Here is a 57671-nt window from a genome sequence, read left to right on the forward strand (position 1 = left end):
TCCTGTAAATGGTCATAGGGCCGGTTAATGCCGGTAGCCAAAACAACTCTTTGGACGAGATCTGAGCATAGGTCAGGTATCTGCCAAATTACTGACGACATCGTACAAGATCGTTTAATCGTTTATCAATATGAACCGCGTAATAATGGATCGGATTAATTTGGTTTATTATACTTTTGACATAAACAAAAAAACGCCGTAAATAATTAATTTACAGCGTTTTGACCTTAATTTCAAAATACTAAGCGGAGAGGGAGGGATTTGTTTTAACCCTAATTTTCTGCGCTTATTCGATATCTTGAATGGTTTTCAATTTCGTACTCACCGAATTACTCACCACCTTTTATTCATAAGTATGTAGCTGCAAATGCTATATTCAAATGTACGAAAAAAGTGAAAAAACAATTCCTTTTTATTCATGAAAACGTCCGGTCGATTTCTATGATTTAAGCCCGTCTAGCCGGAGTCAATCAATAATAGATTGACTTCCGTCCTTAAATCAGTAATTTGTCTTTAAAAAAACATTAAAGCCCCTAAATCCCGTTGGAATGCAATAATAGATCTTAAGCCTATTCTATACTCTTTGATTTGAAGTAAATTTCTCGAGAAGCTTCTTTGGCAGAGTCTTATTATAGGGCTCAGTAAATTGGATATTCCGGAGCCATTGAACACTGCGTTCCGAAAAAAGGGTCAGTGGATTCCGTTACACTTTGACCACGCTAAATTCCTGATTTTAATATCTCGGTGTAACTCTAATATTTTAAGGGATAATTACTTATAAAAAAAATACTGGTCGTAACTTTTAAAAGGTATAAGAGGATTAGTTCGTTGAAATTTAATATGCTAAATAATTTACCGTTTGTAAATTACAATAAAACATGTATTTTTATCACGTTTGAAAAAAACATAATTCAAAATACTTTTTACATACAACATATTTTTTTTACCACCTAACCTTAATCACACTAATATGAAATCATCTCAAAGAAATCCTTAAAAGGAAAACCAAAACGATTCCTGATTTTAACTTATTCAGCATAGTCCTAAAGTGGCCTGTATGTCTGGCATGTTAATTTTTTGAGGGCAACAAGGATGCCAACATTTATATCCCCTTATTAAACTATTATCCAATCATGAAAAAATCGATCTTTATCACTATCACACTTCTTTTAGTTTCTATTTTTGCACATGCTCAGTGGACTAATACCACTCCTAATATCAATAATACCAATACAGGCAGTGTTACCATCGGGTCAGCAACCCCGTATACCATTAACGCATCGGCCGCCCTGTTTCCTTCAGCTATGCCCAAATTGGAGGTTGTTACAGGTATAGGAGGAACTACTCCGTTTGCCGACCTGATAACCATTCGCCGTCCGGGCGCTACTGCAGATGTTGTTTCACGCCAGTTGGGCATGATATTTAAATTATCGAGCGAAAGTTCAACAACCGAAGCCGACAAGATGGGCGGTCTACTGTTCGAGAGTGCCAATGCTTACGCCAACTCCCCTACCATGAGCCTGGTTACGGCCAATGTCCGCCGTTTAACTATCGATCAAAATGGTAAAATCGGTATCGGTACAACCACCCCTACCCATCAATTTCATTTGTCTAATAGCGGGGCTTCTGCTGATTTTGGCTTCGAATCGTTCAATAGTTCCACCGTTCAAGGGTCACGACTGTATTTTGGGCGCTCGCGCGGCATGTCAACCTCGGCTCTTGCAGTACAAAACGGAGATTACATTGGCTTTCTTGATTTCTTTGGCCACGATGGCACGACAGCGCAGCGTTCGGGCCAGCTTATTCTCCAGGTTGATGGAACACCGTCAAGTGGAATTGTTCCCGGAGCATTTGTATTTACCACCGCGAATGCCAATGGCATCAATGCAGAGCGGATGCGGATCAGTTCGGCTGGAAACGTGGGCATTGGCACTATGACGCCTGTTTCTACTTTCCAGGTTAATAATACCGTCAGTAAATTTTCTGTGGGCAATGCCGGTGGTGCCGACCTTGGTTACGGCACGTCATATATAGGCTTTAACGCCGCCAGAATTGGAACCGGTTCGACACCTTCTAACTGGACAATTGACGGAGATGGATATCACAATGGCGGCAGCGTAATTTATACCGATGTTGCTGGTACGGTATACATTACCCCTATCGTTTCAACCGGAGCTACCACACAAACACTTGCCGATGCTGATATTAAAAGCAAGGCTGCTTTGCGGGTTAGCGGTACCGGGAATGTGGGCATAGGTACCACAGATTATGGAGCCTGGACCCTCAACAACTCAAGTTATAAACTGGCAGTAGGTGGCAGCATGATTGCAACCGCAGTAACAGTAAAGCTTGTTGCCAACTGGCCAGATTACGTTTTCAAAAAAGACTACACCCTGCCTTCATTAACCGATGTGAAAACCTATATCGACCAAAACCAACACCTGCCCGAAATCCCATCGGCACAGCAAATTGAGAAAGATGGTGTCAACCTGGGCGAAATGAATAAGCTGTTGCTTAAAAAGGTGGAGGAGTTGACTTTGTATTTGATTGAGAAGGATAAAAAGGAAAAAGAACAGGAAGAGCGCATTAATAAGTTAGAAAAAGCGATGCAAACTTTGGCAAAAGGCACAAATTAATTAAATAACAAATAATTCACGATATAATATAATGCAACAAAATAAAACCCCTATAAAACAAACCAACTATTTCAGTATCGCATATCATGTAATTTTAAGCTGCGCAGTCATTTTTCTGTTATTAAATTATTTCTTTAAAAATGACAAAATAGCGTATGTCGATTCGGCGAAAATACTAAATGAATATAAAGGCTCGGCCGAGGCTAAAAAGGCATTTCAATCAAAGGCTAAGCTTTGGCAGGCCAATATCGATACATTAACTAATGAAGTTAAGTCGTCCATTCAAAAATACGAAAAGAGTATAGCAACCATGTCTGCCAAGGAGCAGGAGCTAAGCAAACAGCTTATACAAACAAAGCAGAAGCAATTATCAGATTATCAACATGCCATTCAGGAAAATGCTAAGCAGGAAGATGGGAAGCTTACGCAAGGTGTTGTTTCTCAAATCAATGCTTTTTTGTTAAAGTATGGTAAAGATCATAATTATAAGATGATTTTAATTGCCAATCAATCCGGAACCATCGCATATGCGCGTGATGGCCTGGATATTACAGCAAAGGTTATTGAAGAAATTAATAACGAATACTCAGCTGATAGAAAATAATGAAAAGATCCGGCAGGTTAATAATTATCGGTCTGTTGGGGATGTTTGTTGTTTGTTCCCCTTCTTGTAAAAGGAAAACAGTATCCCTGGCAGGTTTGATAGCCTATGTTAATGATCCAGAAAATGGCCTCCAAAAAACGCAGCAAACAGGAAAAATAAAAACGGTATTGACATATAAACCCTGGCAAACCATGATGTTTAATGAGGGGGGGCTTAACAATAAGGATAGAAGATCAGACTCTTTAAAGTTTCAGGATAAATTATTTTTCGTTTTCAGTTTATCTGCAAATAATAAAGAGCTTTTAAAGCAACTGGAATTTAGCCAATACAGTGAAATGGTGCAGGTATTGGCATTTAGAATGAAAAATTTTATTGATGTTGTCCCTGATGATGGAAAACCGGTTGAGCCAACAGACTGCATATTTCAGCAAACTTACGGAATGGGTGTTGCCAATAACCTTTTAGTTGTTTTTGATAAAGAAAAGTTAATGACAGCCGACAATTTGAAATTTGAAGTAAGAGAGTTTGGCCTTAACACCGGGAATTTAAACTTCGGGATCAAGACAAAAGATATAACAGATATACCAGCTTTAGCACAAAAATAATAGTTACCGAACCAACTTATGCTTACCACAAAAAGAAAACCAATGCGCATGAAAAAGGCAATTGCGCTTTTCATGCTGTTTACGCTTGTTAACCAGTTTCTGACACCCAGTATAGCCTATGCGTTAACTGCCGGGCCAACCGCACCGGAGGCAACCAATTTTGAGCCGATAGATACTACGGATATGGTAAACCCCTTAACGGGAACTTTTACCTACGGTATGCCGCTGCTGGAAGTGCCTGGTCCCGAGGGCGGCTATCCTTTAGCTTTATCTTACCATGCGGGTATACAACCCAACGAAGAAGCTTCATGGGTAGGTTTGGGCTGGAGTTTAAATCCTGGAGCGATTGCAAGAAATGTGAATGGCTATCCGGATGATTGGAGCAGTGCAATTGGATGCGCTTCCAATTATTGGGATGGAGGGGTACAATCAACAAATTCCTATGGCATAACTTTAGGCTTAGGCGGGTCTCCCGCGTCTGTGAGCTTTGGCTTATCTTTCTCACAAGATACCTATCGGGGTTTTGGGTTTGGTGCAAGTCTTGGTGTTGGTGTTAGCCTTGGAAGCGGTTCTCCTTTCGGCTTGGGCGTGCAGGTTGGTGTATCGCCCTATGGAGGTGGATATGTTGGCGCCAATGTTAATTATTCACCCGGAACGAACGTCAATGGTGGTTTAAACGGAAGTTTAAGTATCGGTGTACAAACTAATTTTCATTCAGTAGACGCCAGCATAAGCGGGGGAATAAGTGCCTCTAAAACTCCTGAGTCTCCATCTGTATCTTCATCTTTATTGGGTGCGTCAATACGCACATCAAATATTAAACCGTCTTTTTCTGTAGGAGCGATGGCAGCAAGCTCGGCAAATGACAGCCAAAAAGGAGAGAGAAGTACTTCAACTGATGAATCTTCTACTTTTATACCAATCTACGCTGGGGTGTCGATTAGTTTAGGGTATAAAAATGTCAGATATTGGTCAAACACCTTTAGCAACTTTACTGCAAATGGTGTTTTAAATAACCACTCGGCTATTAATTCAACAGATGATTTAAATACAACCGATGACGATAATTATTCGTTACCGGATCCCAATATATCGATTGTAGATAATCCAGACCCGCGCGCGCAACTCGGCGGAACCTATCCAAGTTTTGATAATTACACTGTTACTGCCCAGGGGTTGGGGGGCAATATGCGGCCATATGCTTTTGCCACCGTTCTGTTTCATCAAAACAGGATCAATAATACCGATCATTCAAAGGATATTTATGGCGAAAGTTTGCCCTCAGATTATACCCCAACCTCTGTTGGAAAGAAATGGCAATTCAGATTTGTTAATGATCTTTCAAATTCATATCAGTCGGGAAGGTCGTGGAGTACAGATCAGAGATATAATTTTGGTAACAATACGAAGTATGGCAATAACGATGGAGATTATGGTTATGATCAATCGACTAATCGCTTAGAAGGTACAAATCATATAGAATACTTTACCAATGATGAAATTGCGGACCCAAGTCCAACCTCCAAAGCACACTTAAGGGGTTTTATTGATTGCGATGCTGCTGGGTTTAATCGTCCTACAAGTCCTCAAAATTCCTCCTACACGGATATAAAGAAATTAGGGAAACAAATAGGCGGTTTTATGATTACTAATGCGAGTGGCGTAACTTATCACTATGCTTTACCTGCTTATGAGTCTCAGGAGTTTGTTCATACCGAAAAAATTGATGCTACGGGTCATTACACCGGAAATGAATTAAGTAAACCTATCCAATATGCTTATACATGGTATTTAACAGCTATTACCGGCCCTGATTACGTACCAAGAGGTACATTAACCGGTAAGATTGATATTCAGCACGATTGGGGATATTTTGTAAAATTTGATTATGGAATGTGGACAAACGGTTATGACTGGAGTAATCCATCAGAGGGTTTCATAAGAGATATTGACAATCAATACCAAAGCTATTCGATAGGACAGAAAGAGATTTACTACTTAGATGCCATTGAGACCCGTAGTCATACCGCTCTATTTGAAAAAGAAATCCGTGCAGATGCAAAAGGGACCTTTAATCTAACAACGAACGCATTTGCTGTACCCAATAGCCGTATAGTAGGATATAAGCCAACCGCTTATAATGTTAGCTCAGTTAATGATGTTTATCATTATCCAAGAGCGAGCTTAAGACTGAATAATATTTATTTATTTCAAAATGACCAACTCGCTACTAATATAAATTCTATACGCCAAAATAGCACGAATTATCTTCATGCATTTAACGCCGGGAATGATGACACTGCTTGGATTGACACCGTTCACAATGGTCTAAACGTTATTGACAAATTTGATATCACGGCCAATTTAGCAAGTAAATGCCTGCGTAAAATCGCCTTTAATTACGATTATTCCCTATCACAAGGATGCCCTAATAGTTATGATCCAGGTGGGTTAAATACCTATATTGCGCATCCGTCTATTAACGGAAGTACGTCTCCTACTTTATTGGGGAAATTAACCTTACTATCAGTTGATTTTCAGGGAAAAGGCGGTGTGTCAATGACGCCGCCAACGCAGTTTCAATATGACGTTGATGCGTCCGCCCCAGCAAATAACGATAATATTACGATAACCAATGCACCGGTAAACCAACCGGGAATTAATCAGCTGGGCGGAATCCGTGTAACAACCCCAGGAAAATTTAAGACTGGGGACATTATCACTTTTGTAATTAACTCAACAACCTATTATTGTACCTTAATATCAACAACCGATCAAACTAATTTTAACGTCTTCTTTTTAAATAATTCTCCCGGAACAAGTAGCATAAACACCGTTCAGACTGGCAGAAAGACCAAAAATCCACCGTACAACGCGGACGCCTCTGATATTTGGGGCTGTTATAAATCGGATTATAAGGCGAATCCATCCAACGAAAATATATCGCGGATGACAAGTCAGGTATCCAATTTGAATACAGATGTCTGGTCAATGAGAAAAATAGTTTCCACTCTGGGCAGCAGTATTGGTATCAACTATGAGGGAGCGGATTATGGGAAATCAGCCCTAACTAAAAACAGGTCTTTAGTTCTCTTAGGTGGCCAAAATAATATAATTAATAACGGTAACCGCAATTATACCTTCACGGTCGATCCTAATAGTCCTGATTTAAGAAGTATTTATAAAATTGGTGATAAGGCAAGTTTGATATATATGTTTCTTAGCTATGTTAACAATGATGTTGAAACGGTAAATACCGATTCGCAATCAACGCCACCCATAGTAACCGCGGTTACATCAAATACTATAACACTCAAAGTTTCAGCCGAAATGGATAATGATCTTTATAGAGGATCGGAGGTCTTCTATACAGGCAATATTATTGCAAATGGAAGTAATTTAATAGCGGGAGGAGGAATTCGGGTGAAGAGTTTAGTGGTGGATGATTTAAACGGGAATATCAGTAAAACAGCCTATGATTATAGTATTCCTGGGTTCCCGTCAGGGCAGCAAAGTTCATCCGGAGTTACGGCTTATGAGCCATACGGGTTTGAACCTGATAATACTGCTGCCGTTCAAAGCGCTTTAGGCAATACTTATGGCGATGTGCAAAAGCCCTATAGGCGGGAATTGTATAAACTTGCCAATAAACTATTATCCATTTCCCGAGAATTACCTTCGCCCGGTGTAATGTATGAATATGTTACTGTAGGCGATTCAAGTGTTCTTGCAAATGGATCGATACCCGTTGGCGGCAAAACTGTTTACCAGTACGAGGTTTTTAAACCAGAGATGATAGGTATTTATGATTATAATGACTTAAACGGAATTCAGCCAGCCAGCGGCAGCGGACCCGCAATAAGTTCAATAACGACCACGATAACAGGGCAGGCTAAAAAAGACCGGACGATTAAAGATTATACAAGCAGGGTAGGTAATTTGAAAAGGATTATTACTTACGATAATTTAAATAATAAACTCACAGAAAAAATCAACCACTATTTATATGACGATTTAGATAATACACCTTTTATAAATCAGATTAACAATTACGAACCACGCCTTTCGGGTTATAACGGCGTCACTTATAATAATATGGGTGTAATTAAGGAAAGATACGGAAATTCCCGCTTTATTGTAAATAATATAAAAACCGATTATAGTTATCACACTACTGTGTACGAAGGGTCGAGTTTTTTAATGATGAGCAACAAGGAAACCTTTCCAACCTTTCAGACCGGTACTACTCAAATTGATTATAAAAACGGTACCCGTATGGATGAAACCAACCTTGCTTATGATTTTTATACCGGGGCGGTTACAAAAACATTAACAAAGGACTCCTATGGTAACCGGTTTATTAGCCAGGTTACACCTGCTTACATGGTCGGCAACGGCTCCGTTTATCCGGCATTGGGATTAAAAACGCATGATGATATTCCTAATGCGGTTCAACATAAGCAAATGCTTAGCCAACAAGCCTCAAAATATACTTTTAGTGTTGATGCTAACAATAATCCAATTGGTGTAATCAGCGCTTCCGTACAAACCTGGTCAAATACAGTACCTGTGTTAGATCCTGATGGAAATGTTACTACTACCGGGCAGTCGGGGATATGGCGAATGGAGTCCATTTACAGCTGGCTCAAATCGGGCACGTCTGCTAATAATATGACCCCTTATAGTGCTTTTGTTGATTATTTTTCCGGTACCGATGCTTCGTGGAAAAAGACCAGCCAGATTACTCAGTATAACGTTTACTCTGCAGCTTTAGAGGCTACAGATATTAATAACAATTATGCGGCTACACGTATGGGTTATAATAGCAGTAAGGTGTTATTTACAGGAGGCGCAGCCAGGTATAATGAAATAGCCTATGCCGGAGCGGAGGATGCTGTATTAACTAATGGCAATTTCAGTAATAACATTTCGCCGGGTGGGGGTACGGTTGTTAACGATTCCACCAAATCGCATACCGGCGTCAATTCCCTGATGGTTCCTGTTAATACAAACGGTTTTACTTATACCGTACCAATAACAAAAATTAATGCTGCCGGTAATTACAGTGTTGCTGTTTGGGTTAAGCCGCCTCCGGCTGGCAGCGTTAGCCAGGCAAGCTTGTATTACCAGGTAAACGGTGGCACTGTGGTAACACCGGCACAGTCATTAGCAAAATCGGCAGCTGGCAGATATCTGCTCGAAATTACTGTACCGGCTGCTGCGCTGGCTGGTAACACCGGGAGCCTGGTAGTTGGTTGTAAGAATGGATCGTTAAATACGCTTTATTTTGATGATTTCCGTTTTCAGCCAACAGCGGCCTCGGCAACAGCTTATGTTTATGACAACCAGACAGGCGAGCTTACTTATATCCTGAACAACAACAACCTTTTTGTACGTTTTCAATATGATGCTGTTGGAAGGCTGGTAAGAACCTACAGGGAAGTACTGGGAAAAGCAACGATCCCTTTAATTAGCTCCCAGAGGTATCATTACGCAAGAAACGGAAATGTAAATTAATTTGAAATACATAGCTATTAATCACAAATAATATGTTTAAAAACCTAACCTCCTGGGCATGTGTGATCTGGCTTATGGTACTTAGTGCATTTGCACAGGACATAAAAAGCCAATCCGCAATCGTTTTGCCCATTTCGCCGCAAACAAGCTACACCGTTGGCAGCGGTGCTACGGTTAATATTGTAAGTGGGGTATCGGTTGCTTTGCAGCCGGGAACAACATTAAGCAGTGGTAGTACCGTTTATATATCCATAAATAATGTGCAGGCGGTACCGGCGGCACCATCAAACCCGGCAAATGATTATGATAAAAACTGGATACTTACCCGTAATTATGATGAGAACGGTAACGAGATTGGTTCGTCAAAGGCATTCTTTGATAATAATGGCAAGCTCACGCAATCACAAACCAAAAATGAAACTACAGGTCATGTTTTAGCCAGCCAAACCATTTACGATTTGCAGGGCAGGGCCGTTGTAGCAACGTTACCTGCCCCAATTAATAATTCGGCATTTGCCTATAATAGTAGTTTTGTAACTAAAAACGGGGTAGCATATAATTACCTCAATTTTGATGGCGACCCAACCAGTACTACCAATCCTTATGCAAAGCTGAATTCGCCGGACGCTGTTGATAATACCACGCAAGGCAGCCTTGGCTGGTATTACAGTAACAATAATAGCTTGGAGCCTATGGTGGCAACAACAGGTTATCCATACAGCCGCGGCGATTTTTATCATGATGGTACGGGTGCAACAAAACGCTCGGCAGGCGTAGGTGATCAGCTAAAAATGGGCATGGGCCATGAAGCAAGCAGTAATAGCTTTCCTGTTCAAAATGAGTTAAATAATTACCTGGCTATCCGTAACCAGTTTTTTCCTGCTGCTGTGGTTGGAGAGGGCCCGGCAAACATGGCTGCTGAAGCTGTACAGTCTGTTTCAACAGATCAAAATGGGACAAGTGTTTTATCGGTGACCGATCTGTCGGGTAAACAAAATCTGATGACAGGCAGGGCCGACCCGAATGGCTGGCTCAGCATTACCAATACGGCAAATATGAACAATGTATTGCCGCAATATACATTTAGCATTACTGTTGATGGACCAGCCGCAATACAGGGCAACACTAACGACCCGGCTATAATAGCTATGATGCGTGCCTCTGTTCAAAAATTCAGTCTCAATTCTGCTTACCAGGTAACAGTAACTTGTACCAATGGAGGGGTAGCAACCTGGCAAGGAAATGGGAATGATTACATAGCGCCGACACCCGGCTTTACGGGTTCATATAGCTTTGTTATTACTTCGGCCTATCCTTTTTATGTAACTGCTTCAAATAATTATGGGGTTATATACGATCAAGCACCGGTAGATGCTATCGAACCTAATGGGACTTCGATGGCATACTTCAAGCTCGCCGTGCCATCGGCAGTTAGTGTTACCGGTAATGTAGCCTTATATGATATGAGTAGCGAAACACAGCTCTCCAATTTTACCAGCGGCAGCACCTTGCCGGCTGGCTATTATAAGGCAATAGATACTAACGGCGATGCCAGCATTACTTATACCAACAAATATTCAGATATCAGCTATAATTATTACAATCAGTTAGGGCAATTGATTGCAAGTATAGCACCTAATGGCGTACAGGCGTTAGTACCTCCTAATAATTTAAACAATTACGCATCTGCCAGTGCATTGCCATTTGTTACTTTGTATGAATATGATTTACAGGGCAGATTGACAGCTTCCACTTCTCCCGATGGCGGCCGATCTGAATTTGTATACCGGACAGATGGTAAAATCCGTTTTTCGCAAAATGCTCTTCAGCGTGTAGCTGCAAATGCAGGAACTGGTAATCAGGAAAAATTCTCTTACACCAACTATGACAGTTTTGGCAGGCCTATCGAATCCGGTGAATATACAGTACCCAATGGTGCGTCGTTAACATTTGCCAGTACAAAATCTAATACTACCTTACTGGATAATACCGGGGCGAGTGACGGCTTAACAGGGGGGGTAAAATTGAACCAGGTAAATACCTATTATGACCTGCCGGCTGCTAATCTTAGCTTGTCAGGATATATTCAGGATCCTGGATTTTTAAAAGGGGCGGTAAGCTATACTACCAATGCCAACAGCACCACCTGGTACAATTATGATGATCATGGCCGCGTTGTTTGGATGGTAAAACAAATAGCAGGGTTAACAGGATATAAAACGATTGACTATACCTATAATGACCAGGGCAATGGAACGGTTGTTGATTATCAGCGTGGAACGGCTGCCGAAAGATTTATGCATTATTACAGCTATGATGCCGATGGCAGGCTGATTAACGTACAAACAAGCATAAATGGGGGGACAACCAAATTACAGCAGGCCCATTACTACTATTACCTGCACGGCCCGCTTAAGCGGACGGAATTGGGCGATCAGCTACAGGGCATAGATTATGTGTATACTGCCGATGGGATGCTTAAAGCAATCAATAGCCCTACAGGCAATGCAGCCAATGACCCTATGAAAGATGGCATTGGCAATTATTTTGCCAAAGACGCCTTTGGGATGCAGCTGGAGTATTTCCCGGGAGATTACACTCGCACAGGGAGTAATGTTACCAGTATCCCCACCGGGCAGCAAACCTACTACAATGGCAATGTAAATGGTATCAGTTGGCAAAGCAATAAGCCGTCGGGCATATTACCCGATCCTACCATGTATGCCTATGGGTACGATGCTAAGTATCAGCTTACCGGTGCAACCTGGGGAACGCCAAACTTTACAACCCCGGCTTTTACCCCTGGTAATATGTTTAAAGAAAGCGGTATTACTTATGATCCCAATGGGAATATCAACGGGCTGCAACGCACTAAAGGCGATGGCACTTTGAGAGACGACTTTAGTAAGTACACCTACCAGGCTGGCACCAATAAGTTAACGAGTGTGGCTAATACAGCAGGTTCGTTAACCTATGCTTCATATACTTACGATGAGCTTGGGCAGCTAAAAAGCCAAACACAGGGTAACGCAACCAGTTATTTAAAATACGATGTTACAGGAAAGATAACCGGCGTGTACAGCGACGCTGCTATGACCGCAGCTAATGCAATGGTTACTTATAGTTACGACGAAAGCGGCAACCGCATAAAAACAGTAAACCAAAACGGTACTACTTACTACGTTTACGATGCATCCGGGAACGTTATGGCTATTTACACAGGTGCAAGTGCGCCGGTTATGAGTGAAGTGCCGGTTTATGGCAGCGACAGATTGGGTACTTACTATGTTGCAGGCAACATTTATTATTACGAACTTCGGGACAACGTTGGTAGCGTTAAAGTTGTTATTAACCGTAATAAGGTAGGTGGGCAGGCAGACGTAGTGCAGTATAATGATTATTACCCATTTGGTAGCATTGCCCGCAACAGCGTTGGTTACCGGTATGGCTACCAAGGTGCTTATGCAGAGCAAGATCCCGTTACTGGGCTTAATAATTTTGATTTGCGAATGTATGATGGGAAGATTGGCAGGTGGCTTTCAACTGATCCTGCTGGGCAGTATGCCTCGCCGTATGAGGGGATGGGGAATAACCCGGTCATCGGAATTGATCCGACAGGTGGATATGATCATTGGTGGCAATCTTGGGCAGCTTCATTGTTCGGATTAAGAGGTAGTACTTTCCAAGATCATAGCGGAGGCATAAATGATGGTCAATATTATTTTGGAAAAGAATCTGAAAATCAAGATGGAAGCGCTGGAGTAACATTTATTAAACATTATGGTGAAGGCTCGGCTATGAACCAACTGGTAAATCACGTAATGACCGAGGTGGCTCGACAAGAGTACATGCGTCACAAAAAACCGGATATAGGGGCTGTTGAGTCTCCTATAATCGATCCAATTGATTTTGTCGGTGGGTTCGTATCGGGAGGATTAAAAGGTTTGGCAGCTACGGGTGTTAGGGCAGGAGAAGCGGAATTAGTAGTAAGTGGCATACAAGTAAACAAAATTGCAGGCGACGCTTTTAGAGATGAATTAGCAGCAGCATTGAGAGCAGAAGGGCGTGTAGTAACTCCAGAAGCTTATAAATGGACACCATTTGGTAAGCGTTTTATAGATTTAGACGTTTGGCACAATGGGGTTAATTTGGGGGGTATAGAAACTAAAGTAGGTGGTTCTCGTTACCTTCCGTTGCAAAGATTAAAAGATGCTTGGCTTGGCGCAAATGGCTATAACGTACAGTTAGTTAGAAAACCACCAACTTGGTAAAATAAAATGGACATATTTAAAGAACTTATTAAAGAGTTAACCCCCATATTGAAACCAATGGGGTTTAGTAAAAAAGGGAATAGCTTTTACCTAGAAGCGGGTAAGAATTATGGGGTCGTAAACTTTCAAAAAAGCAGGGAAAGCGCGAAAGATGTAGTCAAATTTACAATCAATTTTGGCATCTATTCCGATGTTTTGGGCCAATTACAATATGGCCATAATAGTTCAGCAAAACCGGAAGTTGAACAGTGTCATTGGGGAGCAAGGGTTGGTTTTTTTATGCCAGGTAGCCCTGATTATTGGTGGAATGTCAGCACATCAGACAACTTGGGTGGCATTACTTCTAATGTAATGAAAGCTGTTCAAAGTATCATAGTGCCAGAAATAAATAAACGCTTGTCTGATGAAGGCTTAATAAAGAGTTGGATGAATGAGAGCTATGCAGGCACTACGGAAATAGGGAGGTTTAAATATCTAACCACACTCTTAAAATCAAAAGGAGATTTTGATACTTTAAACCAAGTCGTTGAAATATTTATGCAGCAATCAAAGGGAAAGCCAAATGCCAGTATGGCAATAGAACATCTAAAGCAAATAGAATATAGCAAGTAATGCGAATCAAGGGGCAAAATATATCAGTAACTTTAATAGACCCTTGCTGCCCGTAGTCCTCCGCTGTTCGAATGTCTCTGACTTCGAACGGCTATGCTTGTAGTTTATAACTACTGTATTTTCGCTAAATAAATATGCAACACCCGGATGTTAATTTCATCCGGGTGTTTTTGTATAGCTGTAGCTCGCGTTAAGGATTGCAGTGAAAAGCCCACAGCGCGGGCAGGCCAGAGCGGCAAAGTTCAATGCGAGGCTCTGTTAATTCAAAAGGCAAAATTCAAAAATTGGAGCCCTTACCACGAATATATCCGGGCTCAAATTATAAGACCCAAAAGCGTATGATGTCAGAAGTGGTAAAAAGGACAGGCAATTACGGCCTGATGGAAGTCTTTATTAAAAGCTGTAACTTTTTGAGCCCTTTTTTACAGATAACTGTCAAAATTTACTCGATTTTTATTGGAATTTGTTGGTTTTTTAGGCATTTATTTCGTGCATCATGGCTCCCAACTGCCCGTAGAGTTCCGCTGTTCGAATGTCTCCGACTTCGAACGGCTATGCCTATAGTTTATAACTACCGTGTTTTCGCTGAGCGAATACGCAACTCCCGGATGAAATCGGTCATCCGGGAGTTGCGTATTCCTGCTGGCCGCGTTAAGGGTTGCCTCTCTTAGCGCCGTTTTGTGATAATACGGCCAAATTGGATTAGCCAAAGCCCAGGAAGAAGTAACGCCACGCTTCATTCGTGACCAAACGCCTCCAATGGTCATTCATTTTGCTGTCTTAGCCCTCACTTTTGAACCATTGTATTCAGGCTGGCATTTTATTGTTCCGCTGAACGGGTTTAAAAAAGATAAGGAGGTTATCACGGTGCGAAACTAAACAAGATGGAATAAAGAAACATTTGGGGGCACCCTATTAAAGTCCCCAATTAATAAAATAGGGCTTGCCCAAATTTGGGCAAGAATTATTCACGAAAAAAATATCAACTATGACAGCAATTGAATTGATCACTAAGGAGGATTTAAGGGAGTTTAAAGGGGAGTTATTGAAGGAGATCAAACAACTGATGCAGCCGGGACACGGGCGATCTAAGAAATGGCTGAAGAGCCTCGAAGTGCGGAAGCTATTGGGCATCTCGCCCGGCACACTTCAAAACCTTCGAATTAATGGTACACTGCGATTTACCAAAGTAGGCAGTATCATGTACTACAAACTGGAAGATATTAACAAGATCCTGGAGGGTGAAGGCAAATGAAGTTGCAGAAGGAGATTGTTAAAGAATTAGCTGGTTATACCAGCCTCGTTAAGCGCATGGAAAAGAATAAACGGCTGCTGCCAACCCATCTTAGTTTGTTTACGGGTTTGTTTGTCTGCTGGCAGCGAAATGGTTTTGTAAGTCCGTTTAATGTGACCCGAAAAACGCTTATGGCGTTTTTCAAGGTCGCATCTATTGCAACGTATCACAATTGTATCAAGGAACTCGACGAATATGGTTACATCCGCTATGAGCCGTCATACCACCCCAAACTCGGCAGCCAGGTTTACTGGCCTGCCGGTTGGGAAGTGTAGCCCGATAATTGTATATCGGTATAACTGGTTATTGCGATATAGAGATGGACAGATATCAAGATATATAAAACCCGGTGCAGCCAAGGGCTGCACCGGTAATGATTTGCTTCGCAAATCAGGAAGAAAGCGAAGTGAGCAAGCGGAAGTTGGGCAGAGCCCTACTTTGCTTGCCCTACGCTTCGCTACGGGGGTTTTACGTATCCTCCGGGGATACTTTAGGGCGTTTCCACCGGTGAAATAAAAGAAAACAGGATACTCGGCGGTATCCTGTATATAGGAATAAAGGCATAGCTGCATAGACAGCTATTTGGTCAGTTTGAAAAGATCAGTATGGAAGATATCAATGTGAGATCTGTGAGATACCCGGTTACGGTAGATCAGAAGTTTGAAAAGATCGCCCTTAAACTGGGCAGGACAAAGCGGCAGGTCTTTATCCAGATGGTTGATTACTTTTATAAAAGCAAGAAAGACCCGCTGGACCTGAATGATGAATTATTAAAAAATGCCTTGATGAAAAATCATCAGCAGTATATCGGTTTTATCCGAAACCAGGAGAACATGTTGCTCATCCCGATCAAAACGGAAATGGACAGGGTATCGGTATCACAGGCCAAGATCATCAAGGCGAATACGGACTTGTTAAATAACCAGCATGCCCTGGCGCAAAAGTTAACCGGAATAAATGCAGTGATGGAAACCATCTCGAAAAACCAAAAAAGCAAGGAACACCTGAAAAAACAGTTCCTGTTCATCCTTGATGGTTATATTAAATCCAGGGAGGCTTTCGGGATGATGACATCTGGCAGGGAAAAAGATGAGCTAATCGTTGTTACCAGATCACAGGTCAATTTACTCTAATCAAGTATTTAATTCCCCCTTTAGGGGGTAAGGGGGCATTATGTTTATCAATATTACGGACAGCAAAGAAGCGGCGAACAAAGGAAGCAGCGCGGGGCTGGTAAATTACCTGGAAAAAAAAACCGGATTGATCATAAGCAGGAACCAGAATACTGGTTCAATGGTCAGCAGATCAGGATACAGCCTTATCAGGTCATGCGCAGTATCGATAATAATGTTGCCAAGATGGGCAAAGACGATGCTAAGTCTTTCCTGGTCAATATCAACCCAAGCCAGAAAGAGATCAGGTTTCTAAAAAAACAGTATGGTGAGGAGGGTGCTAAAGAACAAATGAAAGGCTTTGCGATCAGGGTGCCTATGCAAAAAACTTTAACCGGGATGGCGTGAACAGTAACGAAGACCTGTTATGGTTTGCCAAGCTGGAAAACTACCGTTACTACAGCTATAACGATCCGGAAGTAAAACAAGGTTTGAAACAGCGGGGAGAACGTAAAGAGGGTGAGCAGATGCATGTGCAGGTCATTGTCAGCCGTAAGGATATAACCAATAAGATCAAGCTTAGTCCGATGAATACTTCAAGAGGAAAGAATGCCGAGCATTCTAAAAAGATGGGACAGTTTGACCGGGTAGCATTCAAACAAAGCGGAGAATCTCTTTTTGATAGCTTATTTGGATTTGACAGGCAGCTTAAAGATATGATGGCATACGCCAATGTGCAGAAGAACGGCGAGCTATCGCAACGGGAGCAGATTGGCATGTTGGCCGAAGGCGCTTCGCGTAATTATGAAAGCAGGTCGGTGGCTAATGAATTGGCCATGGGCGTTGCGGATGGTTTGTTTACCTCAACGGCCGGGATGCTATCGGCAGCCGGTAAGACAGCGGGAAGCTTCCTGGAAGTGATGCTGGAACCTCTGTATACCGGAGGTGCTAATATTGTCCCGGAAAGCGAGATGGAGAAAAAGAAAAAACGAAAGAAAAAATATCAGAGCCAACAAGTGTCGCGTTGAACAAGGGCGCTGATGCTATAACAAATAGATATTTTTTTTACAGAGGAAAGCGGCCAAGCGGCTGCGGCAGGCGGCTTCACTACACCACGCGCTTCGCTCCGGGTTCCATTACGCCGCCAGCCTCGCCGCCCCACGCGCAGGAGTGTATTCGTTCCTTATACACACCTGCCTTTCCCGCCTGCGGGTTATCGGTTAGTCACAGCACCACGGTCACAAAATTAGCTCACGCAGGAAAACGGTAAAGGGTATATAAACGGGGCAGGGTTGTTTTGTTTTTTTATAGGCTTGCCCCGCCCTTGACCGTTTTCCTGCTTTAAGCTCCGGTTGTTTAAGCGGTGCAATGACTGTGTGTGTGGTTGAATATGGAGTACATCGCGCATATTCCGGTTTCCTATTTAACCTTGCAAATTACCGCTTGATACCACCGCTACCCAATGAACGCCCAAAATTCTGATCCTGTTCGGGTTTTATTATACGTTGTTGCTCTTGCGTTTTCTCCATGGATGTTCCCATTTCTTGAGCGATACGGTCAACCCATTGCGGTAAATTAAGGGCCTGTTCGACAAGTTTGCCGTCCGCATATTTCAGATATACTGAAATATTTTGTCCCTTTTCCTTAAATGCGGCTTTCATCAAGATAACCTGGTCAAAAGCACGGTAATATTTTTGCATGTTAACTAAAGACTGCTCATAATTCGCTTTGATATTATCTGCCGATACATCGTGTCCTCCTTTAGCTACTCTTAAACGTACACGCTCAAAAGACATAGCAATTTCATCCAGGCCAAAGAAAAATAATCTGGTACTGTAGCCCTTAAGCTTAAATTCATTGACTGATTTCATGATATCTTCTGTTCGAAAGTTAGTCTCGAAAGCACAGGTTGCATTTTTGGCTTGCATGGTTTCTTTCCAGTTGGAAAATACATGCCCGTTAACTCCGTCATATAAATTACCGCTGTCTAAACCTGGAAATTGCTTTTTAAGCAGTATAAATTCTTTATCGCCATCAAAAATAGAAGTACCAGGTGGTACCATAGAGGATGACAGCGTGCTTTTACCGGCGCCATTTGGCCCGGCAAAAACAAATAGTTCCGGCTGTTCCATTAAAATCTCCTGCTGACGATCTGGCTGTCACCTGTGGTGGTATTTACTTTAACCAACTCTCGATGATCGGCATATTCACGTATAACGTAATTGTTATACTCTTGATTACCAGCATGTTCGTAAAGGTTATAAAGACCCAAATGAGTGTTTTCGGCTTCTACGTTTTGGATTTCAGGGCGCAACCGTTCTTCCAGCTCTTTTAAAGAACATTCAAAAACTGGTATGTAAGTTAGTTGCTCCATTAGAATTTGTAGTTCCGCCGCCTTTGCTGGGTGCCAGTGGCTCACAGGAATAAGAACAGCGGTTGCTTTTTGTTGTTCGTCGTAAACAATATTAAATGTGTCCTGACTGACGAACTCCTTCAAATTTAGTGTTTTATACATGATTTTACAAATTATTGTTTAACAATAGCGTGATGCTGACGCGGTTTTTTGTGCTGAATTGCCCCATGGGGAAACCTCATATTATTGGATTGAGATTGGACAGGCATTGGTTTACTTATGTTGCCTGGTTGTTCTTGTAGTAACTCTACCAACGCATTGATCTGTATTTTTAAAGCCAATGCAAATCCGAAAGAAATTGCGGCTGTGATAACCAAGCCGAAATAAACAAGTAGCATTTTCAGTGTTATTTGTCTCGGAGCGGATTTAAGCACTTTATCAAGTTTTTTCTCCAAACGGTCTATAGCAAGTTCTAATTTGTTATCCGGTTGACGGTTAACCAGCTTATCCAGTTTCACGCCGATCTGTTCAAGTTGGGAAGCATAATCCGGCAAATAAACTTTTGGATAGTTATTAATGTTCTTCTCCGTGTTGGCTATGCGGTCATTAGACGTTTTGCTGTGTTCGGTTGCCCTGGCGGTAACTTCCTCCAGCGAATCGATTATGTCATTGTTTTGATTGCTCATTTTCATTAAGTGTTTAATTCTGTAAAAGCTATCGGCCAAGGGAACACGATTGATCTCGTTTTTCCCTCTTGTGTTGGTTAAGAATATAATGAATAACCATGAAGCCGCTTGAGCCTTCATGGTTATTGGGTCGGGGGCTTTTAATAAAGTTGCCTTAGCTTAGACATATCCTGGCCGACTTTAAGATCAAGGATCTTTGCATAATGTTGGGTCGCTTTAATGTTAGTGTGTCCCAGCATCTTACTTACGCTTTCGATAGGTACGCCATTAGAAAGTGTCACTGTTGTAGCAAAGGTGTGCCGTGCAATATGGAAGGTTAACTTTTTAGGAATGGCGCAGATGTCGGCGATTTCTTTTAAGTAAGCGTTCATCTTTTGGTTGGTGGAAACAGGGAGCACTTTACCTGAATTTTCGCAAATGGGCGAATCACTATATTTATTCAGGATGGCAATTGCGGATGGTAAAAGGGGAATACGTGTGGGTGTAGCTGTTTTCTGCCGTTTGGTGATGATCCACTTTTCACCGTCAGGGCCAGTCACGATCTCAAAGGCTTTAAGTTTATATACATCAGCGTAAGATAGACCAGTATAGCAGCTGAAAAGAAAAATGTCCCTGATTTGTCCTAAACGTTCGGTTACAAATTGTTTAACGGCCATCCGCTGCAACTCTTCATTATTCAAAAACACCCTGTCTATTACTTTTACTTTCGCTTTGTAATTGACAAAAGGATCACTGTTTAACCAACCGCTTGCAATACAGATACGCACGATCTTTTTAAAGTTTTTAAGGTATTTAACAGCTGAATTATTTGCGCATCTTCTTATAGAGCGAAGGTAGAAGTCATAGCTTGTAATAAAATCATGATCAATGTCCCTGATGTCTATATCAGCGGTATTATATTTCCATTTGATAAATTCGGAGGTATGCTTCAAAGAGGTTTGATAACGCTCTAAGGTCCCTTTTGCGAAATCGGCGCCGACCAAAGCTGCCACCTGCCTATTGTGATCCTTAAATATATCAAGGATCATCCTAACGGATTCCGCTTTACCGGTGAGTTTATTTTTTAGCCGTTCGGCTGTAATGATTGTTTTTTGTTCTGTGAGGCTTTGATGGGCTTCATACACCATAGCTTGTAACTGGTCAAGATAAGCGTTAAAGGTTCTGGAAGCTTCCTTAGTTCCTTTTAACCGTCCTGTTTTGCTATTCCATTGCGAAGGATCGCAGCTTCGTGCTGTGGTAGTTTCAGACCGTTTACCGGCAACGGTAATACGAAGATAGATCGGCACGTGGCCGCCTGTGTAGTTTTTTGGTTTCTTCAAATAGAAGAGCAAGCTGAAATTAGTTTTCATGTTAAATAACATTAAAAAGTGAAACAAAACTAAGCTTGCAGCTAATCATAATCAAGATGTTTGAATATTTAACATCTTGATTGTCAAAAAAATAATACTAATTCGGTGAGTTTAAGTATCGCAAAATTTAGTCACCTTATTACGCACTGTTTATATGCGATCCGGTGGATATTTTGAGTATTGCTATAAAAACAAAAGCCTGCAATTATATGATTTGCAGGCTTTTAAATAATTTGATATCAAAATCAGCGGAGAGGGAGGGATTCGAACCCTCGATACCCTTTTGAAGTATACACACTTTCCAGGCGTGCTCTTTCGACCACTCAGACACCTCTCCGTATTGCTAAATGGATTGCAAAGGTAAAATATTATTGCATTTGCCGCTAATAAAAAAGCGGGCACCTTTTTAAAGGCAACCCGCACACACAAAACTTTAACTCAACTTATAAATATGGCAATCACTGGTATTGACTGTTTATTGATCGGATGGTTTAATTTGAGTAAAAAATATTCTGCATTAATGCAGATAAATAATTTTAGCTTATGTTTGCCTCATATTGTCACAAGGCAGTTTTACACCATAAAAGCTTGTTTAGTTTAAATGCTGAGCATCAACGAGATTAAGAGACCTATCGCTGCCGATATTGATGCGTTCGAAGAGAAGTTCAAGTCTTCTATGCAAAGCTCGGTGCCGTTACTGGATCGCATTACCCATTATATTGTTAAACGTAAAGGCAAGCAGATAAGACCGATGTTCGTTTTTTTTGCTGCCAAAATATGTGGCGGCATCAACGAATCTACACACAGGGGCGCAGCATTGGTCGAGTTGCTGCACACCGCTTCGCTGGTGCATGATGATGTGGTTGATAACTCTTACCAGCGCCGGGGATTTTTCTCTATCAACGCTTTATGGAAAAATAAAATAGCTGTTTTAGTAGGCGATTACCTCCTATCTAAAGGCCTGTTGCTTTCTATTGAAAATAATGATTTTCAATTGCTGCGTATCGTATCAGATGCCGTTAAGCAAATGAGCGAGGGCGAGTTGATGCAGATAGAAAAAGTACGACGCATGGACATTGGCGAGCCGGTTTATTACGAAGTTATCCGTCAGAAAACAGCTTCACTTATCGCTTCCTGTTGTGCCTGTGGGGCGTCATCTGCCGGCGCGAGTGATGAGGTGGTTGAAAAAATGCGCCTTTTTGGCGAGAAAATAGGCATTGCCTTCCAGATTAAGGATGATATGTTCGATTTTGGTACCGATGATGTGGGTAAACCCCTGGGTATCGATATCAAGGAGAAAAAAGTTACATTACCCCTTATTTATTCGCTGGCCAATACTACGCCGTCTGAAAAGAAACGGATCATTAACCTTGTTAAAAACCATAACGACGACCCTGCCAAGATTGCCCAGATCATAAAATTTGTGAACGAGACCGGCGGTTTGCAATATGCCGAAACTCAAATGAAAAAATACCAGGACGAGGCTTTTGAAATACTGAATACTTTCCCGCCAAGCGATTCGCATACCGCCTTGGAGCAATTGGTGCGCTTTACTACCGAGCGGAATAAGTAAAGATTCCTGATTTAATTCCACATATTAAATTATACACTGCTATCTTTATTTTTGAATATAACGGCTTAAATAATATGGCAGCTAATAAAATCCCTTCGCTTTTTGAATGGGCCGGCGGTATGCAGGCTTTTGTAACTCTGTTTGATAAGTTTTATGACAAGGTTTTGGCCGACGAATTACTGGAGCCTGTATTTAAACACATGTCGGCTCAACACCGTATGCATGTGGCCCATTTTGTTGCCGAAGTTTTGGGCGGCCCTAAAACTTACAGCGAGGAGGAGGGCAGCCATTTTATCATGATAAGCAAGCACCTGCAAAAATACCTGACCGAGGCGCACCGCAAACGCTGGATGGAACTACTGCTGGAAACTGCCGACGAATTACAACTGCCGGACGATCCCGAATTCCGATCGGCATTTTTGGCTTACCTGGAGTGGGGTACGCGCATTGCGGTTATCAACTCAAAAGAAAGCGAAGCAACCGAGGCTGCCAACACGCCGATGCCAGCCTGGGGATGGGGTGTGCCGGGCGGGCCGTATATACCAGGTAATTAAATGCAAATAGTTAAAAGGCTCAAGTTTTCAGTCCCAAAAAACAAAAAATTTAATAATACCTGGCTGCTATACCAACAGCACTTTTTAACTTGCCGAAACTTGTTAACTTCGTAAATGCAATCCTTTTTAAGCAGCCTTAAAATTACGCCGTTTGCCATACTGGATATCCTGTTGCTGGCAACCATTATTTACCAGCTTTATAACCTCCTTCGGGGAACCATAGCAGCAAACATTTTTATTGGGCTTGCATTTATATATCTGTTGTATTTCATTGTGCCCGAAACAAAAATGCCTTTGCTGGCGGGCATCCTGAAAAAGGTAGTGGATGTGGGTATTATTATCGTAATCATCGTATTTCAGCAGGAGATCAGGAAATTTTTACTATTGGTGGGCAAAAATGCTTCCTTGCAACGCAATAAGGCCTGGTGGCAGTATTTTTTTGGCAAAAAGGAAGTGGAGAAAAACAACTACGCCCGTATTAAGCCTATTATTGATGCCTGCAAAAGCATGAAGCAGACCCGCACAGGCGCCCTCATTGTATTTGCCAAATATTATGATGAGCAGTTTTACCAAAATAGTTGCGAGGTTGTAGAAGCCCGGATCTCCAAACGCCTGCTGGAAAGTATTTTTCAAAAAACGAGCCCGCTGCATGACGGGGCTGTAGTAATCGCTGAAAATAAAATTAAATCGGCCAGCTGTATTTTACCACTGACTGAAAAAACAGACCTGCCCGCGCAATTTGGCCTGCGACACCGTGCCGGTATTGGTGTAACCGAAGCCAACGAAGCTACTGCCATCATTATATCCGAAGAAACCGGTGAGATCTCTTATGCCAAGCAGGGCCGCGTTAAAATGAATATCAGCTTCGCAGAGCTGGAAAAACTGCTGAATAAGGATTTTTAAGCTATATAAATTGTCATTTTTAAACGTTTAATGAGAGATGTTTAAAAGCTTCAGCATAGATGATTTGATCGCCATATCCAACGTTTTACTTCGGCTGGCTGTGCGGTACCTGTTATTTGCAGGCTCATTTTACCTGGTATTTTATGTGTGGAAGAATAAAACCATCTGGCGCGCCAAAATACAACAGCGATATCCCGAAAATAAGCAAGTAATCCGCGAGATTGTGAACTCCTTTATCACCATCATTATTTTCGGCCTGGTTATCATGAGTGTTATTTACGCCAGTAAGGCTGGTTTAACCCGCATTTATCCCAATATCAGCGATAAAGGATGGGGATATTACATCTTCAGTATCGTGCTGATGATATTGATGCATGATACCTATTTTTACTGGACACACCTTGCGATGCACTGGAAACCTTTGTTTAAGGCGGTACATAAAACACATCACCTATCTACCAACCCAACCCCATTTGCGGCGTATGCTTTCCACCCGCTGGAGGCTGTTATCGAAGTAGGCATTGTGCCCCTGATAGCATTCACCATCCCTTACCATGGTACAGCGTTAACTTTGTTCTCCTTATATTCCTTATTGCTCAATGTAACCGGTCACCTGGGTTTCGAGCTTTTTCCGAAAAGTTTTGCCAGCCATAAACTATTTAAATGGCACAATACATCAACCCATCATAACATGCATCACCGCCTGGTTAAGTGCAACTACGGGCTGTATTTTAACATCTGGGACAGGCTGATGGGCACTAACCACCCTGATTACGAGAAAAGTTTTAATGAAGTGGTTAAAAAACGGGGAGCGGCTGTTGTGGACGAAGCTAACAAGGGTGTGTTGATGGCTGAAGAACAGCCGAGGTAATTTTATACCTGGAGAACCTTGCATACTTTAATTTCAAGGCGCGAAGGCCTGCCATCCTGAGTGGTAAAATTTGCGAAATTCTGAAGGGGAATGATATATAAAATAAAAGACCGTCATCCTGAGGTACGAAGGATCTATTCGCGAACTTTTCTATCGGTGATGCACAGTTGATAGGTCCTTCGTGCCTCAAGGATGCCAGAAAAATTGGACAACCCCGGATAACGTTAATCCCTGGCATTTCGTAAATTTTGCAACCCGCGTAACGTTGTTTTTTACCTCATAAAAACCTTTTACAACAATATTACGGCATTGATTTTGCCAAACTATCCAACATTGGGGATCCATATCCTTTTATCAGCATGGTATAATGCATACCTGGCTCATCGGTTTTTATTACGGGCATCCTATCGGTACTTGATACTTTAACAACCGGCATCAAATAGCGCATAGGTTGGGCATCAGGCATTTGCAGTGCGCTGCCCGATAAAAGACCTTTTAACTGCGGTGATACAGGTTTTGTTGCAAAAAAGTTAGTAGCTGTTTTTGGCTTTAAAGTGGGACTCCAGGTAATTTTATTGCTAAAAAACGGGTTAAGGGATATCTGCGCTTTTAACTGACTTACACATGTGGCCAAAATGATAATTAACAGTATTTTTTTCATAGCTGTAATAGGTTTACACTAAGATAAATACAAATGGGCATTATAAATGTTAAAAAAAGTTATTTAACATTTATAGCTAAAAACATACTTGCAAAAATTACGTTAGTTGGCAAACCATGGCGGGCACCAAATGATAAAACAGATGGCCTGCTGTTAAATGGTAGATTTTATTATTTTTGTGAAAAATTTAAACCGATGAGCGAACTCATTAAAAAACAAGTTACTGATGCAAAGGCATCCATGGAAAGGGCCATTGAGCATGCCGATAACGAATTAAATAAAATACGTGCCGGTAAAGCAAGCCCATCAATGCTGGATGATGTTACGGTTGATTATTACGGTACTGCAACCCCTTTAAGCCAGGTGGGTAGCGTAAACACCCCTGATGCCCGCACAATTATTGTACAACCCTGGGAAAAATCGTTGCTTGCCCCTATAGAAAAAGCAATTATAGCGGCTAACCTTGGCGTTAACCCGCAAAACGATGGTATCATCATCCGTATTAACGTACCGCCGTTAACAGAAGAGCGCCGCCGCGATTTGGTTAAAAAAGCAAAAGGCGAAGCCGAAACCGGTAAAATCGCTATTCGCAACATCCGTAAAGATGCCAATGAAAAGATCAAAAAATTAAAATCGGAAGGCGTGTCTGAAGATGAAATAAAAGTAGGTGAAGCCGAAATTCAAAAGTTGACCGATGCTTATATCATCAAAGTAGATCAGCTTTCTGATGCCAAGGAAAAAGATATCATGACGGTTTAATATTAACCTTATGTCAAATTAAAAGGGAATGAGCTACTTAGCCATTCCCTTTTTTTATTTTTACCGCCGAAACATGAATATACTAATTTCTTACCTGAAAAAGCACCGCTGGATAGTGGTGATGGCGCTGTTTCTGGCTGCCATGAATATAGGCTTTTCGCTCCTTGATCCCTGGATAACAGGACGAATTGTAGACCGCGTTATTGAAAAACGCGGCACCCTTCATTACGATGAGTACCTGCGCCAGGTATTAACGCTGGTTGGTGCTGCTATTGGCGTAGCTATGGTATCGCGTATAGCAAAAAATTTCCAGGATTATTTTACCAATATTATTACCCAAAAGGTTGGTGCAGCAATGTACGCCGATGGCCTGAAACATTCGTTAGAGCTGCCTTACCAGGTTTTTGAAGATCAGCGCAGCGGCGAAACCCTCGGTATTTTACAAAAAGTCCGGTTAGATTGCGAAAAATTTATCACCTCGTTCATTGGTATATTATTTGTATCTCTTATAGGGATGGTGTTTGTAATTGTATATTCGGTAAGCGTAAATTACCAGGTAACATTAGTATATTTTGCAGCTATACCCATCATCACTTTTGTGAGCATGGCCATGAGTCGCAAGATAAAGACGATTCAAAAGAAGATAGTATCTGAAACCACGGCACTCGCCGGTTCCACCACCGAATCATTAAGGAACATTGAATTGGTAAAAAGCCTTGGTTTGGCCAAACAGGAAATAGAAAGGCTGAATAGCACTACCTACAAAATCCTTGATCTGGAGCTAAAAAAAGTTAAATACGTACGAAGCATGAGCTTTGTACAGGGTACCACCGTAAATTTTGTGCGGAGCGTAATGGTGGTTGTGCTATTGATGCTGATATTTAAGGGTTCATTATCGCCGGGCCAATATTTTAGCTTTTTGTTTTACTCCTTCTTTTTGTTTAACCCATTACAGGAGTTGGGCAACGTAATCCTGTCATGGCGCGAAGCAGAGGTTTCCTTAGGTAATTTCAAAGGCATTTTAAGTACACCTATTGATAAAAAGCCCGAAAAACCGGTAATGGTAGAGAAAGTTAACACGCTAACCTTCAGCAATGTTACTTTTAAACATTTAACCGCCAACCGCAACGCGCTTAACCACATTAGTTTTGAAACCAATACCGGCGAAACCATTGCATTTGTTGGCCCATCAGGCTCGGGTAAAACAACACTGGTAAAGCTGTTGGTTGGTTTGTACCAGCCTTTGGAGGGTGATGTTTTATACAACAACATTTTAAGCAAAGAGATTGATCTTGATCAGCTGCGCGAAAAAATTGGCTTTGTAACCCAGGATACCCAACTATTTTCAGGCACCATCCGCGAGAACCTGCTGTTTGTTCGCCCGGATGCAACAGACGAGGAGTGTATGAACGTATTGCAACGTGCCGCCTGCCAAACCCTGCTTGCAAGGGCCGATAAAGGCCTGAGCACCGTTATTGGCGAGGGCGGCGTAAAAGTATCGGGCGGCGAGAAACAGCGCCTCTCGATAGCCCGTGCGCTGTTACGCAAGCCGGATATCCTGGTATTTGATGAAGCAACGTCGTCCCTGGATTCCATCACCGAAGAGGAGATCACCGCAACCATACGTAACGTATCTGAAAACGAAAATCATATCACCATATTAATAGCCCACCGTTTATCCACAATTATGCATGCCGATTGTATTTATGTATTAGAAAAAGGCCGCATCATTGAATCCGGCCGTCACCTCGATTTGATAAACCAAAAGGGCCTATATTATGCCATGTGGAGGCAGCAAATAGGTGAAAAGATTACCGCGGAAGTGGAGTAAGGGTTATTTGCAAGCGATTTTTAAACCATTGCTGCCAGGTAGTCGCTTATCAAGGCCATAGATATCGTTCAAGGTTTTAGGGGCTAATATTTCACTTCTGTTAAATACAACCCGCAGGCCGGTACGCTCATGCCCGCATTTGAGCGGTTTTTGCTTTCAATAATTTGCTTTACGGCTTCGGGCGGTATTTCTTTACGGCCTACCATCATCAGTGTACCTACTATGGCGCGTACCATGTTGCGCAAAAATCTATCGGCCGAAATATGGAATATCATGCCCTGTTCTGTTTGTACCCATTCGGCACGGCTTATTTTACAGTTATTGGTTTTTACCTGGGTATTTGATTTACTGAAACAGCTAAAATCAATATAGTCCATCATCATAGCCGCAGCCTTGTTCATCAACTCCATATCCGGCACATCGCGCAGCTGCCAGGAATATCCCCTTAAAAACGGGTCTTTATTAAAATGGACGTGGTACTGGTACGACCGCAACGTTGCATCGAACCGGGCATGCGCATCGGGACTCACAGCGATGATGTTTTTAATCGCGATATCAGCAGGCAGGATTGAATTGAGGCTGCGGATTTTAAGTCCATAGTCTATGGTCAATAGACCATGGCTCTTTTCGGTCTCATAACCATGGTCTATGGACAATGGACTATCGACAACCTCTTCAACCACATCAAAATGAGCAAAAAACTCCTTGGCGTGTACGCCGGTATCCGTGCGGCCGCAACCTGTTGTTTCGATGGGTTGGCGCAGAATGGTGCTTAGCGCTTTGTTTAGCGTTTCCTGAACGCTGTGGGCATTTTGCTGAACCTGCCAGCCATGATAGGCGGTGCCATCATAAGCCAATTCAATAAAGTAGCGTTGTTTAGTCGTCACGCGGCAAAGTTAAATATTATCGCGGGGTTGCGGTTTCGTAATTTGGTCAAAGTATCCGGTAGTTGAAAACACTGGCAGCGTTCCACCAAACAAATAAATCAAAATACATCTCAAGGCCCGCTACCCAAACTTTCTATCCCTTCTAACGTCCTGTAACAAACCATCGGGAACGCAATCTTAATATATAAAATACTACCATGATCATCGTAAAAACCGACTCTTTTAGTACTCCCGCCCGGTTGGCGCTTTTTATAAACGAAAACAATATTAAACGCGAGGACATCCTGAGCATCACCGATGGCGCGCGTGGCTTAACCATCTTTTTCTACGGCGATTCGGAGATTGAAGAGATCACGCACGGATTATTCTCATAGCCGCAGCTTTCTACAAATAAATTTCAGCTTCCGACTAATTATGGCTTAATTTTCGCTAACTTTTTTACAAAAAAATCCAATTTTTACCACATGAAAATTGCCACTTATAATGTTAACGGTGTAAATGGCCGCCTGCCGGTGCTGCTGCGCTGGCTTGCCGAAACCGCTCCCGATGTGGTTTGCCTGCAGGAACTAAAGGCCCCCCAGGATAAATTCCCGTTGGAGGCCATTACCGGTGCTGGTTACAACGCCATATGGCATGGCCAAAAAAGCTGGAACGGCGTAGCCATCCTGGCCCGTAACAACTACGAAATTAAAGAGCTACGCAAGGGCCTGCCCGGCGACCCGGACGACGAGCACAGCCGTTACATTGAAGCCTTTATAAACGGCATTGTTATTGGCTGCCTGTACCTGCCCAACGGCAACCCCGCCCCCGGCCCCAAACTGGATTATAAGCTGCGCTGGTTCGAGCGACTTACCAGTCACGCATCGGGCCTGCTGGCGCATGGTGTGCCCGCCATAATTACGGGCGACTATAACGTAATGCCTACCGAACTGGATGTTTACAAACCTGAGCGCTGGCTGGATGATGCCCTCTTTCGCCCCGAAGTGCGCCTGGCCTTCAAAAACCTGGTCGACCAGGGCTGGACGGACGCCATCCGTAAACTATACCCCACCGAGGTGATCTATACCTTTTTCGATTATTTCCGCAACGCCTATGGCCGTAACGCCGGACTGCGTATTGACCATTTCCTGCTGAGCCCACACGTAGCCGACCGCCTGCAATCCGCCGGCGTAGACCGTAATGTACGCGGCTGGGAAAAAACCAGCGACCATTGCCCGGTGTGGATTGAAATTGGGGAATAGTATCAAGTAGCTTCTTTTAGTATCAAGTAACGAGTATCAAGTATCAAGATAACTGCATGAAAAGTATCAGGTCGCAAGTATCAGGTATCAAGACCGCCACGGTAATATATCAGGTCATAAACCTATCATTGCGAGCGATAGCGTGGCAATCGCGAACTGTGCATGTCCACTATGTATAGTTAGCGATTGCTTCGTGCCTTATAATGACATGGTTTATCATTGGCATGGCTTATAATTTATACTACGCCACAAAACTTCTCGCCTTGGCCAATGCATTATCCAAACCGCTTACATCGCTGCCGCCGGCGGTTGCAAAAAATGGCTGGCCGCCGCCGCCGCCTTTTACTTCTTTGGCGAGTTCTTTTACGATGTTGCCGGCGTGCAGGCCTTTTTCTTTTACCAGGTTTTCGGCTATCATCACTGTCAGGCTGGGTTTGCCGTCAAAATCGGCTGCAAGGACCAGGAACAGGTTGGGTACAATATCTTTTAACTGGTAGGCCAGGTTTTTAATGGCTTCGGCGTTGGGCAGGGCTACTTTTTGGGCAATGAAGTTGATGCCATTAATAGCCTCGGCTTTTTGCGCCAGTTCGTTTTTTAAGCCTGATGATTTTTCGAGGATGGCTTTCTCAATTTCTTTTTTCAGCTTGCTATTTTCGTCCAACAGGCTTTCAATGCTTTTTGGCAGGTCTTTAGGGTTTTTAAGCAAATCCTTAAGCTGATCAACCATGCGGCTTTGGTTGGTGATAAACACCTCGGCAGCAACACCGGTAATGGCCTCAATGCGTCGTACGCCTGCGGCTACGGCACTTTCGGCAATGATTTTAAAGAAGCCTATCTGCCCGGTAGCCTGTACGTGGGTACCACCGCAAAGCTCCTTGCTAAACTCATCTTCGAAAGTAATTACACGTACGTACTCACCATATTTTTCGCCAAAAAGGGCAGTTACGCCGCTGGTGATGGCTTCGGCATACAGTACACTGCGCTCCTCTTTCAGTGGGATGTTCTGGCGAACCTTTTGGTTTACGATGGCTTCAATTTGCGCCAGTTCCTCATCGGTAACTTTCGCGAAATGCGAAAAATCGAACCTCAGGTAATCGCTGTTCACCAATGATCCTTTTTGGTTTACGTGGCTGCCCAATACCTGTTTCATGGCGGCATGCAGCAGGTGCGTAGCCGAGTGGTTGGCATTGGTTTGTCCGCGCAAAGCAGGATCGACAATGGCTGTTAAAGCATCCTCAATATCTTCGGGCAGGTTATCTACATAATGAACGGTTAAACCGTTTTCTTTTTTGGTATCGGTAACCAAAACAATGGTACCGTCCGGGAAAACCAACTCGCCCTTATCCCCTACCTGGCCACCGCTTTCGGCATAGAAAGGTGTTTTATCCAAAACAATTTGATACTGCTCCTTGCCTTTGGCTGTCACCTTGCGATATTTTACCACATGAGCAACGGTTTCGGTTTCATCATAACCGGTAAAGATGGAGGTTTCGTCGTCTTTTAGGGTGATCCAGTCGCTGGTGTCGATGGCACCAGCAGAGCGGGAGCGGGTCTTTTGTTCTTGCAGCGCGGCCTCGAATCCAGATATATCTACTGTCCAACCTTTTTCTCGTGCAAGTAATTCAGTTAAATCAATCGGAAATCCGTAGGTATCTGATAACTCAAAAGCAAATTTACCTTCAATAATGCCATCTTTAACATAGTTTAAATTCGCGTCTCCAGAAAAGCTTGAAATTGCTGATTGTCCGGCAATAATAATAGAGTCAACGTCCGTAATTTCCTCAAATCTTTTTATCCCTGCTGCCAACGTCCTTAAGAAAGAAACCTCCTCCTCCAAAATCACCTTCTGCACAAAATCTTTCTGACTATACAGGTTATCAAACACACCTTTAAACTGATTTGCCAATAAAGGCACCAACTGGTTAAAGAAAGGCTCTTTGAACCCTAAAGTTTGATAGCTGTAACGCACAGCACGGCGCAGGATCCTGCGGATCACATAACCTGCTTTATTGCTTGCAGGCAACTGCCCATCGGCAATGGCAAAGCTGATGGCGCGGATATGATCGGCCAGTACGCGCATGGCAACGGCTTCGTTCCAGTCGGCATCACCGGGTTTGGCTGCGCTGTTGTATGTTTTACCACTTTTCTCCGCAATGAACTGGATCATTGGCTGGAAAACATCGGTATCATAATTAGATGTTTTGCCTTGCAGCACACGTACCAAACGCTCAAAGCCCATACCCGTATCTACATGTTTGGCAGGCAATGGCTGCAATGCGCCGCCTTTTAAGCGGTTAAACTGCATGAACACGTTATTCCAGATCTCTATCACCTGGTCGTGATCAGCATTTACAAGACTTTGGCCTTTCACCTTTAACCTTTCACCTTCTTCCCGGCTATCGTAATGAATTTCGGAGCACGGACCGCATGGACCAGTTTCGCCCATTTCCCAAAAATTATCCTTTTTGTTGCCGGGCAATATGTGGGCTTCATCAACAAACTGTTTCCACAGGTTATAGGTTTCGGTATCTTTTTCAAGGCCTTCGTTGTTGTCGCCTTCAAAATAGGTAACGTACAGGCGGTCTTTGGGTAGTTTGTAAACTTCGGTCAACAATTCCCAACTCCAGGCAATGGCTTCTTTTTTAAAGTAGTCGCCAAAGCTCCAGTTGCCCAGCATTTCAAACATGGTGTGGTGATAGGTGTCAATACCTACTTCTTCCAAATCGTTATGCTTGCCGCTTACACGCAGGCAGCGTTGAGTATCGGCTACACGGGTTGCCTTGGCTGCTGCTTCGCCCAAAAATATATCTTTAAACTGGTTCATCCCCGCATTGGTGAACATCAGGGTTGGGTCGTTTTTAATTACAATTGGTGCCGAAGGAACGATAACGTGTCCCTTTGAAACAAAAAAATCAAGAAAAGCCTGGCGTATTTCGGTAGCTGTCATAGTGTGCAAATGTAGTTATTAGTCCGAAAGTGGGAAAGTCCGAAAGTCAGAAAAGTCCGAAAGTCCGGAAGTTGGGAAGGGTTAACTCCAGACGACGACTTTTCGGAGTTCCCGACCTCCGGACTAACAACTCCAGTTACTTTTCTGACTTTCGGACTTCCCGACTAACAACTACTTCTTCTCCAGCAAAATCTTCTTAGCGTTATAAGCCGTGGCCGCATCAATCATGTCAACCAGCGCGGGCCAGTCGGCGGCTTTTTCGAAGTTGTGGGCGTAGGCACGGGTTACTACAATATTTAATGTGTTGCCATTTACAGTTGCGGTTGATGAAAATGAGCCTGTTTTGTTCTCTTTTTTAATGTTCAGCTCTTCTATACCTTTAGCTGTATAGCCCTGCGGGATAGCCAGCGACATGGTATATTTAAAACTGCGGGCGCAGGGCATGTAAACGTCAATAGTGCGCTTGCGTTCGGTGTCGTCAAGCTTGTAAAAACCGCCGGTGAGTTTGCCAACGTCAACCAGATAATTGTTGCCGGCCTTTTTAACCAGGTTGTTGAGCACAAATGACGAGCTGTATTTAAACGCCGGGTTAGTGTTTTCAATCGCCGGGTCGACGATCCTGCAATCCTTTACTTCGGTTGGTTCCTGGTCGTATTTACCCTTAATTTCGGCGGTAAAGGCTTTTAACTGATCTTTACGTTGTTGCTCAAAGGCATTTGAGTACTCGTCGGCTTTGTGTTTGCCCTTTATCCTTTTTGATAGTTCTTCGCCTTTTATCAGGGTTTGTAAACCTTTGTCAATATCGCCGGCCGGCAACAGGGATTTTTGGTCTTCAAGACGCATGAAACCGCTTTCGCTTACCTGCCGGCTAATTTTTAGCTTTTGCATATCTGTTGGCAGCAGGTTTACCTGTAGCTGTTCGTCAATAAAATTTTTATCGCTTGTTGCAACTGATAACGAATCGTCCTTTTCGATAAAGGTGTAGTACTTGTTAGTAATGCGGTCGGGATACAGGGCAATTACTTTTTCACCTTCAAAACGCTCCGGCACTTCACCAAAATGAGTAACCACATTATCAAAACTCATAAAATAGGTTTTGTCTCTTTTTATGCGGATGATAGCATCAAAATCGTTAAAAGTAAACATGTTATCAAGCGTATTGCTCATGCGCGACGATACCATCAACACAGCATGGCTAATACCCAATTGGGTAAGCATCATACTCATGCCTATGGCAGCCGGCACACTGCGGGCGCTACGGTAATTCATCCCGTCGATATTTTCAAGCTCATCACCGTCGTAGTTGCAAAAAACCTGGAATTTCCATATATCATACAACACCTTGAGTACGCTATCCGCAGCGTTATTTTTAAATGGTTTGCCGGTGTTAAAATAATCTTTGGTGCGCTTTTCGGCTTCATTAAAGCCCGAGTACTCCTCAAACGAATATTTAAACGCTTTTTTAATGGCCACCGCACGTGTATCATATGATGCATCGGCGCCGTTGTTAAATGTACTGCCAATTTCGATATAGGGATACTGGCGCAGGGCCGATACCCATATGTTACTTTGGTATTTAGGCATATTATGCAGCTTAAGGCTCAGCACCAGGTCGCCATCGGCATTGCGGCCGCCATCAAAATGCGGGGCGCCATTGGCATAAATATATTTTACGTCTGTTTTTTTATTGTACTGAAAATCGAGGCTGTAATACAAAACAGGGTACTCATCGGCAAGTACAAAAATATCGTCGTTATTTTTATAGGATGCGTTTTTGCTGTTTTCGTCAACATCAACGGTACTCACATAATAATCTAAAATATCGCCCACCTGCAAACCGGGGATGGCCAGTTTGCCCTTTTGGTCTTTGGTTTCGTTTTTAGTTAAAACCTCTTCGCCGGTATTAACAATTATCTCGCTACCGTTTGGCTTAACAATTTTTGCACCGATAAATGTATTATTGGTACTTACAAATTTGGTAAGGAAGAAGGACACGGTTTTATCCAGCTTTTTTTGATACTCCAGGGTTGAGTAATCTTCCAGCGATACTTTATCGTTAATTTTTACACGCTCGTGAAAGGTTTTGAGTTTAACCGTGCGCAGGCTTGCAGCGGCGGTAATAATTAAAAACTTTATTTTGGTATTTGATGTACGGTTAAGGCTAAACGACCGTGCCAGCACAACAGCGCTCTCTTTGCTCAGGCTATCGGGCACTTTGGTAACTTTAAACTCGGGCGCGGTGGTACCCCAGATTTCTTTTTGTAATTGGGCGGCCTTTTCGGCATAAGGCACATTGTCCTGTGCAAAGGTTAAAGTAGTAATGAATAAAAAAAATAGTGAAAGGTAAAGTGGTTTCATTTAATATATCAGTTTGTAGGTTTTAGGATGAGGGTATCGTTGTAAGCCTTGCCCAGCAGTTCCACATCGTGGTTCCATTGCTCAAACCGGGTTTTGGGCAAGCTGGTATTTTTAATAAGCAGGCTTTTTTTGTACACCAGTTTGTTGGTCAGTTGGGTGTAGCTGATGTGAAACTCATAATCGGGGTTCACAATGTTCAAATCGGCAGGTACTGTTGCGGCTTTATAGTTGGCAGGAATATCCAGCTCGGTTTGGCTGTTGATGTTCATTTTATAGGCAAACCAATAATCAAGCTTGCGCACGGCAGGTTTAAAAGTAAAATCGGCCAGTTCCTTCTGGCTGTCGATATTGATGTAATAATCCTTGCTAAAAACGTTTACAGCGTTTTTATGCTCCAGGTCAAACGCGGCTGTCAAGTCCTTATCAGGGTTGGCAGTGCTGCTTAGCTTCAGGTTGTTGATGGTATAATCGTTATTATCATCGGCCAGGTATTTCACCATAGCCTTATCCGTATTTTCGTGTTTAATGCTGTTTAAGCCGCTTAAAATACTTTCCTTATCCTCGCCCTTCCAGGTATAATTTACCTTGCCTACAAGGCTGGTACCGCTTACACTCAGCTTGCTCAGTTGGTTGGTTGAGTTTTGTAAAGGCGAGGCATAAGGTATTTTATTCAGGACGTATTTATCGCCGTCTTCCATTAAAACCTGCCGGCCTTGTATGCGCTCGGCATACTCGTTAAGGCTAAGGTAGCTTTCGGTTGCATCAAGGTAATATATTTTCCCTTTGTAATTTAAGGCACATATCATGTGGTTATCAACTGCCATTGATGGGGTTTGGTAATCATAGGCAATGTGTTTGGTACCCAGCCAGCATAGTCGGGCATCATAGCCCTGCGATATTAGCAGCGCTTTGGTTAAATTGGCCATCCCCTTGCAATCGCCATATTTTTTGCGCAGCACTTCGTCGGCCTTCTCGGGCTTAAAGCCTGCCATGCCATCTTCAAAAGCAATATACCTAATGTTATCCTGTACATAATAAAATATGGCTTTTACCTTGTCCATATCGGCAGTAAGGCCGGCAGTTAACTCCTTTGCTTTCGCGCTGATCACAGCTTGATCGCCCGCCACATTTTTAACCAGCTCGCGGTACCAGGCATACTGATCGGCAAGGGAGCCGAAATAGGTGATCTGCTTGCCGCCCGGCGCCGCCGATTTACACAACACCAACAGGTGCGGGTAAATATAGGTTGGGCCGGGGCTGTTGGCCTCGCGTTTCATGGCCGGAATATTTGTAAACGAATAGGTGATAACATCGGCATCTTCGCCAGAGATGTATTCGGTGGTTTTTTTTATCCCGAAGGAGTTAAAGTTCATTTCTTTAATATCTACCTTCATCCAGCGCGGAATTTTAAGGCTTACCTCGCCCTGCTGTACTATTGCCGCATCCGAAAAATAGATGGAGGTAAAATACCTGGGGTCATTCAGGGTTTCTTCAAAAGTAACCGTGCCGATGCTTCCTTTTTTGGGCATATCCATCGGGAAGTAGCAAATTTTTGCATCCGAGTAAAAAACATCGTCCTGGCTGTAGTAGGTATAGGTTGGCTTAAACGACCGCAAGTTATGGCCATCAACCTTGCAAGTTACGGCATCAATACTGGTGTTATCGTTATAAAATTCAGATACCGGGTAGCTTACGCCGTAACTATTGCTCACGTAGGTATTACTCAGTTTCTCCTTAATTTCTACACGATTGGCCAGGCCGTTCCATTTAAACTGGTACTCATTTTTTAAGGCGGTTATAGTTACCAGCGAATCGCCTTCTAAAGCAAACGCCCCCAGGGTAAACAGCATACAGCAAGCGTACGCAATCAATCGTTTAAAAATCATATAATTAATCAGAGGATGAAATATAATACTATTATTTGAATTTCGGGGTTGGAAATTTCAATTTGGAATTTGTTATCCATCCTTAAAAACAACCGGGGCACAAACGGATAAAGTATTGATTACCCGTAAAAAAGTCAGTCATTGCTTGGTACCAATGACGGGGGGTATTCAGCCATCAGCTCTCCAATCCTGATACTTACTACTTGCTACTTTTTCAAATACTCCGCCGGTATCGGGTTGTCTTTTCGTTCTCCGTCAAAAAACCAGGCTAGTATCCAGAAACGGGTACCATCGTTAAACAATTCGATACTGTTAATACCGCGCTCAATCACGGGGCCACCGGCAAAATTGCGCGATTCGTAAGTGCTAAATACATGATAAACGCTGCCGAAATGTTCTACCTTACGAGAAATCTCCCTTTCGTCAAAACCATCGCGCGAAAGCATATCATCCGACCGGCGGTGATATTCTTTCAACGTCATATAACCAAACTTTTGTTTGCCTTGCTTATCAATATATCCCGAGCCAACATGGGCACCGGCAATGTGCAGCAGGCTATCGCGCTCGTAGCTTACCTTCTCCCCTTTTTTTACCGTTACTACATCGTAATAGGCTTTCATGATACCGTCAAGGGTACTCACGTTATCGCCATATTTGGTTACAACCTGTGCAGTAGTAAACTGCAGCAAACCTATAGTTAAAAACAGGGTTAGAACGGTTAATTTTTTCATGAACAGGAGATATGGTTAGACAGGTTTAAATAAAATCGAATTTAAACAATATCAGTCACAATCGTACGATGATATTTTTATCACACCTGCTTGCTGCTGTTCAACTTTAATGTTTTGCGCAGCATCTGCATTTTTATGTAACACCTTTTCAAAAAGCATCGCTTCATCCAGGCTAATGTTCTTTAAAAGCAGTTTGTGGTCGGCACATCCGTCAAAATAGGTCTCGGTAGTCACGGCCCCGTTTTTGTAATAAATACTTGTTTCTTTGGTTCCTTTTTTGGGTATCCTTTTCGCGATTTTTAAAACCCCGTAGTTACGCTTAAGGTATGCATCTTCCGTTTCTACGAAGCCGTGATCATCCATTTCTAGCGCAGGCATGGCAGACAGATAGCCATTAAACAGGAATCCTTTTTTACCGTTAAACTCCGTCTTTATCCACTTACCATTCAGTTGGTAGGGTTCTTTTAAAGCTGCGGTGTTAAAATCGACCGTTAAGGCCTTAGCTTCTCCCGCTGATTTAAGAGGCTTTACAATGGTTCCGTAAGGAATGGTTGCAATGGTTTTGCTCTTGTCGTCGGGATTGCTTTTCAAGTTTACCCCAGCCAGCAACCATACTTTTAGCGATTTGGCCGTGGTATTTGCCTGTGCCACAGCCTTAATGCCGATACTCACGAATAACGCAGAAACTACTATAATTGCGATAAGGTTTTTCATAGGTAAAAAATACAATGTTATAACAGGCTAAAGATACATAGCTAACATTTATTTAACTACCATAAAATAATAATTAAAACGTTAGTTACCATTTAGTGTTACCCTACTGCACCACAAGCATATACAGTATGATAACCGCCAAAATAATCCACCATCGGCATAAATTCCACCATTATATTAACGACGATCTTAAGTCGGTTAAAGAGGAAACTTTTTTTAAAATAGTTTTTTCAGATCCCGCAGAAATGGACATGTTTAAAGACTGGATAAAGCAACACGGCGGCGATTACGATTACAATAAAAACGAAAGCCGCCAGGAAGGTAAGTTCCCGGCGGTCCCGATGTTTCATGATGAAATTTGTTGGTGCGATATCATGACCTACTACCTGATGCATGTTGCAGGCTATACCTTTTATTCAACCATTCATCCTTATAAAGGCGAGGTGTACACTAAAAATTAGCGGTTACCGATATCCCGTAAACCCTTGGGTTTCCTAAGTGGGTTGCACCAAAGTCATAGGCATAGTCTATAGCTTTTTTGTTGCCTATATTGCTCTCCCATAAAAACAGGCTATAGTTTTTGGTATCGATGCCAATTTTGGCATTGAATTTACTGTAGCCTTTTTGCTTAATGGTGTTAGCAAGGTCAAAATACTGGTCGCCAAGGTAGCGCCACTCGCCGCGGGCTATTAATCTCACTTTTTGAGGGCCGCCCAGTGCGTAACCGTATTGCAGGGCAAGCATATTGGTAAATTTAGGCGTATAAATTTGCTTGTTGCCTTTTAAATCGACTATTTCTCCGTTGCTGCCAACCGCCAGGTCGGTATAGCGGGCATGGGTATAGCCAAAGTTATTTTCAATTTCCAGGCCTTTTATTGGTGTAGTGCTCAGCTCCACTTCAACACCTTTACTGCTCAGCTTGCCTGCATTTTTGGTTACGGTAATAGCATCGGGCAATATTAAAGTTGGCACCTGTGCGTCGGTAACACGGGTGTAAAACAAAGCCAGGTTGGCACGCAATTTATTATCAAAAAAATTATTTTTTGATCCAACCTCATAGTTGTTACTGTACTCGGGCTTAAAAGTGTATAGTGGTGGCGATGACGGGTCTGATCCCAGTTCGGTGATACCACCGGCCCTAAAACCACGACTATAAGTTGCATACAGATTATTATTGGCCGAAAGATGGTAAGCCAGGTTAAGTTTTGGTGAAAAGGCTTTAAAATTGGCCGAGGAAGAAGTATCCGAGCGGGTAACCATAGCATCGCCGCCATCAGGCTGAAACTCGCCTTTTACACTTTCTTTTTTATGTTCATGATCATAACGCAACCCGGCTGTAATATCAAATTGCGGACTAACAACATAGGTTACCTGGCCATAAACTGCCACGCCAAAATTTCTGTCGATATTGGTATTGATACTGGTAAAGTTGGTTATTGGCGAGCCAACCGCTGCCGCGTCGGCACCAAAATAAGTTCCCTGTTTGTTTGGGGCGTAATGATAAAAACCATAAGCGCCGGCGGTCCATTTTAATTTAGAGGTTGAGGATGCAGGCGAAGTAAACCTAAACTCCTGGATACCTGTACGTACTTTATTCCAGTCGCCACCGTAATTATTTACAACGGATACCGCGTCAATAGGCGAAAAATCACCATCAATAGGTTTGGTATAATAACGGTTATTAACCTGGTAGGATGACTGCGAGGTAAAGTTAAAATCGCTGCCCGAATAATTGATGGCTAATGAAGCGTGGAAGGTATTATCAATCATTTTGGTAGTGGCGTTTTGATCTACCTGGTAAGGCTTACTCAAAGCATCATCCGGCGAACCGGCCAACGTAAAGGCACCGTTATTGCGGTTGTTAAAGTTTTTAACATTAAGCGTTAAAGCCAGTTTTGATGTAGCCAGGAATTTAAGGTAGTAATTTCCTAAAAAGAAGTGTTGTTTATCAAAATGGCTGTTATCAAACGTATTGGTATAAAAACCATTAAAGCCCGAGTAAACACCGGCCACACCTAAAAATAATTTATCTTTTATCAACGGTGCTTTTATACCCAGGGTAAAACGCTGCTGGCCGTAGTTGCCAAAATCGAGCCCGGCAAAACCGCTTACCGTGTTTGATGGCTGTTTGGTAATGATATTGATAACACCGCCTGTAGCATTACGGCCGTATAGTGTGCCCTGCGGACCGCGCAGCACCTCTATCCTATCTACATCAAGCAACTGTGGGATGTAAGTATCCAGGCCGTATTGGTTTACGCCATCAACATAAGTAGCTACAGCAGGATCATAGGATGTGGTAACTATACCCCTAATACCACTGACATTGCGGCCATCGCCGGAGCTGGCCGAGTTTAAGTTAGGGGCAATAGCTGTCAAATCTTTCAAATCCCAAAGCCGGTAATCTTTTATTTGCCTGGCCGATAAGGTTGTAACACTGAAAGGCACTTTTTGGGCATCCTCCTCGTATTTTTGAGCCGTTACGGTAACTTCATCCAGTTGGTTACTGGCATCTTTCAATTGAATACTTATTGGGCGCATAGTGCCGCTTAAAACAATCGATTGGCTTTTTGCAGCATAACCAACGGCGCTGATGCGCAAAATATAGCTCCCGGATGCAATATCTTTTAATGAGAATTTCCCGTCCTTATCGGCAACAGCACGGTAATTGGTATTCAGCAGATAAACAGTAGCGCCGGCAATACCCTGGCTTTTTTCGTCGGTTATAGTGCCCGATAAGTTGGCAATAGTTTGTGCTTTTACTATAATACTAAGTATAAGCAATACAAATAAAGTAAGTGTTTTTTTCATTTAATTGGTTGTAACTGGTATGTGTATTTTTAACACATTGATATAATTGCCAATTATAACAAACGGCATCCATTTAACTGCAAAGCAAACAGAAATTTTACTTAATTATTATGGGTTCATATCGCTGCGCTGTCATTAGTCATTGTCGCTGCGCTTGTCATTGGTCATTTCGCTGCGCTCGTCATTGGTCATTGGGCTTTTCTACTAAAAACAAGATGGTAAAAAATCACCATACGGGGCATTGGAAAAGGCTGTGCCTTTTCCAATGCCCAATGCCCAATGCCCAATGCCCAATGCCCAATGCCCAATGCCCAATGACCAATGCCCAATGACCAATGACCAATGACCAATGACCAATGACCAATGACCAATGACCAATGACCAATGACCAATGACCAATGACCAGCGCAGCGGTAATGACTGCGCAGCTATTCATTCAGCATAAATTTATCTACACCTTCGGCGGGTTTCCAGTTGCTGGCGGGTTCGTAGTAATGCCATAGCAGGGCCGATATTTTTTTGATGAGCAGGCCGGCTTCGTTACTTGTTCCCCAGCTTTGATCGGTATTATGGTTGGTGATAATCGAGAATACGTAATCGCCATGAGGCGCGTTTACCAGCACAGTTTCTGACCGCGACTCATCAACCGCGCCCTGCTTAGATATGGTGTGCACATACGGTGGAATTTGCGACAGGGCGTGCTCGTCCCAGTAAATCCTTCCCATGTTACGGTACATCCTTTCGCTGGCGGCGGGACTTACAGCTTCGCCTTTTCTGATCATGGTAAACAGGCGGCACATTTCATAGGGTGTGCTAACGCCCCAGCCATAAATTTTGCGGATAGCCTCGCGGCCGGCCACACGCGAGTTTACACGCATTACTTTAAAACCATTTTGTTGCAGCCAGTTGTTAATATAATCGCCGCCAACCAGTTTTTGCAGCCACAGGCTTGCGGTATTATCACTCATGGTTATCATCAGCATGGCCACTTTACTAAGCTGCACGGTATCCTTATCTTTGAACGAGCCTAAAAGATCCTCTCCGGCATATAAAAGCGAGTCGCGGTAAACCAGCTTTTGGTTATAATGCAGCTCGCCCTTCTCTATCTTGTCCATCAGCCCGCATTGAATGCTCACCTTTATCATACTGGCTGTAGGGAACAGCGTATCGGCATTAATTGCAGCGGTTTTACCCGTTTTAAGGTTTTGTACATAAATACCTGCCTGGCCATGAAAACCTTTAACGGCATCCTGTAACTGCACAGTTAGTTTTTTATCGGTTTGGGCGAAGGTGGCGGTGGTGAGGAGTAAAAAGGGGGTGAGAAGTTTGAGTTTCATGAGTGAATTGTTTATCAGATGCAAAATACTCAGTAAAATCAATAATCGTATCTTTATGATATGGATATTCAACAGGTTGTCAATATAGATCAGGATATTTTAAGCGGAAGACCGATATTTGCCGGTACACGAGTGCCGGTCGAGTCACCTTTTTGATCATTTAAAAGCAGGGATTTTAGACGAATTCCCTTCGGTTAAAAAAGAGCAGGCAATGTTTTTGATTGATAAACGACAGCAATTAAATTTCCTATAAGCTGTTTCACCTAACATCCAATAGCAACGCTGCTACAAATAGTCTTTAAATTTTTAGATTTGTTTCTTCTTTAAAAGGATAAATGAATAAACCATCGATTCCATGTTATTGCGAGGAACAAAGCATTTGTGGGCAAAGTACTACAAGCCCGCACAGTTTGCGACTGCCACGGTACGCTACTCATGATATGTTGGATAGCGATACAAACATCGGCTTTGAACGCAGGCTAATACTCACCCGGCGAGGCTACGCCCGCCGCCCTCTCTCCGGCTTCGCCGCAAAGAGGGGTTTGAAATTTCATTATTTTAGTTTTTTTAATACCGCGTTATTTACAATTCAAGCCCCTCTTTCCACCGCAGGTGAAGAGAGGGTGGCGGGCGCAGCCTCGCCGGGTGAGTCTTCGTCGCCATGCTCGCCCTATTTTGCCTTCAGAGTTTCACGAAATTTCACTACTACTAAACAAATGAGGCCTAATACTATTTACCCCATATGAAACTCCTCCGCTGGCTTCTGCTCCCCTTTTCGCTCATTTACGGCCTGGTTGTTACCATTCGTAACTGGTGCTATGATGCCGGGGTATTTAAAAGTACCGTTTTTAACCGCCCGGTTATTGTGGTGGGCAACCTTGATGTAGGCGGCGCCGGCAAAAGCCCCATGACCGAGTACCTGATCCGGTTATTCCAGGATGATAAACCAACAATACTTAGCCGCGGGTATGGCCGTAAAACTAAAGGCTTTTTGCTGGCGGGCGATAACCCGCAGGCATCGGTAATAGGCGATGAGCCTGCCCAGTTTAAACATAAATTCCCGAAGGTTACCGTTGCCGTTTGCGAAAAGCGGGTAGCGGGTATACAGCAGTTAAAAGATAAATACAGCCTTGTAATTTTAGATGATGCCTACCAGCACCGGGCGCTTAAACCCGGCTTTAGCATTTTATTGATTGATTATAACCGACTTAACCAACCACGGTTGGTACTACCCACGGGCAACCTGCGCGAGCCGTTTAGTGGCCGCGAGAGGGCCGATGTTATTGTCATTAGCAAATGCCCGCCAACATTGGCAGATGCAGAAATGGCTATCATAAAAAAGCACATTAAGCCCCTGCCCAACCAACAGTTATTTTTTGCCTGCATAAACTACCTGGCGCTACAAAACATGAATGGGGCCACGGTGTATCAAAACATTGATGAGCAAACCGCCGTGTTTTTGCTTACGGGTATTGCCAATCCGATGCCTTTGTTATCGCATTTAAAAAACCATACATCTATCATCAATCACCATAAATATCCCGATCACCATCAGTTTAGCTTAAAAAATATCAGTAAACTTGCCGATGATTTTTTTGCCTGCACATCACAAAAAAAATTGATCATCACAACAGAAAAGGATGCGCAGCGTTTAGGGGAACAGGAATTGCAGCCGGCCATCAAAAAACTGCCCATTTTGGTACTGCCAATCGGTATTAGTTTTTTAAATAACGGCAAACAGCAGTTTGATAATTTAGTAACCACATATGTTAGACAATATTGAAAGCACCGCCCGGTACATCAAAAACCGCATAGGCGATTTTGAACCCGAGGTAGGTATAATTTTAGGCACAGGCCTGGGTGGCCTTGTTAAAGACATCGTTGTTGAAAAACAGCTGATGTACTCCAACATCCCCGATTTCCCAATCTCGACATTGGAGTTTCATTCGGGCAAATTGATATTTGGCACCCTTGGCGGTGTAAAAGTGGTAGCTATGCAGGGGCGCCTGCACTATTACGAGGGTTATAACATGCAGCAAATCACTTTCCCGGTTAGGGTTATGAAATACCTGGGTATTAAAACCCTTTATGTATCAAATGCAAGTGGCTCCCTTAACCCCGATTTTAAAAAAGGCGACCTGATGGTTATTGCCGATCATATTAACCTGCAACCGCAAAACCCGCTTATTGGCCGAAATTATGAAGAACTTGGCCCCCGTTTTCCGGATATGAGCCAGCCGTACCAGCGCACGCTGATTGATAAAGCTTTAACTATTGCAGCGGCAAACAATATTACCTGCCATAAGGGAGTTTATGTTGCTGTAACCGGCCCTAATTTAGAAACCAAGGCCGAGTACACTTATTTGAAGATAATTGGCGGCGACGCAGTAGGCATGAGCACCGTACCCGAAGTTATTGTAGCAAACCATATGGGCATACCCGTATTTGCCATATCGGTATTAACCGACGAAGGTTTTACTGATGTACTGGAACCTGTGTCGTTACAAGAAATTATAAGGGTAGCCGAGGAAGCCGAGCCAAAACTGACCCTGATCCTCAAAAATCTGATAGCCGGTAATTAGTGTAATTAATGCATCATAAGCTCAAATATATTTTATTGTTCCTGTTGTGCTTTGGCATACAGGCGGCTTTTGCACAATATGGCCAGGTAAACCGGGCAAGGCCACTATCAACGCGCGATACGGTAAAAACTCAACGGAAGGTTAGTGACGATGAACTGCTGGATAGCCTGCGCAAAAAAGAGGACAATAAAAAAGACTCTGTAATTTTCAGCGCCAAATTTATCCGCGTGACGATGGAGCGTTTCCTGAGCGACAGCACACAAACTTTCGCGCTGGATACCGGCATCTATAACTTTGAAAATTACAGTCCGCTTACCGATCCCCGCCATCCGCGCATCAGCCTTGGCTACAACGGCGTATCACAACGAAGTATGCTGTTTGAGCCCGACCAAACCATTGGTTTCAACACCGGCCTGCACTCGCTGGATGTGTATGCCATAAAACCGCAGGATATTAAATATTATAACGCCAGGGTGGCGTACTCCAACCTCACGTTGTTTAACGGTTTTGGCAGTTCGGCCGAGCAGGTTTTTAAAATCATCCACACCCAAAATGTAAAACCAAACTGGAATGTGGGTTTTAACCTTAACTTTAACGGATCGCGCGGATTTTATAGCACCAGCAGCGTGTTGCAGCAAAATGTGAGCGATGTAAATGCTGCTTTTTTTACCTGGTATCAATCGCCCGGCAAGCGTTATAATTTACTGGCCAACATCATTTACAATAATTTAAAAGCGCCAGAAACGGGTTCAATCCTTAACGATACCATTTTCACAGGCAAAAGCAATTCCCTATTCTTTAAAAACTCGGCCCCCGTGCGGCTTCAAAACAGCTATCAGCAATGGACAGATAAAAGCCTGTATATAAAGCAGTTTTATTACCTGGGCCGTATTGATAGTTTGAACAAAGGCAAGGATAACTCCAAAATTTTGCCTACCCAGCGTGTAGCGCACACCTTATTTGTTCAAAACAGCAGTTATAATTACCTGCAAACAAACCAGCCCGATACTTATAATGTATTCCCCGATTATTATTACAGCTATAACCGGTCAAGGGACTCGCTGTCGGTAACGCATATTCAAAACGAATTCTCGTATAGTTTCTATCTCCGCAGTAAATCGGTAAAGTTTGTTAAAAACGAGGTAAAGCTCGATCTGGGCCTGGTACACGACCTTTATAACTACGCGCAATACGTAAGTGACACCGTGCTAAACCAGTATGGATACAAGTACATCCATCAAAATAAAATGCAGAACAATACCTTCCAGGACATTACCCTGAAAGCTAAATTCAGCTATCGTTTTAGCGACAGGCTTGGTCTTGAAGGCGACTTTAGACAGATTGTCCAGGGCCGCGACTTTGGCGATTACTTTTACGGTGCAAAACTTAATGTTGCAGGTAATGATAAAGCAGGCAAAATTATTTTGGAAGCGTATTCGCAAAACAGCTCACCGCCGCTCATTTATACCAACTGGATAAGCAACCACTATATTTTCCACAACAGTTTCCAAAACCAAAAAACAACCAGCGCATCGTTTAGCTATATCAACAACCCTTTGCAGCTTGATATCAAGGCCGAATACTTTTTAATTGCAGGGTACATGTATTTTACGGCCCAGGATGGCGGTATCGACGCCCACCCTGCCCAGCTGAGTAATGATATCAACCTGCTTAAGATAAGTGTGGGTAAAAATTTAAGCTACCACAGCCTGCATTTTGATAACTACGTGGTTTACCAAAAAACAGATTATCAATCAACCCTGCGCACCCCCGAAGTTTATACTTATAGCAACCTGTATTTCAGCAAAACACTTTTCAACGTACTTAAATCAAACTTTGGCGTAAGCGTAAGGTATAATACACCGTATGTAGCACCGTCATACGCAGTAGGGATTGGCCAGTTTTACAACGGGCCCGACGTTACCTTTACATCGTATCCCGTAGCATCGGTTTATTTTAAAGCCACCCTGCAACGCACCAACCTGTTCCTGATGTATGATTATGCCAACCAGGGCTTGCAAAGCAAAGGTTTCTACACCGTAAACCGCTACCCCATGCAAGATCATTTGCTGAAGTTTGGTGTTAGCTGGACGTTTTATAATTAGCGGTTCAGTCTGCAGTGGGCGGTTTGCAGTTGGCAGTAATTAGCAGAGTGCGGTAAGCAGTTTGACAGTAAGCTGCCTACATATATTATCGTGGGCGTATCCCTGCGGGCCGGGCTAACCGCTCATACTACACCGGCATTAAGCGCAGGGCCGGTATCCGCTTTTATCCCTTACGCGTTTGTCTGAACCGGGATTCATCTGATTTGTTGGATTATTTGGATTATGATGTATGGATGGTCAAAATTTGTCAAAATCCAAAAATCTGATAAATCTGCTTAATCCGAGTTCAGACAAAAACATCTGCACATCTATAACCTGCACCTCAAAAAGTCTTACTACTTGATACTTACTACTTGATACTAAAATCAAGTTTTCTGCTTCTTCTTCTTTGCCGCCGGGAATAATACATTGTTCAAAATCAAGCGATATCCTGCCGAATTGGGGTGGAGTTTTAAATCTGTAGGTGGGTCGCCTACGGCGTGTTGATAATCTTCGGGATCGTGGCCGCCGTAAAATGTCCACTGGCCTTTGCCATATTCGCCGTGGATATAGCGGGCTTCATTGGCAGTTTTCATTTCGCCCATGATGGTTACGCCGGGCTTTAGCATGCTTTTATTATAGGCAGTTGTAAGCCCCATGAAGCCTTTTATCACTTTGTCATGATCCTGGGTAAGCATGCTGGGCACTACATCCCATTTGGCAGAAAAATCAAACAGCGTAAAAAAATCTCGCTGGCGCTCCACCTGCCGGGTAGTAGTTACATCAATGTTGCTAAACTGGTGCGACATCGGGTTCATGTCCAGCGTAAAGTTCTGGAAAGCGAAAGTTTGTGTAAAATCCAGTTTCGATTGTGCATCCGGGTCGGCCGAATCGCCGTCAAACATCCGTTCGCAGATATCAGTATTGGATGAGGCCAGGGCAATATCAAACGTATCAGTGCCCGAGCACATGGCAAACAAAAAACCGCCCCCCGCACAAAAATCACGAATGTTTTTGGCCACTGCCAGCTTCATTTGCGATACCTTTTTAAACCCAAGCTTATGGGCCAGCGCTTCCTGTCCTTTTACATCATCGTTATACCATTGTGCAAACCTAAAGGCGCCGTAAAACTTACTGTATTGCCCGGTAAAATCCTCATGGTGCAGGTGTAGCCAATCGTATTTGGGCAAGTCGCCTCTAACAACTTCTTCATCATACACTACATCATAAGGAATTTCGGCATATTTTAAAACCAGGGTTACGGCATCGTCCCAGGGCAGTTTATTTTTTGGCGAGTAAACTGCCATCTTTGGTGCTTTCTCCAACTTAATCACATCCATATTTACCGATGGATCGCTTACCTCGGTAATAATCTCGCTCACCTTAGCATCAGCCAGCACCTGGTAGCTTACCCCACGGATTTTGCACTCCTCCTCCATCTTCTGGTTATACTTCATCATAAAGCTGCCGCCGCGATAGTTTAGCAGCCAGTCAACTTCCTCGCCATTTTTTAAAGCCAGGAAAGCTATGCCGTATGATTTCAGGTGATCTTTTTGCTCGTCGTCCATAGGGATGAGGATAGAGGCAGCTTTTGTCAAAAGAGGTAAAAGGCAAAAGGCGAAAGGTAAAAGGTATTTGAAAGGCCGAGAAAAAGGTGAAAGGCGAAAGGTGAAAGGCGAAAGGTATTTTTTGTTTGATTGATTATTCACTATCCGGTGTGTGTTTTAAATTGATATCGGTTATCAAATGTAACGAATAAACGGGGAATGTATTACGATGAGGCGGGATTGAAATAAAGTTTAGAATATCTATAAATCTAAATTACTTACTTAGTACATTGCCAAACCTTATCATCACTAATGGAACTACACCAATATAAAAATCTACTCGACCAAGTAAATGCGATCAATACTCGTTACAAAAAAATCAACGAACTAACAGGAGAAAATTTTAACGTTTTTAGAATTCTTAAACTTGAATCCTCTGAGGTCAGGATGCATTCGGCTTTCCTTGCGGAATTACTAAACCCCAACGGTAGTCATGGACAAAAAGAAATTTTTCTTGAGCTGTTTATAAAATCTGTTTGCTTTAAGAACAATCCGATTGACGTATGGTCATGCAAGATTAAAGTAGAGGACTATATAGGTCAGATAAGCGAAGACAGAACTTACGGTGGCAGAATAGATATTACCATCAAAGATAAGCACAATCATCAGATTATAATTGAGAATAAAATATATGCTGGCGATCAGGATCATCAGTTAACCCGATATTTTAACAACTCATCAAACGCCGATATTATATACTTGACTTTGGATGGAAAGCCCCCGTCAGATAATAGTAAAGGAGAGATGATTGAAGATGAACACTATAAATGCGTATCATACAAATATGACATATTGCACTGGCTGGAACTTTGTCGTAAAGAAGTAACAGTCTATCCAATTGTAAGAGAAGCAATCACTCATTACATCAATTTAATTAAGCACCTAACCAATCAAACACTAAATCACAATATGGAAGAAGAGCTGAGCGACCTACTTAAATCGTACATCGAAGAATCGTGGGCAATTTCAAAAGCATTAGATGTAGCATGTCAAAAAGTTTCAGATGATTTTGGCAAAACAATTGAAAACCATTTTCAGGAAATTGGTTTAGAATGCAAATATGAAATAGCATTTGAAAAACGTTATAGCGGAATTTATATATGGCGACCTGAATGGAAGCATTTAAGTATAAGCTTTCAATTTCAGTACTTTGATAGGGAAATGATTTATGGAATTTTGCAAGAGGATCCTAATAAATTCGAAATCCCGATCGGTTTAAGAAAAGAAATATTCTCTTTGCCTGGCAACGGATTAAAAACAAGTGATTGGTGGCCATGGTTTAACAAGGTCGAATCACCTTATGGTAACTGGCACGAACTTGAAGCATGGCAAGCTATTCGCGATGGCCGAATGAAAACCATGATTATCGAAAAAACCGAATATTTACTCAATTTAGTTAAAGATATAGAACTTTAAGTTGCGTAACCCTTTACCTTTCGCCTTTAACCTTTTGCCTCTAAAATCCTTTTCCTTTCACCTCAATTTTATTACCTTTGCCAACTGTTTTCAAAAAAACAAAGAAATGAGCAAAGCAATAATCAAAACTGAAAAAGGCGACATGACCGTAGAGTTTTACGATCAGGATGCCCCAAATACTGTAGCTAACTTTAAAAAATTAGCAAAATCAAACTTTTACGATGGTGTTATCTTCCACCGCGTTATCCCTAACTTTATGGTACAGGGCGGCGATCCAACCGGAACAGGTGCTGGTGGCGCAGGCTACAAAATTGATTGCGAATTGACAGGCGATAACCAATACCATGACCGTGGTGTGCTTTCAATGGCACATGCCGGCCGTAACACCGGCAGCTCACAATTCTTTATCTGCCATAACCGTACAAATACCGCTCACTTAGATCGTAACCACACCGTATTTGGTAAAGTGATTGAAAACGTTGACGTTGTTGACGCTATTCGCCAGGGCGATAAAATTTTAAGCATCGAAGTAATAGAGGATTAAGTTTATAGTGAGTGGTTGATTGAGTTGATTAGGTTAAATATTTAAACTTAATCAACCACTTAACTTAATCAACCTAATCAACTACTCTCCCAATCAACCAAACAAATGAATTTACAAGGAATTGTAGCCGTATCTGGCAAACCGGGATTATGGCGGGCGTTGGCTCAAAACAAAACCGGTTATGTACTGGAGAGCCTGGATGCACAAAAAACAAAACTGGTAGCCAACCTGTCAACAGCTAAACTGGCTGCCCTTACCGAAATAACTATTTTTGGTATTGAGGATGATATCAGGCTTACCGATGTTTTTGAGCAGATGAAAGCCGCCGCAAACGTACCCGACGCTAAAGCTGATGGTAAAAAAATGCGCACATTCTTTTACGAAGTAGCACCGGATCATGACGAGGAGAAAGTATATGCCTCAGATATGAAAAAGATCCTTACCTGGTTCCATATCCTTAAAGATTTACCGTTGTTTAACGAAGTGGATCCAACCCAGGCACCGGCCCCAGAGGCCACGGCAGCCGAAGTTGAAGAACCTGTTGCCGAGCCAGTTTCCGCCGAACCGGAGCCAACTCCCGCCCCAAAAGCAAAAGCTAAAAAAGCCACAAAAAAAGCCGAGTAATCGGCTTTTTGCTTTTCTATCAATCTCTTTTTTTCGCCCCCGTTGTAAGGGCCCGTTAGGTAACCTCCAAAAAATCGTTGTGGTGTGGAAAGAAATTTAATTAAATCGATGTAGCAAACTACCGCCATTGCGAGAAACGAAGTAATCCTAAATAATGTAGGACTTAGCCTGTCAAGGATTGCTTCGTTCCTAGCAATGACGGTTGATCTATTTAGAATTTCATTCCTTACGCTTCCACCGCGTCATAAACAATCACCTTTTCCCAAAGGTGGCTGCAATTTTTAATGAACTCCAGGTGTATGGGGTGGGTTTGATAAGTTGCCTGCCCGGCAAGGTCGCTAAAAAACATCAGTTCAGATACAGCCCAGCTGTTATCAACCACGTCGCGCTTTTCGGTGCTGGCCACAACGCCTACACGCAGTTTTTTAACGGTTTCTATTTTCGACAGGGTTTTAACGCCTGCAACCAGCTTATCCCTGTCTTCAATCGAACCAGGGTTTTTAAGCCAGAAAAACACATGGTGTATTACCGGCCACTCTTCTTTTTGATCTATCATTGGCATTGCTGATGCTACAACTGTCCCTGCTGCCAGGGCGGCTGTAGTGGTTATAAATTTTCGTCTGTTGGTAGTGCTCATAGCAGGGTTATTATTGAGCGGTAAATTAGGAAGAATTATTTAAATCGTTTAAGCGAAATATCCTCCATTTCGTTTAGTAGAGTGTTTTTCATAAAACTTACTTTCTTTTCTAAAAGTTCTGCCAGTTCTATCGTCGGTTCGGCATTAAAAGGATAACATTCATCTACAGATTGTTTTGATTTTACATGTGCAATCCAGTCTTCAGCCAAGTGGATATAATCTTCTAATACTTCAACAGTAGAATCCGGCCCGTAAACATCTAAATACATTGAAGGGATATCACCGACAATCACCCAAAGGAAATTATCCTCCTGGCTTTGTGTATTGTCTATTTCGAAAAGGAAAATGCAAAACACTTCCCCAAGGTTGTAATAAAGAAAGCTATCATTTATCGCAGCACACCATTTAAAATCAAGCAGGTACTTCTCAGCTTTTCTATAAACCCCTGATAACTCGGAATAAAAATCAATATCCGGTTGAATATCTTTATAGTTAACAGGGTATTTTATCATGGCATCTACCCTACGCACATTCCGGTTGCCCGCACTTTTCATCGGCAAACTCGGGCTCAAAGGTGCTGTGGTTTATTTCCATGTGTTCCAACCGGTGACGGAGGTCATGTTTAATACTGTCAAAATCGGCCATATTCTCTGGTTTGATGACCAGGTGGGCGGTTAGCGCATTTTCTGTAGTACTGAGCGCCCATACGTGCATGTGGTGCACATCTACTACGCCTTTGCCTTTCATCAGTTCGGCTTTTATTTTTTCCAGGTCCATTTCGGCAGGTACGCCGTCCATTTCCAGGCGCAGGCTATCTTTTAACAACCCCCAGGTTCCGCGTAATATCACAATGGCAATAACTATACTTACAATACTATCAATCCAATACAGCCTGGTAAAATAGATGATAACGCCCGATATAACAACGCCAAGTGATACAATGGCATCAACCGCCATGTGCAGGTAAGCACCTTTAACATTCAGGTCGGTATCTTTATCTTTCACAAACAGCCAGGCAGTAAGGGCATTGATACCAATACCAATAAAAGCTACCCAGGCCATGGTACCACCTGATACCGTTTCGGGATTCAGGAAACGCATAATGGCTTCGTAAACAATAAAGCCAACAGCTACAAACAGGATCATGGCATTAAAAAAGGATACGATGATGGTCGATCTTTTATATCCGTAGGTATACTTGCTGTTGGCGCTTACTTTAGTAAGCTTAAATGCCAGCAGGGCCAAAGCCAATGAAGCCACGTCGCTCAGGTTATGCCCGGCATCGGTTAACAACGACAGCGAATGTGTCATAAAACCGGCTATGGTTTCAATAATTACAAAAGCCGAATTTAAGATGATGCCTACAATAAAGGCTGTATTCAAATGGTCCAGCTTGGGCGCATGATCATGGTGATGATGCCCGCCGTGCGAGTGAGAATGTGAATGATCGTGACCCATAATGTAAAGGTAGGGGATTAATTTGAGGATGTGCTAATTTGAAGATTTGAAAATGGCCGGCTTAATCATAAATTCATTATCTGAATCAGAATTTCCCGAATTTGAGAATTTTCAAAATGCACAGGGCATACTCGTATTCTGTTAATTTTCTAATTCTGTAAATTCTGATTCAGACAATTTTCAAATTCTCTATTCATGATGATAAGGCTCCCCCTTCAAAATCGTGTACGCCCGGTAAAGCTGCTCAACAAAAAACAGGCGGACCATCTGGTGCGAGAAAGTCATTCGCGACAATGAAATTTTATCGTTAGCACGTTGGTACACCGATTGATCGAACCCATAGGGGCCGCCAATAACGAATATGAGGTTGGCCGATAGGCTGATCTCTTTTTTGTTGATGTAGGCGGCAAACTGGGTAGATGTATATTCGTTTCCCTTCTCATCCATCAAAATCACATGATCAAGCGGACTTATTTTTTTCAGGATCAACTCTGCCTCTTTTGCTTTTTGCTGATCTGCCGTGAGGGCTTTGGTATTTTTCAGTTCGTTAATCTCTACCAGTTCCAGTTTGGTGTAATGCTTCAGGCGTTTTACATATTTATCTATGCCTTCTTTTAAATAGGCATCTTCGGTTTTGCCAACGGTTAAAAACGTAATCTTCATATCTCAAACAAATAAACGTTTATTTAAAATATATGTGTTTATTTAGCCACAACTTTTTTACCGGGTATGCAACAGGATATTATTACCAATTATCAACAACGCGCCGATGCCGCACAGCAGGAAGCCGCCAAATATAAAAGACTTGCCAATACGTATTCATTATTGAGGCTCAGCATCTTCGCCCTTATGGTAGTAGCCATCAGCATTGGTGTGCAGCAGGATAATTTTACCATTGTAGCCCTGGCCTTTGTAGTACTTATTTTCGCGTTTGCGTGGCTGGTATCCCGCCAAAGCCGGTTCGAAAAACTTAAACAGTACTACGATGACCTGCAAAAAGTAAATCTGAACGAAATTGCCAGCATCCAAACCCATGCCAATATGTATAACGATGGCATCCGGTTTTGCAACGAAAAACACTTTTACACCTCCGACCTGGATATTTTCGGCAACGCCTCCCTGTACCAGCTGGTTAACCGCACAGCCACATCAACCGGCAATAATAAACTTGCCGGATGGTTTGATAAACCGGCAACCAAAGCCACCATTCTACACCGACAGGAGGCGGTTAAAGAAATAGCTACCAAAAACGACTGGAAACTTTCGGTGCAAACCTTATTGGTATATGCCATTCAGCAGGATGTCAATCAGCTTAAAAACCTTTTCAAATACCTGCACCTTCCGCTTGATATGCCCGGCGAAAAATGGCTTGCCATGTACACCAAAATAGCGCCGTATTTGTTTACTGGTGTTTTGACACTGGCCTGGTTTATCCCGCAGGCTAAGCTGGCGGCAATTATAATAGGTATTGCCAACATGGGCATCGTGTTTTCAAAAGCCATGTACATTAGCAAAGCCGATATGATTGCCGGTAAAATTGGCGATACGCTGGCCAAATACGCCGATGTATTTAAACAGGCGGAAGACGAACCCTGGCAAGCCAGCTATAATGCATCGCTTGCTGCATTATTAAAAACCAGCCAAACCTCCAACAAAATAAAAGAACTGGCCAACCTGATCAACAAGCTCAATTATCACCTTAATATGATTGTTGGCTTTGTGCTTAACCTGTTCTTTTTGTGGGATATCCGGCAGGTAATAGCCATTGAAAACTGGAAACGCCAGAATAACGAAAGCCTGGAAGCCGCTTTTGATGTTATTGCCGAATTTGAGGCCCTTATCAGCCTGGCAAGCCTCGCCATTAATTACCCGGATTGGGCTTACCCGCAAATTGAAGATAAACCAGGCTATACACTCATCGCCCACTCACTTGCCCACCCGCTTATCGATGCCACCAAGCGTATCGAAAATAATTATGAACTGGAAGATACCCATAAGATAGATATCATCACAGGCTCAAATATGGCGGGCAAGAGCACTTTTTTGCGCACCATAGGTATAAATACCGTACTGGCGCTTTGCGGCGCTCCTGTGTGCGCTAAAAGCATGCGGGTATCGGTTATCACCATCATTAGCTACATGCGCATTAAAGATTCACTTAACGAAAGCACATCAACCTTCAAGGCCGAGCTCGACCGCCTGCAAATGTTGCTGGCCGCGGTAGAAAACGAGCCCAAGATATTTTTCCTGATAGATGAAATGCTGCGCGGCACCAACTCGGTTGATAAATACCTTGGCTCCAAAGCGGTAATTGAACAGCTGATCCGCAAAAATGCCGTGGGTATGGTGGCCACCCACGATTTGCAGATAGCCCGGCTTGAAGATAAATATCCCGATTATGTACGCAACTTCTACTTCGATATCCAGGTAAAAGACGGCGAAATGCTGTTTGACTATAAGATAAAACATGGCGAGTGCAAAACGTTCAACGCGTCGCTGCTATTGAAGCAGATAGGGATCAATGTAGAGGCGGAATAGAATCAAGAGTCAAGACGCCTCGGGAACGACATTGCGAATATACTTCAGAATGATCCTAAAAAAATAGGGATGACGCGTTTGCTTTAGAGCCTCACAACAACCATGTCATAGCGAGTATCCATCAGCTTCGGCTGGAAAAAACAGTAATGACATGGTTGCAAATGGGGTATTCTGGGTACCATCAGACTTGCGCTTCCTTTTAAAAAGCGGTGGAAAAGTGCGATTCCCCTCTTGAGAGGGGCGGAGGGGTGTGTTATGCACGCGCAATGAAACGCGGAAAAACACACCCCTGCCAACGCACCTCCTACCGCGCCCCCTCTCGAGAGGGGAATAAAAAATACATTTGATAATCAACGTATTATAATCATGTCATTATAAGCGCAGCGTGGCAATCGCGAACCGTGCAGATCCGCCCTGTATAGTCCGCGATTGCTTCGTTCCTCGCAATGACATAGATTATTAAAAAAATATCGCTGACAATCAGCATTTTGCGAACACCTCACTATAAGGAGTAGCGACATGGCATCAATGTAACTATAAGTAAAAAAGGGCCGGAAGATTAACTCTCCCGGCCCTGCTATTTTCAAAAAGTCTTGATTCTTGACTCTTGACTCTAAAGTCTTATCTTCCTCCTGATGGTGTGCCACCCTGGCCACCACCCTGATCGCCTTGTTTAAGGTCATCGTTGTTTACGCCTTTTTTCTGTTGTTGCGGGTTGCTGAAGCTTAGTTTACCAAAGCTGTAGCTAAACGTTATACCGAACGAGCGGAAAGGGAACGCGGTTGAGCTTTTTAACGAAAATGCGTCGCTGCTTATGTTTTGGTCAAAGTGTTTGTCGCGGGCAAATGGCTGAACGGTGTTAAAGCCGATAGCCAGTTTTTTATCCATAAACTGTTTCTTTAAACCAAAGGCATAAATACCGAATGCCGGGCTGGTACCTTGTATGGTGCGGCGGGCGGAATTGGTAAAGCCAAACAATTCGGCCAAAAAGTTATGCGGAAACTGGTATGATGCACTTCCGAAAGCCGAGTATTGGAAATAAACGCCCGTTGCCGAAGCTTTATCTTTATAAGCATCA

The 57671-nt window shown here is 42.8% G+C and carries 45 protein-coding genes, 1 tRNA gene and 1 pseudogene (1 of these 47 cut by a window edge); 27 read left to right on the plus strand and 20 right to left on the minus strand.

Features of this window, described 5'->3' with window-relative positions:
• Window positions 1-1133: 1133 nt before the first annotated feature.
• The 10 genes and pseudogenes from ACFGVS_RS10860 (at window position 1134) to ACFGVS_RS10905 (ending at window position 17679) form a co-directional block, all read left to right on the plus strand.
• Window positions 1134-2636 (plus strand): hypothetical protein, encoded by a 1503-nt coding sequence (locus tag ACFGVS_RS10860; RefSeq protein WP_439698629.1) that lies wholly within the window; start codon window positions 1134-1136, stop codon window positions 2634-2636.
• Window positions 2637-2667: 31 nt separating this feature from the next.
• Window positions 2668-3240 carry an OmpH family outer membrane protein gene (locus tag ACFGVS_RS10865; RefSeq protein ID WP_439698630.1) on the plus strand — a complete coding sequence of 191 codons (573 nt, stop codon included), beginning with the start codon at window positions 2668-2670 and terminating at the stop codon, window positions 3238-3240.
• The gene (locus tag ACFGVS_RS10870) at window positions 3240-3845 is read left to right on the plus strand and encodes a hypothetical protein (RefSeq protein WP_439698631.1); all 606 of its coding nucleotides are present in this window, start codon (window positions 3240-3242) and stop codon (window positions 3843-3845) included. The genes ACFGVS_RS10865 and ACFGVS_RS10870 overlap by 1 nt, the downstream gene beginning before the upstream one ends.
• 48 nt (window positions 3846-3893) lie before the next feature.
• A complete protein-coding gene (locus ACFGVS_RS10875) occupies window positions 3894-9362 on the plus strand; it encodes a hypothetical protein (protein ID WP_439698632.1) in 5469 nt (1822 codons plus the stop codon).
• Between the two features lie 32 nt (window positions 9363-9394).
• The gene (locus tag ACFGVS_RS10880; protein WP_439698633.1) at window positions 9395-13633 is read left to right on the plus strand and encodes an RHS repeat domain-containing protein; all 4239 of its coding nucleotides are present in this window, start codon (window positions 9395-9397) and stop codon (window positions 13631-13633) included.
• A gap of 6 nt (window positions 13634-13639) precedes the next feature.
• A complete protein-coding gene (locus tag ACFGVS_RS10885; protein ID WP_439698634.1) occupies window positions 13640-14245 on the plus strand; it encodes a DUF4304 domain-containing protein in 606 nt (201 codons plus the stop codon).
• Between the two features lie 988 nt (window positions 14246-15233).
• On the plus strand, window positions 15234-15500 hold the full coding sequence (locus tag ACFGVS_RS10890; protein ID WP_439698635.1) for a helix-turn-helix domain-containing protein: 267 nt from the start codon (window positions 15234-15236) through the stop codon (window positions 15498-15500).
• Window positions 15497-15814, plus strand: coding sequence for a hypothetical protein (locus ACFGVS_RS10895; protein WP_439698636.1), 318 nt, complete (start codon window positions 15497-15499; stop codon window positions 15812-15814). The genes ACFGVS_RS10890 and ACFGVS_RS10895 overlap by 4 nt, the downstream gene beginning before the upstream one ends.
• Before the next feature lie 330 nt (window positions 15815-16144).
• Window positions 16145-16672, plus strand: a complete 528-nt coding sequence (locus tag ACFGVS_RS10900; protein WP_439698637.1) for a BfmA/BtgA family mobilization protein — start codon at window positions 16145-16147, stop codon at window positions 16670-16672.
• 177 nt (window positions 16673-16849) lie between these two features.
• Window positions 16850-17679 (plus strand): annotated as a pseudogene (locus tag ACFGVS_RS10905) (DUF5712 family protein).
• 408 nt (window positions 17680-18087) lie between these two features.
• Here ACFGVS_RS10905 and ACFGVS_RS10910 read toward each other — a convergent pair.
• The 5 genes from ACFGVS_RS10910 to ACFGVS_RS10930 form a co-directional block, all read right to left on the minus strand.
• Complete coding sequence (locus tag ACFGVS_RS10910; protein WP_439698638.1) at window positions 18088-18783, minus strand: hypothetical protein; 696 nt, start codon at window positions 18781-18783, stop codon at window positions 18088-18090.
• Window positions 18783-19166 (minus strand): hypothetical protein, encoded by a 384-nt coding sequence (locus ACFGVS_RS10915; RefSeq protein ID WP_439698639.1) that lies wholly within the window; start codon window positions 19164-19166, stop codon window positions 18783-18785. The genes ACFGVS_RS10910 and ACFGVS_RS10915 overlap by 1 nt, the downstream gene beginning before the upstream one ends.
• Before the next feature lie 11 nt (window positions 19167-19177).
• A complete protein-coding gene (locus ACFGVS_RS10920; RefSeq protein WP_439698640.1) occupies window positions 19178-19810 on the minus strand; it encodes a hypothetical protein in 633 nt (210 codons plus the stop codon).
• Between the two features lie 20 nt (window positions 19811-19830).
• Window positions 19831-21039: a phage integrase SAM-like domain-containing protein gene (locus ACFGVS_RS10925; RefSeq protein ID WP_439698641.1), complete on the minus strand. Its 1209-nt coding sequence runs from the start codon at window positions 21037-21039 to the stop codon at window positions 19831-19833.
• A 249-nt stretch (window positions 21040-21288) separates the two neighbouring features.
• Window positions 21289-21376 (minus strand) — tRNA-Ser (locus ACFGVS_RS10930).
• Between the two features lie 264 nt (window positions 21377-21640).
• Here ACFGVS_RS10930 and ACFGVS_RS10935 point away from each other — a divergent pair.
• From ACFGVS_RS10935 to ACFGVS_RS10950, 4 genes are all read left to right on the plus strand, one after another.
• A complete protein-coding gene (locus ACFGVS_RS10935) occupies window positions 21641-22612 on the plus strand; it encodes a polyprenyl synthetase family protein (RefSeq protein ID WP_090648540.1) in 972 nt (323 codons plus the stop codon).
• Between the two features lie 74 nt (window positions 22613-22686).
• The gene (locus ACFGVS_RS10940; protein ID WP_439698642.1) at window positions 22687-23166 is read left to right on the plus strand and encodes a group II truncated hemoglobin; all 480 of its coding nucleotides are present in this window, start codon (window positions 22687-22689) and stop codon (window positions 23164-23166) included.
• Between the two features lie 114 nt (window positions 23167-23280).
• Window positions 23281-24069 carry a diadenylate cyclase CdaA gene (cdaA, locus tag ACFGVS_RS10945; RefSeq protein WP_090648530.1) on the plus strand — a complete coding sequence of 263 codons (789 nt, stop codon included), beginning with the start codon at window positions 23281-23283 and terminating at the stop codon, window positions 24067-24069.
• A 37-nt stretch (window positions 24070-24106) separates the two neighbouring features.
• Window positions 24107-24940: a sterol desaturase family protein gene (locus ACFGVS_RS10950; RefSeq protein ID WP_439698643.1), complete on the plus strand. Its 834-nt coding sequence runs from the start codon at window positions 24107-24109 to the stop codon at window positions 24938-24940.
• 301 nt (window positions 24941-25241) lie between these two features.
• On the opposite strand, the gene ACFGVS_RS10955 is transcribed toward ACFGVS_RS10950, so the two are convergent.
• Entirely contained in the window at window positions 25242-25601 is a 360-nt protein-coding gene (locus ACFGVS_RS10955; RefSeq protein WP_439698644.1) for a hypothetical protein, read from the minus strand.
• A 195-nt stretch (window positions 25602-25796) separates the two neighbouring features.
• Between ACFGVS_RS10955 and frr the strand changes: the two genes are divergently transcribed.
• The gene (frr, locus tag ACFGVS_RS10960; protein ID WP_439699244.1) at window positions 25797-26360 is read left to right on the plus strand and encodes a ribosome recycling factor; all 564 of its coding nucleotides are present in this window, start codon (window positions 25797-25799) and stop codon (window positions 26358-26360) included.
• Window positions 26361-26433: 73 nt separating this feature from the next.
• Window positions 26434-28191, plus strand: coding sequence for an ABC transporter ATP-binding protein (locus ACFGVS_RS10965; protein WP_439698645.1), 1758 nt, complete (start codon window positions 26434-26436; stop codon window positions 28189-28191).
• Between the two features lie 83 nt (window positions 28192-28274).
• Here ACFGVS_RS10965 and truA read toward each other — a convergent pair whose 3' ends face one another.
• Window positions 28275-29078 (minus strand): tRNA pseudouridine(38-40) synthase TruA, encoded by an 804-nt coding sequence (gene truA, locus ACFGVS_RS10970; RefSeq protein ID WP_274212421.1) that lies wholly within the window; start codon window positions 29076-29078, stop codon window positions 28275-28277.
• Window positions 29079-29275: 197 nt separating this feature from the next.
• Here truA and ACFGVS_RS10975 point away from each other — a divergent pair, with 197 nt between their 5' ends.
• Window positions 29276-29452: a hypothetical protein gene (locus ACFGVS_RS10975; protein WP_274212420.1), complete on the plus strand. Its 177-nt coding sequence runs from the start codon at window positions 29276-29278 to the stop codon at window positions 29450-29452.
• A gap of 90 nt (window positions 29453-29542) precedes the next feature.
• Window positions 29543-30319, plus strand: coding sequence for an exodeoxyribonuclease III (gene xth / locus ACFGVS_RS10980; protein WP_439698646.1), 777 nt, complete (start codon window positions 29543-29545; stop codon window positions 30317-30319).
• Window positions 30320-30560: 241 nt separating this feature from the next.
• Here the strand turns inward: xth and alaS are convergent, their stop codons facing one another.
• From alaS to ACFGVS_RS11005, 5 genes are all read right to left on the minus strand, one after another.
• Window positions 30561-33266, minus strand: a complete 2706-nt coding sequence (gene alaS / locus ACFGVS_RS10985; protein ID WP_439698647.1) for an alanine--tRNA ligase — start codon at window positions 33264-33266, stop codon at window positions 30561-30563.
• A 171-nt stretch (window positions 33267-33437) separates the two neighbouring features.
• Window positions 33438-35624: a hypothetical protein gene (locus ACFGVS_RS10990; RefSeq protein WP_439698648.1), complete on the minus strand. Its 2187-nt coding sequence runs from the start codon at window positions 35622-35624 to the stop codon at window positions 33438-33440.
• Between the two features lie 8 nt (window positions 35625-35632).
• Window positions 35633-37474 carry a transglutaminase-like domain-containing protein gene (locus tag ACFGVS_RS10995; RefSeq protein ID WP_439698649.1) on the minus strand — a complete coding sequence of 614 codons (1842 nt, stop codon included), beginning with the start codon at window positions 37472-37474 and terminating at the stop codon, window positions 35633-35635.
• Between the two features lie 242 nt (window positions 37475-37716).
• Window positions 37717-38241 (minus strand): hypothetical protein, encoded by a 525-nt coding sequence (locus tag ACFGVS_RS11000; protein ID WP_439698650.1) that lies wholly within the window; start codon window positions 38239-38241, stop codon window positions 37717-37719.
• A gap of 51 nt (window positions 38242-38292) precedes the next feature.
• Complete coding sequence (locus ACFGVS_RS11005; protein ID WP_439698651.1) at window positions 38293-38955, minus strand: SH3 domain-containing protein; 663 nt, start codon at window positions 38953-38955, stop codon at window positions 38293-38295.
• Window positions 38956-39083: 128 nt separating this feature from the next.
• Between ACFGVS_RS11005 and ACFGVS_RS11010 the strand changes: the two genes are divergently transcribed.
• On the plus strand, window positions 39084-39416 hold the full coding sequence (locus ACFGVS_RS11010; RefSeq protein ID WP_439698652.1) for a hypothetical protein: 333 nt from the start codon (window positions 39084-39086) through the stop codon (window positions 39414-39416).
• On the opposite strand, the gene ACFGVS_RS11015 is transcribed toward ACFGVS_RS11010, so the two are convergent.
• Window positions 39406-41766 carry a TonB-dependent receptor gene (locus ACFGVS_RS11015; RefSeq protein ID WP_439698653.1) on the minus strand — a complete coding sequence of 787 codons (2361 nt, stop codon included), beginning with the start codon at window positions 41764-41766 and terminating at the stop codon, window positions 39406-39408. The two genes, ACFGVS_RS11010 and ACFGVS_RS11015, sit on opposite strands and share 11 nt — an antisense overlap.
• A gap of 428 nt (window positions 41767-42194) precedes the next feature.
• On the minus strand, window positions 42195-43103 hold the full coding sequence (locus ACFGVS_RS11020; RefSeq protein ID WP_439698654.1) for a serine hydrolase: 909 nt from the start codon (window positions 43101-43103) through the stop codon (window positions 42195-42197).
• Window positions 43104-43163: 60 nt separating this feature from the next.
• Here ACFGVS_RS11020 and ACFGVS_RS11025 point away from each other — a divergent pair, with 60 nt between their 5' ends.
• From ACFGVS_RS11025 to ACFGVS_RS11040, 4 genes are all read left to right on the plus strand, one after another.
• Window positions 43164-43259 carry a DUF433 domain-containing protein gene (locus tag ACFGVS_RS11025; RefSeq protein WP_439698655.1) on the plus strand — a complete coding sequence of 32 codons (96 nt, stop codon included), beginning with the start codon at window positions 43164-43166 and terminating at the stop codon, window positions 43257-43259.
• Window positions 43260-43845: 586 nt separating this feature from the next.
• Entirely contained in the window at window positions 43846-44886 is a 1041-nt protein-coding gene (gene lpxK / locus ACFGVS_RS11030; protein WP_439698656.1) for a tetraacyldisaccharide 4'-kinase, read from the plus strand.
• A complete protein-coding gene (locus tag ACFGVS_RS11035) occupies window positions 44870-45685 on the plus strand; it encodes a purine-nucleoside phosphorylase (protein WP_439698657.1) in 816 nt (271 codons plus the stop codon). Before lpxK ends, ACFGVS_RS11035 begins: the two co-directional genes overlap by 17 nt.
• Before the next feature lie 8 nt (window positions 45686-45693).
• Window positions 45694-47790, plus strand: a complete 2097-nt coding sequence (locus ACFGVS_RS11040) for a putative porin (RefSeq protein WP_090645170.1) — start codon at window positions 45694-45696, stop codon at window positions 47788-47790.
• Window positions 47791-48155: 365 nt separating this feature from the next.
• Here the strand turns inward: ACFGVS_RS11040 and ACFGVS_RS11045 are convergent, their stop codons facing one another.
• Window positions 48156-49337 carry an asparagine synthetase B gene (locus ACFGVS_RS11045; RefSeq protein WP_439699245.1) on the minus strand — a complete coding sequence of 394 codons (1182 nt, stop codon included), beginning with the start codon at window positions 49335-49337 and terminating at the stop codon, window positions 48156-48158.
• A gap of 291 nt (window positions 49338-49628) precedes the next feature.
• On the opposite strand from ACFGVS_RS11045, the gene ACFGVS_RS11050 reads away from it, so the two are divergent.
• The 3 genes from ACFGVS_RS11050 (at window position 49629) to ACFGVS_RS11060 (ending at window position 51960) form a co-directional block, all read left to right on the plus strand.
• Entirely contained in the window at window positions 49629-50792 is a 1164-nt protein-coding gene (locus tag ACFGVS_RS11050; RefSeq protein ID WP_439698658.1) for a PD-(D/E)XK nuclease family protein, read from the plus strand.
• A gap of 106 nt (window positions 50793-50898) precedes the next feature.
• A complete protein-coding gene (locus tag ACFGVS_RS11055) occupies window positions 50899-51336 on the plus strand; it encodes a peptidylprolyl isomerase (RefSeq protein WP_274212403.1) in 438 nt (145 codons plus the stop codon).
• Window positions 51337-51441: 105 nt separating this feature from the next.
• Window positions 51442-51960, plus strand: a complete 519-nt coding sequence (locus tag ACFGVS_RS11060; protein WP_439698659.1) for a DUF5606 family protein — start codon at window positions 51442-51444, stop codon at window positions 51958-51960.
• 226 nt (window positions 51961-52186) lie between these two features.
• On the opposite strand, the gene ACFGVS_RS11065 is transcribed toward ACFGVS_RS11060, so the two are convergent.
• The 4 genes from ACFGVS_RS11065 to rlmH all read right to left on the minus strand — a co-directional run bounded on the left by ACFGVS_RS11065 (window position 52187) and on the right by rlmH (window position 54718).
• Window positions 52187-52597 (minus strand): Dabb family protein, encoded by a 411-nt coding sequence (locus ACFGVS_RS11065; RefSeq protein ID WP_439698660.1) that lies wholly within the window; start codon window positions 52595-52597, stop codon window positions 52187-52189.
• A 35-nt stretch (window positions 52598-52632) separates the two neighbouring features.
• The gene (locus tag ACFGVS_RS11070) at window positions 52633-53151 is read right to left on the minus strand and encodes a hypothetical protein (RefSeq protein ID WP_439698661.1); all 519 of its coding nucleotides are present in this window, start codon (window positions 53149-53151) and stop codon (window positions 52633-52635) included.
• Complete coding sequence (locus ACFGVS_RS11075; RefSeq protein WP_274212399.1) at window positions 53120-54055, minus strand: cation diffusion facilitator family transporter; 936 nt, start codon at window positions 54053-54055, stop codon at window positions 53120-53122. Before ACFGVS_RS11075 ends, ACFGVS_RS11070 begins: the two co-directional genes overlap by 32 nt.
• A gap of 189 nt (window positions 54056-54244) precedes the next feature.
• A complete protein-coding gene (rlmH, locus tag ACFGVS_RS11080; RefSeq protein ID WP_090645149.1) occupies window positions 54245-54718 on the minus strand; it encodes a 23S rRNA (pseudouridine(1915)-N(3))-methyltransferase RlmH in 474 nt (157 codons plus the stop codon).
• Window positions 54719-54784: 66 nt separating this feature from the next.
• Here rlmH and ACFGVS_RS11085 point away from each other — a divergent pair, with 66 nt between their 5' ends.
• Window positions 54785-56593 carry a MutS-related protein gene (locus ACFGVS_RS11085; protein WP_439698662.1) on the plus strand — a complete coding sequence of 603 codons (1809 nt, stop codon included), beginning with the start codon at window positions 54785-54787 and terminating at the stop codon, window positions 56591-56593.
• A 621-nt stretch (window positions 56594-57214) separates the two neighbouring features.
• Here ACFGVS_RS11085 and ACFGVS_RS11090 read toward each other — a convergent pair.
• A protein-coding gene (locus ACFGVS_RS11090; protein ID WP_439698663.1) for a TonB-dependent receptor domain-containing protein crosses the window boundary here: on the minus strand, window positions 57215-57671 show its 3' portion. The gene runs 2090 nt beyond the window's last position; only the last 457 of its 2547 coding nucleotides appear in the window; its start codon lies off the right edge, out of view; its stop codon occupies window positions 57215-57217.

Source organism: Mucilaginibacter sediminis (genome assembly GCF_051903035.1).
Taxonomy (GTDB): Bacteria; Bacteroidota; Bacteroidia; order Sphingobacteriales; family Sphingobacteriaceae; genus Mucilaginibacter.

Bases quoted from the DNA above. Each gene is read 5' to 3' on its own strand.
- ACFGVS_RS11005 (WP_439698651.1), bottom strand. From the start codon at position 38,955: ATGAAAAACCTTATCGCAATTATAGTAGTTTCTGCGTTATTCGTGAGT.
- ACFGVS_RS10920 (WP_439698640.1), bottom strand. From the start codon at position 19,810: ATGAAGGCTCAAGCGGCTTCATGGTTATTCATTATATTCTTAACCAAC.
- ACFGVS_RS10885 (WP_439698634.1), top strand. From the start codon at position 13,640: ATGGACATATTTAAAGAACTTATTAAAGAGTTAACCCCCATATTGAAA.
- ACFGVS_RS11050 (WP_439698658.1), top strand. From the start codon at position 49,629: ATGGAACTACACCAATATAAAAATCTACTCGACCAAGTAAATGCGATC.
- ACFGVS_RS10910 (WP_439698638.1), bottom strand. From the start codon at position 18,783: ATGGAACAGCCGGAACTATTTGTTTTTGCCGGGCCAAATGGCGCCGGT.
- ACFGVS_RS11070 (WP_439698661.1), bottom strand. From the start codon at position 53,151: ATGAAAAGTGCGGGCAACCGGAATGTGCGTAGGGTAGATGCCATGATA.
- ACFGVS_RS11025 (WP_439698655.1), top strand. From the start codon at position 43,164: ATGGATATTCAACAGGTTGTCAATATAGATCAGGATATTTTAAGCGGA.
- ACFGVS_RS10950 (WP_439698643.1), top strand. From the start codon at position 24,107: ATGTTTAAAAGCTTCAGCATAGATGATTTGATCGCCATATCCAACGTT.
- ACFGVS_RS11045 (WP_439699245.1), bottom strand. From the start codon at position 49,337: ATGGACGACGAGCAAAAAGATCACCTGAAATCATACGGCATAGCTTTC.
- ACFGVS_RS10955 (WP_439698644.1), bottom strand. From the start codon at position 25,601: ATGAAAAAAATACTGTTAATTATCATTTTGGCCACATGTGTAAGTCAG.
- ACFGVS_RS11075 (WP_274212399.1), bottom strand. From the start codon at position 54,055: ATGGGTCACGATCATTCACATTCTCACTCGCACGGCGGGCATCATCAC.
- ACFGVS_RS11065 (WP_439698660.1), bottom strand. From the start codon at position 52,597: ATGAGCACTACCAACAGACGAAAATTTATAACCACTACAGCCGCCCTG.
- ACFGVS_RS10880 (WP_439698633.1), top strand. From the start codon at position 9,395: ATGTTTAAAAACCTAACCTCCTGGGCATGTGTGATCTGGCTTATGGTA.
- rlmH (WP_090645149.1), bottom strand. From the start codon at position 54,718: ATGAAGATTACGTTTTTAACCGTTGGCAAAACCGAAGATGCCTATTTA.
- ACFGVS_RS10915 (WP_439698639.1), bottom strand. From the start codon at position 19,166: ATGTATAAAACACTAAATTTGAAGGAGTTCGTCAGTCAGGACACATTT.
- xth (WP_439698646.1), top strand. From the start codon at position 29,543: ATGAAAATTGCCACTTATAATGTTAACGGTGTAAATGGCCGCCTGCCG.
- ACFGVS_RS10860 (WP_439698629.1), top strand. From the start codon at position 1,134: ATGAAAAAATCGATCTTTATCACTATCACACTTCTTTTAGTTTCTATT.
- ACFGVS_RS10895 (WP_439698636.1), top strand. From the start codon at position 15,497: ATGAAGTTGCAGAAGGAGATTGTTAAAGAATTAGCTGGTTATACCAGC.
- ACFGVS_RS10865 (WP_439698630.1), top strand. From the start codon at position 2,668: ATGCAACAAAATAAAACCCCTATAAAACAAACCAACTATTTCAGTATC.
- cdaA (WP_090648530.1), top strand. From the start codon at position 23,281: ATGCAATCCTTTTTAAGCAGCCTTAAAATTACGCCGTTTGCCATACTG.
- ACFGVS_RS10890 (WP_439698635.1), top strand. From the start codon at position 15,234: ATGACAGCAATTGAATTGATCACTAAGGAGGATTTAAGGGAGTTTAAA.
- ACFGVS_RS11010 (WP_439698652.1), top strand. From the start codon at position 39,084: ATGATAACCGCCAAAATAATCCACCATCGGCATAAATTCCACCATTAT.
- ACFGVS_RS11035 (WP_439698657.1), top strand. From the start codon at position 44,870: ATGTTAGACAATATTGAAAGCACCGCCCGGTACATCAAAAACCGCATA.
- ACFGVS_RS10975 (WP_274212420.1), top strand. From the start codon at position 29,276: ATGATCATCGTAAAAACCGACTCTTTTAGTACTCCCGCCCGGTTGGCG.
- ACFGVS_RS11085 (WP_439698662.1), top strand. From the start codon at position 54,785: ATGCAACAGGATATTATTACCAATTATCAACAACGCGCCGATGCCGCA.
- ACFGVS_RS10995 (WP_439698649.1), bottom strand. From the start codon at position 37,474: ATGCTGTTTACCCTGGGGGCGTTTGCTTTAGAAGGCGATTCGCTGGTA.
- ACFGVS_RS11060 (WP_439698659.1), top strand. From the start codon at position 51,442: ATGAATTTACAAGGAATTGTAGCCGTATCTGGCAAACCGGGATTATGG.
- ACFGVS_RS11020 (WP_439698654.1), bottom strand. From the start codon at position 43,103: ATGAAACTCAAACTTCTCACCCCCTTTTTACTCCTCACCACCGCCACC.
- ACFGVS_RS10875 (WP_439698632.1), top strand. From the start codon at position 3,894: ATGAAAAAGGCAATTGCGCTTTTCATGCTGTTTACGCTTGTTAACCAG.
- ACFGVS_RS10940 (WP_439698642.1), top strand. From the start codon at position 22,687: ATGGCAGCTAATAAAATCCCTTCGCTTTTTGAATGGGCCGGCGGTATG.
- ACFGVS_RS11055 (WP_274212403.1), top strand. From the start codon at position 50,899: ATGAGCAAAGCAATAATCAAAACTGAAAAAGGCGACATGACCGTAGAG.
- ACFGVS_RS10900 (WP_439698637.1), top strand. From the start codon at position 16,145: ATGGAAGATATCAATGTGAGATCTGTGAGATACCCGGTTACGGTAGAT.
- ACFGVS_RS10870 (WP_439698631.1), top strand. From the start codon at position 3,240: ATGAAAAGATCCGGCAGGTTAATAATTATCGGTCTGTTGGGGATGTTT.
- ACFGVS_RS10990 (WP_439698648.1), bottom strand. From the start codon at position 35,624: ATGAAACCACTTTACCTTTCACTATTTTTTTTATTCATTACTACTTTA.
- alaS (WP_439698647.1), bottom strand. From the start codon at position 33,266: ATGACAGCTACCGAAATACGCCAGGCTTTTCTTGATTTTTTTGTTTCA.
- frr (WP_439699244.1), top strand. From the start codon at position 25,797: ATGAGCGAACTCATTAAAAAACAAGTTACTGATGCAAAGGCATCCATG.
- ACFGVS_RS11000 (WP_439698650.1), bottom strand. From the start codon at position 38,241: ATGAAAAAATTAACCGTTCTAACCCTGTTTTTAACTATAGGTTTGCTG.
- ACFGVS_RS10925 (WP_439698641.1), bottom strand. From the start codon at position 21,039: ATGAAAACTAATTTCAGCTTGCTCTTCTATTTGAAGAAACCAAAAAAC.
- ACFGVS_RS11015 (WP_439698653.1), bottom strand. From the start codon at position 41,766: ATGAAAAAAACACTTACTTTATTTGTATTGCTTATACTTAGTATTATA.
- ACFGVS_RS11040 (WP_090645170.1), top strand. From the start codon at position 45,694: ATGCATCATAAGCTCAAATATATTTTATTGTTCCTGTTGTGCTTTGGC.
- ACFGVS_RS10965 (WP_439698645.1), top strand. From the start codon at position 26,434: ATGAATATACTAATTTCTTACCTGAAAAAGCACCGCTGGATAGTGGTG.
- ACFGVS_RS10935 (WP_090648540.1), top strand. From the start codon at position 21,641: ATGCTGAGCATCAACGAGATTAAGAGACCTATCGCTGCCGATATTGAT.
- lpxK (WP_439698656.1), top strand. From the start codon at position 43,846: ATGAAACTCCTCCGCTGGCTTCTGCTCCCCTTTTCGCTCATTTACGGC.